Genomic DNA, 55635 nt, shown 5'->3' with positions numbered 1-55635 from the left:
ATCGACGCCCACGGTGGGGGCGATCATCACGGCCAGCATGGCAGGGTAGATGCCGGCGCAGCCATTCTGGCCGATGGTCGAGCCGAACGAGGCGGCGAAGTTGGCAATGCCTTCCGGCGTGCCCAGGCGCTGGGTTTGCGTCTGCACGCTCATCGGGATCGAACCGGCGCTGGTGCGCGAGGTGAATGCAAACGCCAGCACGGGGAAGACTTTCTTCATGAAGCGCAGCGGGTTCAGGCCCGTGCCGGCGATGATGGCCAGGTGCACCAGGAACATCAGGATCAGCGCGCTGTACGAGGCGACGACGAAGTTGATCAGTTTCAGAATGTCCGTGTAGCTCGATGAGGCAACCACTTCAAACATCAGCGCGAACACGCCGTATGGCGTCAGGCGCAGCACCAGTGTCACCATGCGCATGACGATGGCGTGCGCCACTTTCATGAAGCTTTCGAAGGAAGCGAAGATTTCCGGCTTCTTGGCGGCGATGCCGGTGGCCGAGATGCCGATGAAGATGGAGAACACGACCACGGCGATGGTCGACGTCTTGCGCGCGCCCGTCATGTCGAGGAAGGGGTTGGTCGGCACGAAGCTGACCAGCAGTTTCGGCAGCGACAGGGCTTTTGCCGTTTCCAGCGAACCTTGCAACTGCACGCCGCGCGCCACTTCGGCGGCGCTGGACGTCAGGCCGACAGCCGTCAGGCCGAACAGTTTGGCCATCAGGATGCCCAGCGCGGCGGCGATCGTGGTGGTAATGAGCAGGGTGCCGATGGTCAGCGCGCTGATCTTGCCCAGCGAACTGGCATCCTTGAGTTTTAAAATGGCGGAAATGATGGACACCATGATCAGCGGCATGATGATCATTTGCAGCAGTTTTACATAGCCGCTGCCGACGATGTCGATGTATTCATTGGTGCCAGCGATGATGGGCGAGCCGGCGCCGTACAGCGCTTGCACGGCCGCGCCCAGCAGCACGCCCAGGCCCAGGCCCGTGAAGACGCGCACGGTAAACGTCGCGTGGTTGCGTTGCTGGTGGAACATGAAGGCGAAGACGATCAGCGCAACGAGCAGGTTCAGGATGATGTTAATTGCCATAAGTGGGCCTTATCTTGGTTTTATTCGACACTGCAGTGTGCACATGCAACTTTGCTACAGGTAACAGCTGCCCCAGCCCGGGGCGGAAGGGCAAGCACTGTACAGTACTATGCTGGCGTTCTGCATAATACCGCTGCGAATATTACGCTATATGAATATGCTCCACAGGCATAAGTCTTCCGGATGATTGTGAAATGGGCTATTTCGTGCCAGCATGACACGTTTATACATTGACCAATGTGCCGCGAATTATTTAACAGGAAGGAAAAAGATGCATGTTTTAACGGAAGTGCACGTGCTGGACGCGGAAGAGCGCTTGCGCCTGGCCATGATGGCGTCCGATGTTGCCGCACTGAATGAGTTGCTGGCCGATGAGTTGCTATTTACGAATCACCTGGGCCATTTGCTGAGCAAACATGCCGACCTGGCCGCGCACGAGCAGCGCTTGCTGATCATTACCGACTTGCGTGCTTCCGAGCGCCATGTGCGCATCAACGGTAGCGTGGCCGTGGTCTCTGTGCGCATGCAGCTGACGGGCAACTATCACGACGTGGAAACGCATGGCGACTTCCGTTTTACGCGCGTCTGGGCGCACAATGCGGCCGGCGCGCTGCAAGTGATTGCCGCCCATTCGGGCGTGGTGGCCTAAGGAGTAATATTTAGTGGATCATCGTTCCAAAGGGCAGCTGGTCGAAGCTGTCATCGCCGCCGGCCCCGCCACCCTGGCCATGACGGCCGGCTATCCCGTGCTGCTGTACCAGCTGGTGCGCACCTACGCCGAGGCGCCCGGCGCCAACGCGCTGGCTGCATTGCTGCTGACGGGCGGCCTGTGGGCCTTGGCAGAATTCTGGCGCATCGCGCTGGCCACCGTGGCGCGCAAGGCGTATGCATTCAACTGGCGCTTCTGGCTGGCCATCGCCGGCTTCCTCGCCTGTTTCGTGCGCTTCGTGCCCGACATGCCTGCCGGGCTGGCGCTGGTGCTGGCGGTGCTGCCTGCGCTGGCATGGACACATTTCATCTTGTTGCAGATCAAGCGCCCGCGCGGCACCTGAATTGCTGGCAAGCCATGCAGGCCGTGGCAAGCTTCCCATGCCATGGCCTCTGGCTATCTATATAATCATCTTCCATACGCATGGCCAAACGGCATGCCTGGCGCAACTCCTTAATTTTGAAAGAATTTCGATGAAAGCTCTCTTTTTTTTGCTGTTCGTATCGGGCGCGGCCCTGGCCGATGATGCTGCCATGTTGCAATGCCGTTCCATGGCCGATGTCTCCAGCCGCGTGAAATGCTACGACGCCATTCCTTTGGGTAGTGCCGCACCTGCCGCACCTGTTGCGTCTGTTGCCGCCGTCGCCGCCGTCGCTACCATGCCCACCACACAGCAGCGCGAGCAAAGCTTTGGCATGGAATCGGTCAAGCCGGTCAAGGTCGCCGTGCCGGAAGAAAGCAACTCGATCAGCAGCACCATCGTGGGCAAGTTCGATGGCTGGAGCGGCAATGAATTGATCAAATTGAGCAATGGCCAGGTGTGGCGCATCGTCGACGGCAGTTCTGCCGTGCTGCCTCCAGCGACCAATGCCAAGGTCAGGGTCGAGCGCAATTTCGTCGGTACCTTCTTCCTGAAGATCGACGGCACCAACAATTCGCCGAAAGTGCGCCGCGTACAGTAATTTCATGCGCCGCAGGACGCGTACGGGCCGCTTCAGTCCTCGTCGTGCTGCCAGTCGATGCGCCCATTGCCCGCTTCGTCCAGGCGGGCCAGCAGGGTGCCGGCTGCCGTTTCAGGCAGGCTGAAGTCGAATAGCACATGCTCGCCATGCTGCACCTGCAGCAAGGTGGCGCCGGCCGCGTCCAGTTCGCGGCGCAGCATGCCCTCCATTGCGTACGGCAGCGTGCAGCGCAGGGTTTTCTGGCGCACGATGGCCGTCTTTTCCGCCTGCAGCAGCGCTTGCGCCACGCTGTCCGTATAGGCCCGCACCAGTCCGCCCGCGCCCAGCTTGATGCCACCGAAGTAGCGCACGACGGTGGCCAGCACGCCTTCCAGGTCCTGGTGGCGCAACACGTCGAGCATGGGTCGCCCGGCCGTGCCGCTCGGCTCGCCATCGTCGACGGCCGCCGATTGCCCGCCCGCCAGCAGCGCCCAGCACACATGGCAGGCGCCCGGATGCTGCGCCTTCAAGCTATTCACCACCTGCTGCGCGCTGGCGCGGTCCGTCATCGGCTGCACGCAGCCGATGAAACGGCTTTTCTTGATGATGAGTTCGCTGTGGACGGGGGTGGCGATGGTAAATGGCATGTGGAAGGTGAGTGCGGTGCTGGAATACATGCATGATAAGGGGCAAGTATTGATTTTTTCTGAATCGCAATGTGATTCACCAAGATTTTCTGAGGTGCGGGCAGAAACAAAAAAGCCCACGAACCGAAATTCGTGGGCTTCTCTGAGGTATTTGGTAGGCCGTGCGGGATTCGAACCTGCGACCAACGGATTAAAAGTCCGCTGCTCTACCAGCTGAGCTAACGACCCAAAAACTGTACAACTAAACTGCGGTAACACGCTGCGGTACAACTGTCTGCCATGACAATGCGCAAAACAATTGAGGACTGCAAATTCTTGGTAGGCCGTGCGGGATTCGAACCTGCGACCAACGGATTAAAAGTCCGCTGCTCTACCAGCTGAGCTAACGACCCAAGGGCGGCTATTATGACCGCCAAAGTGGGTTTTGGGAAGGGCTGGGCTGGGCGCGGGCGGAAAAAAGCCTTGCATGGCGGTGCGCCGCAGCCTAATATGGGTAGATAGCCTACCTATATTAATGAGCTCCATGCCCCCTGACGAAGATCTCCCCATTCCCGAGCGCGCGCTGGCGCTGTCCGATGAATTGCGCACGGCGCTCAAGCGCTTGATGCGTTGCATGCAGCGCGAAGGGGGCGAGATGGACGCTCATGTGTCGATGATGCAATATCTGCTGCTGGCGCTGATCCATGAGCAGCCCGGCATCGGCGTGGCCGCGCTGGCGCGCCTGCAAAACGTACGCGGACCCACTGTCAGCGCGCAGGTCAAATCGTTGGAGCAGGCGGGGCTGGTTGAGCGCAGCGCGCCCGATCTGCAAGACCGCCGCCGCTCCGGGCTGCAATTGTCTGCGCAAGGCTTGAGCATCCTCGACACCTTGCGCGCGCGCCGCCGCGATGCGCTGGCGCGGCGCATTGCCCATTTGTCACCGCAGCAGATGGACGCGCTGGCCGCCGCCATGCAACCCCTTCTTGAGATAGCACAAGCATGAGCAAGCTCGACAAATATGTGGCAGAGGCCGCGGCAGCGCCGCTGACGGAGCGCGAAGTACGCGCCACTTACCTGGGCCTGATGGCCGTGCTGGGCCTGGGTGCGCTGGACCAGAGCATCGTCGCTACGGCCTTGCCGCGCATCGTCGACGACCTGGGCGGCATGGCGCACCTGTCTTGGGTGGTGACGGCGTATGTGCTGGCCTCGACGGCCACCATGCCCCTGTACGGCAAGCTGGCCGACCAATATGGCCGCCGCCCCATGATTTTTACGGCCTTGCTGACCTTCCTGCTCGGTTCCGTGCTGTGCGGCTTGGCGCAGAACATGACGCAACTCATCATTTTCCGCGCCATCCAAGGGCTGGGCGCGGGCGGCTTCATGCCGCTGGCGCAAATTATCATCGGCGACATCGTGCCGCCCGCCGAACGGGGCAAGCGCCAGGGCATGGTGCCCATCGTGTTTGCCGTCACCAGCGTGCTGGGGCCGGTGCTGGGCGGGGTGATTACGGATGCGCTCTCGTGGCACTGGATTTTTTATGTGAACCTGCCTGTGGGCGCCGTGGCCTTTTATAGCATCGCGCGCGCCATGCGCAAACCTGTGCGCACGCACGCGCACAAGATCGACTATCTGGGGTCCGTCCTGCTGACGGGGGCCGTCACGGCGGCGCTGCTGGTGCTGGCGCTGGGCGGCACGCAGTGGCCGTGGGATAGCCTGGCCATCAAGGTGTGTGGCGCCATCGCCGTGCTGATGGGCGCCTGGCTGGCTTTCCACGTGGGGCGGGTGGACGAGCCCGTGCTGCCGCCGGACCTGTTCGAGAACCGCACCTTCAATATCGCCAGCCTGGTGATGGCCATGACCTTCATGGGGCTGATGGGCGCCAGCATCTTCTTTCCCTTGTTCTTCCAGCTGGTGATGGGTACCAGTCCGGCCGAATCGGGCGTGATGACGGTGGCCATGATGGTGGGGCTGGTGGCGTCGTCGATGTATAACGGCCGCGTGCTGTCGCGCTCGGGCAAGTACAAGATGGTGCAGGTGGCGGGGCTGGGCGTGGCGGCCGTGGCGTTTGCCGTGCTGGCCTGGGCCATGGAAACGGCGCAGGGTTACTGGATCATCGAGCCGGCCATCTTCTTCCTAGGCACGGGGCTGGGCCTGGTGATGCCGAACATGACGATTGCCGTGCAAAATGCCTTGCCGCTGGCGCGGCGCGGCGTGGGCACGGCCATGCTGGCCTTCTTCCGCTCGCTGGGTGGCTTGCTGGGCGTGACGGCGTCCGGCGCCATCCTGGCGCACCAGTTGCACCAGCATGGCGTGGAAGCCGTCTCGGCGCTGGGCGCGCACGCGGCGCAGGCGCCGCATTTGCACACTGTGGAAGTCTACCGCCACGCCATTGCCAGCGTGTTTGGTGCCGGCGCCGTGCTGCTGCTATTGGGACTGGTCGCCTTGCTGTTCCTGCCGGAACTGCCCCTGGAGGGGCATCCGGCAACGGCGAAGGCGAAAGACGATCAGTAGCGTTCCAGCCAGTGCGCGTACGGCGCTGGCATCACCCACGAGGCGCGCTCTACGCCCAATTCCTTGGCGGCAAAATAGGCCCAGTGCGGATTGGCCAGGTGCGCCTTGCCCACCATTACCACGTCGAGCTGCCCATCCTTGACGACGCGCTCGGCGATGGCCGGCGTGCCGAAGCCCCAGGCCGACGAGACAGGCACGCCCGCTTCGCGGCGCACGCGCTCGGCGATCGGACCCAAGAAGGCGGGGCCCCAGGGAATCGACGTCTCGGCAATGGTAAAGCCCATGCTGACGCTGATCATGTCCATGCCGGCATCCTTGAACTGGCGCACCAGGCCGATCGATTCGAGCAAGGTTTGCTCGTCGCGGCCGTCAAATTCAAGCACGCCAAAGCGTATCGTCAGCGGCAGGTGCTCGGGCCACACTGCACGCACGGCTTTCAAAGTTTCCAGCAAGAAGCGGCTGCGGTTTTCCAGGCTGCCGCCATAGATATCGTCGCGCTGGTTCGAGTGGGCGGAAAAGAAGCTTTGCGCCAGGTAGCCGTGGGCAAAGTGCAGTTCCAGCCATTCGAAGCCCACTTCGCGCGCGCGCAGGGCGGCATCGACGAAGTTCTGGCGCACGCGGGCGATATCGTCGAGGTCCATGGCGCGCGGCACCTTCGACAGGCCGCCGCCAAAGGCGATGGCGGACGGCGCGATGGTTTGCCAGCCGCGCGCGTCGGCTTCAACGATATGGTCGTCGCCCTCCCATGGGCGGTTGGCGCTGGCCTTGCGGCCCGCGTGGGCGATCTGGATGCCGGGCACGGAGCCGGCCGCCTTGATGGCTTTCACGACCGGCACGAAGGCTTGTGCCAGATCATCGTTCCAGATGCCTGTGCAGCCGGGCGTGATGCGTCCTTCAGGCGCCACGGCCGTCGCTTCGACGATCACCAGGCCGGCGCCGCCGCGCGCCATACCCGCGTAATGCGACAGATGCCAGTCATTGGCCAGGCCGTCGACGGCCATGTACTGGCACATCGGTGGCACGGCGATGCGGTTGCGCAAGGTGATATCTTTGAGGGTGTAGGGCTGGAAGAGGGCGGACATGGTGGCCTTTAGGGTGTTATGGGGTTGTTAATGCATAAAATGCATATGTTGATTCGTTAGTTCGTAAATATTCGAAGAATGGAATTAGTATAGTCGATGCTGTATGATTCTGCTGATGCGTCCACACAAACATCCCTCTGCCAGCGAATTCGTCCTTGAGCGCGTGCTCTACGCCTTGAGCGATTCGATCCGCCTCGACATCGTGCGCCACCTGGCTTGCATCGAGGCGGCCGCCTGCGGCGACCTCGACGGCGGACGGCCGAAATCGACCGTCTCGCACCACTTCAAGGTCTTGCGCGAAGCGGGCCTGGTCTACACGGAAAATGCCGGCACGACACACCTGAACACCCTGCGCCGCGCCGACATCGACAGCCGCTTCCCAGGCTTGTTGAAAGCCATCCTGGCGCAGCAGCCGCTGGCGCCGGATGAGCCAGGCGTGCCAGGCGTGCTCAATGCGGCCGGGCAGGGCGGCGCCTAGCCTGCCGTGCCACCCCATTTGCCAGGCTCGGCTATCATGTCGGCCGGTCGGCAAAATCATCGGCAATACGCTTGTCTGGGATTGTGTTGTTGAAAAAAGTAGTTGTATGGCAAGGGTTGTAGATGAAGGCAGTGGCAGGAATGGTAGCTGGGGTGGATCAGGCTGCCCGCGCGCAGTTTGGCTGGATTAATCTGTTGAAGGCCGGTGCGGCGCAATTGATCGTGTTGCACCACCTGGCGTTTTACGGCCCCATGTCCGATTACGTGCAGCCCCTGTGGCCCGACTTGCTGGCCTGGCTGGGCAGTAACGCGCGCATCGCCGTGCAAGTGTTCCTCGTCATCGGTGGCTTTCTCGTCGCCAAATCGCTCTCGCCGGCCGGCCGCCCCGGCATTGTTTCTCCCATGCAAGCCGTCTGGCGCCGCTACGCCAAGCTGGCGCCGCCTTTCCTGGCCGCCACCTTGCTGGCCGCTATCATTACCCCCGTGGCCGGCATCTGGATGACGCACGATTCCATGTCGGGCGCCGTCACGCTGGGCCAGCTGAGCGCCCATGCGCTGCTGCTGCACGGCGTGCTCGGCTATGAATCGCTGTCGGCCGGCGCCTGGTACGTCGCCATCGATTTCCAGCTATACATGTTGACGGTGTTGCTGCTGTGGCTGGGCGGCCGCCTGGCGGGCAAGCGGCGGCTCGGCTGGCTGATGCCGCTGGCCGTCACCCTGGGCATCCTGTTTTCCTTGCTGTACTTCAATCTCGACGCCGGCTGGGACAACTGGGCGCCGTATTTCTTCGGCAGCTATGGATTGGGGCTAATGGCCTGGTGGGCCAGCGACCCGGCCCGCAAGCCCGGCGCCATGACCATGCTCATGGCCATGGCCGCCGTGCCGGTCCTGCTGGCTCTGGCCGTTGACTACCGCAGCCGCATCGCCCTGGCCCTGGTCACCGCCTGCGCCCTGTTCCTGTTCGGCCGCGCCCGCACGCCATCGCATGGCCGCGCCTGGAACGTCATCAACGCCCTGGGCCGCATCTCGTACGCCGTCTTCCTCGTCCACTTCCCCGTCAGCCTGCTGGTGAATGCACTGTTCACTTCCTATATGCCGCTTGAGCCAGAATGGCAGGCGCTGGGCATGCTGGCGGCCTGGGGTGCCAGCCTGGCGGCAGGCGCGGCGTTTTACCGCTGGGTGGAGGTGCCGCTGGGGCGGGCAGTGCAGTCGCTGATGGGGAGGGCTGGTGCGCGGGTGGTGTCGGCCTGAGTGTCGGCATCGGGCTGCTTGCTGTTGATGTGCGGCAGAAATGGCCGCGCACAACAAAAAAGCCAACCGCGAACGGTTGGCTTCTTCATAGTATTTGGTAGGCCGTGCGGGATTCGAACCTGCGACCAACGGATTAAAAGTCCGCTGCTCTACCAGCTGAGCTAACGACCCAAAAACTTTTTACAACAACTTCGGTAACACTGTGCAGTAAAAAAATGCTTGCTATAACAACTCGCAAGCAGATCAGTACTGCGTATTCGTGGTAGGCCGTGCGGGATTCGAACCTGCGACCAACGGATTAAAAGTCCGCTGCTCTACCAGCTGAGCTAACGACCCGAAGAAGAAAGATTATAGGGGGTGCCCGGGATTCTGTCAAACCTAACGGGCAACTTTTTCCCTGGTTTTACTTTTTACCGGCCCGTTCCTTGGCCGTTTGCGCGGCGCTGGAGTCGGGATAGCGCGAGATCAGCGCGTTCAGGGTCTTGGTGGTGTTGGGCTTGTCTTTCAGCTCCGTGTAGCAGCTGGCGATGTTGAGCATGGCATCGGCCGCCTTCGGGCTGTCCGGGTAGTTCTTCACGACGGCTTGCTGGGCGCTGATGGCGCTCTTGCAGTCGCGCTGGGCGTAGTAGGCGTTGCCCAGCCAGTATTGCGCGTTGGCCGCGTAGGCCGAGTCAGGATAGCGCTTGACGAAGGCGTCCAGCGCCGTGGCGGCACCCTTGTAGTCGCCCGACTTGAACAGGCCCAGCGCCGCTTCATAGGAGCTTTGCTCGGATACGCCGACGGCCGCTTCCTGGCCATCGATGGTCACCTGGCGTGGTTCGAGCTTGCGCAGGCGCGCGTCGAGGTCGGTGTAGAAATCTTTCTGGCGCTTTTGCACATTCGCCAGGTCGTTGCCCAGCACTTCGATCTGTCCGCGCAGGCGGGCGATCTCTTGCATGGTCTGGTCGTGCTGGTTGATCAGGCTCAAGGTGCTGGTCTTGTCTGCCTTGGTATCGATGCGGCTATTCATGTCGCGTGACAGTGAGTCCACTTTCGAGCGCAGCTCCAGGATGGCCTTGCGTGCTTCGTCGTCGTCGAACAGGGCTGCGTTGGCGTGCAGGGGCAGGGCGGCAAATGCGGCCAGCAGGGCGGCGGCGACGCCGGCTTTCGAGAATGTCATCATGAGTCGGGCTTTCAAAAGTTACGCAAACATGCAAACGGGGCGCAGGGCGGACAATATCCGCGCAGCGCCCCGTTATTATGCCTATGACTGGCCAGTTAGGTAAGCGTCTATCTTGCTGCGCCTACCGCTGGATATCAATAAGCGATGTCAGCGCGGCGGTTTTCTGCCCATGCTGCTTCGTTGTTGCCTTGAGCCTTAGGCTTTTCTTTGCCGAAGGACACAGCTTCCATTTGGCTGTCGGACACGCCCATGGCTGCCATCGACTTGCGCACTGCTTCAGCACGTTTTTGACCCAGGGCCAGGTTGTACTCAGCGCCGCCGCGATCATCGGTGTTGCCTTGGATGATGACTTTGCGTGCTGGGGTTTTCACCAGGTAAGCCGAGTGGTTTTGCACCACTGGCGTTTCCGATTCACGCACAACGTATTTGTCGAAGTCGAAGTACACGCTGCGGTTAGCCAGCACGCCTTTTGGATCGTTCAGTGGATCGATGGCAGCGACCACGGTGTTGACTTCACGCGCGTCTGGTGCTGGCGGCGCGGTTTTTTCAGGAGCGCGCTCGACGACTGGGGTTTCTGCCAGTTTGACAGGGGTGCTGCAAGCGGACAGCAGGGCTGCAGCAGCTGCGATGAAAGCTAAGCTTTTAAAATTACTCATTTTTATTCTCCGGGTCGTGGTTAAGGTAAAACGTACTGCATTACTTCATGAAAGGACCCCAGGTGGGCTCCTTGATATTGCCAGCTTGCGTGGTCAGACGCTGCTTGACGCGGCCATCCACCGAAACCACCGCCAACGACTTGCGTCGTCCGGATTCGGTCGCGTACATGATATATTTCCCGTTGGGCGAAAAGCTCGGTGATTCGTCGTTGGCGGTGTCCGACAGGCGCAGGTCCTGGCCACTAGCCAGGTCAAGCGCGTAGAGCTGGAAATTGCCGTCGCGACGGGAAATATAAGCGAGTGTCTTCCCGTCGGGTGCAATCCGCGGGCTGGTGTTGTAGGAGCCGCCAAACGTCACGCGCTTGGCTTCGCCGCCACTGACGGGCATGCGGTAGATTTGTGGTCCGCCGCTGCGGTCACTGGTGAAGTAAATGCTTAGCCCATCGGCCGAGAATTGCGGTTCCGTATCGATGCCGCTGCTGGTGGAGAGGCGGCGCAAGCCACCGCCATCGGCGTTCATGATGTAGACCTGGGTATGGCCGTCGCGCGACAGGGCCACGGCCAGGCGCGTACCGTCCGGGCTCCAGCTTGGCGCCGAATTGCTGCCTTTTTCATTCGACACGATGGTGCGCTGGCGCGTCACCAGGTTTTGCACGTAGACAATCGGCTTGCGTTTTTCAAACGACACATACGCCACCTTGGTGCCGTCCGGCGACCAGGCTGGCGAAATGATCGGCTCTTGCGAGCGCAGGGCAACCTGGATGCCTTCGCCGTCGGCGTCAGCTACTTCCAGGCGGTATTCGCGGCCCGATTGCGTGACGTAGGCGATGCGCGTGGAAAACGCGCCCTTGGTGCCCGTCAGCTTTTCATAGATGTCATCGGCAATCTTGTGCGCCAGCAAGCGGTTGAACTGCGGCGCTGCCGCATTGTTCATGCTCGACAGCTGGGTACCCTTGATGGTGTCGAACAGCTTGTAGCGCACGTCGAGGCGGCCATCGGCCATGGTTTGCACGCTGCCGGCGGCCAGCGCGTCGGCGCCGCGCGCCTTCCACTGGTCGTAGCTGACAGGCGCCGTTTCCGCGATGGCCGTGTCGGCATCGATCAGCTTGAACACGCCGCTGCGGGCCAGGTCGGCCTTGATGATGGACGACAGCGCTTGTGGCGCCGCCGATTCATTGACGAAATTGGCGATGGCGACAGGAATCTGGTTGCTGCCGATACCGGTAATTTCCACGCGCAGCTGCGCCTGGGCACCGGCCGCTCCCAGCAGCAGGCTGGCGCAGAGCACGACATGGCTCATTTTTTTCATGGTCATCATTTAGGCAAATCCTTCATCTCGAATATGAGTTCAATCTCGCGTTCCACGGTGCCGTCTTTTTTCTTCGGCAGTGGTGACGATTTATTAATGGCGTTTTCCACCGAGCTGTCATACGCCGGCAGGCCGCTACTTTTGATCTTTCGGACCGAAATAATTTCCCCAGTTGGCAATTGCTCGATCTTGAACACGGCGCGCGGGTTGCCCGGCACGTCCGTACTACCGCTGTAGGCGATATTGCTCTTGATCTTGCTCGTCAGGGCAGCGACATAGCCGCTGTCCTTGCGTGGCGCGGTCGATTTCGCGGCCGTACCCGTCGTGCCCGTGCCGACTGCGCCCGTGATGCGGCTCATTTCGGCGTCACGTGCCTTGTCGGCGGCTTTTTTCTCTTCTGCCGCTTTTTTCGCCTTGGCAGCTTTTTCCGTTGCGGCTTTCTTGTCTGCCAGTTCTTTCTCGGCTTTTTCTTCCGCTTTTTCTTTTTCTTTTTCTTTCGCCAGTTTGGCTTTTTCCAGCTTGTCAGCCTTTTCTTTTTCTAGCTTGTCGACTTTCTCTTTATCCTTTTGCTTCTGTTTCTCCAGTTCGCGCTTTTCTTCTTCGCGTTCCTTCTGCTCCTGCTTGCGGCGTTCTTCGGCGGCCGCCTTGTCTTTCTCTTCCTTCAGCTTGGCCTTCTTGCGTTCGAGGGCGATTTCCGCTTCGCGCAGGTCGACCTTCGGCTCGGGCGCTGCCACCGGCGGCGGTGGCGGCGGGGCCGGCTGCTCGACTGCCGGTTGCGGCGGCGGCGCTGGCGTCGGCTCGGGATCGGCCGCTACATCGGGCGGCGGCGCGGCCGTCTGCACCTGCATATCCCATACTTCCGCTTCCACTGCGACCGGTTCCGTACTTTGCCAGTGTACGCCTACCCACAGGAAAAACAGCAGGCCAAGATGCATCGCCAGCGCCAGGCCCAGCGAGGGCCAGCGCCTGCGTTCGCGCGGCACGCTGTAGGGCACGCCGTGTACATGGTCGATTTGTTTGTTCTGCAAAGTCTAGTCTATCTAAAAACGGTCAAGTCCGGAGACAGGATGGGGCGCTTACTTGGTGGCCAGGCCAACGCGGGTGATGCCCATCTTTTTCGCTTCCGAAATGAGCTGGATCACGTCGTCGTACTTGCTTTCCTTGTCGCCCGCAATCATCACGGGATACTCGGGATTGGTGTCGTGCAAGCCGCGCAGCTTGCGCAGCAGGGCGTCGCGGTTCGGTTCCGTCTCCGGCGCCAGCTGGTCCTTGCCGATCAGGCCGATCGACAGCGAACCATTTGGCTTCAAGACGATCTGAATATAGTCATCGGGTGGTTTTGCCGACTTTTCCGCGTTGGGCAAGTTCACCACGCTGGGGTTGTTCGACGACGGCATCACCATGAAAATGATCAGCAGCACCAGCATCACGTCGATATACGGCACGACGTTGATTTCCGACTTGAACTTGCGGCCGCGGCCACCGCGCATGCCGCCACTATTGAATGAGGAACCCATGGGCAGTGCTCCCTCTTAGCGCGACTGGCGCTGCAAGATATTCGAGAATTCCTCGACGAAGCTTTCGAAGCGGATCGCCAGGCGGTCGATGTCGTGCGAGAAGCGGTTGTAGGCGACGACGGCTGGAATGGCCGCGAACAAGCCGATGGCGGTGGCGATCAGCGCTTCGGCAATACCGGGCGCGACGGCTGCCAGGGTGGCTTGCTGCACGTTGGCCAGACCGCGGAAGGCGTTCATGATGCCCCATACGGTGCCCAGCAGGCCGATGTAGGGCGAGACGGAACCGACGGAGGCGAGGAAGGCCAGGTGCGATTCGAGTACATCCATTTCGCGCTGGAAGGCGGCGCGCATGGCGCGGCGGGCGCCGTCGAGCACGGCGCTGACGTCCAGCGCTTCGCGCGAACCGTAGGAAGCCTTGCCCTTGATGAATTCGCCCATGCCGGCGTCGAAGATGCGGGCCAGCGCGCCGCTCTGGTCGCGGTTGCCGTTGGCGCTTTGATGCAGCGCGTGCAGGTTGCCGCCCGCCCAGAAGCTGCGTTCAAACTCGATGGTTTGCTTGCGCGCCTGGCGTACCGCAAACATCTTGCGGAAAATATAGGTCCAGCTGGTCAGGGAAATGAGCAGCAACAGGGCCATGATCAATTGCACGATCAGGTGGGCATTGGAGATGAGCGCGAGGAAAGAAAGATCTTGTGTAACGTTCATTGGCTGGCAGTCTGTTGGGTGAATTGTCCGGGGTGGCGGGTGGGGCTCAGGCGGCGCGCATGCGGGCCGCGACTGCATCAGGCACGGCGCGCGGGCGCAGTGACGAGTCAACGCAGCCGATCTTGACGCGGGCCGTGTTGAGCAGGCTGTCGCCGCACCAGGCTTGTTGCAGGAAAACGATGGAGGCGCGCCCCATTTTTTCTATGCTTAAGGTTAATCTTAACGTGTCATCGAGCCTGGCTGGCGCATGATAGTCGGCGTTGATGCTTTTGACAACGAACATTGCGTCGTGCCGTTGCAGCAATTCCTGCTGGCCCACGTCGATGGCGCGCAGCCATTCGGTGCGCGCGCGCTCAAAGAATTTCAGGTAATTTGCGTAATAGACGATGCCGCCGGCGTCGGTGTCTTCATAGTAGACACGTACGTTCCAGGTAAAGACTGAAGGCATGTTTATTGCGCCAGTAGTGAGATTGAGCAACATTTTACGCGATTTTTCTTGTTGTGACCGAAGGCGCTTGCTGGAAAGCCATGCAAAAGCAGCACGCAAGTTGCACCGCAGCATTGTAGATCCGGGCTGCACAATGGCAAGCTTCGTAACATACGCTTACATGCCCTGGCCAGGTTTAAGTTCGGCTTAAGCACCGGCACCGTGCCCCCGGGCATGGCCTGTGGCGCGCCCGGGCTGCTGTGGCGCGCGGCGATTATAGCCGCACACTTGCATTCCTTGCTCAATTTGGACACTTAACTTACAATTTGACTTCCATTACGTCTCACGTGACTGGCGAAAAGTCGGAGCAATCCCCACAATGTGGCGGTTGGCTTAGCGGCGAAAGGTGGGCACCCACCGGGAAACGTGAGATTTTTCATCAGCCGTTCGCCTGGGTAGCCACTATGGAAAAGCACGAAGAGGCTGCCTGTCCAATGTTGTTATTCACTTAACGCCGGCTCCCCTCATTCGATCCAACCTGCCAGTACAAGCACCCTCATACTTGGAGTTTTTACATGTTTGCAAAAGATCACAACCTCGCCAACGTCGATCCTGAATTGTTCGCCGTCATTCAAAAAGAAAACGTGCGCCAGCACGACCACATCGAACTGATCGCGTCGGAAAACTACACTTCGCCAGCCGTAATGGAAGCGCAAGGCTCGCAGCTGACGAATAAATATGCCGAAGGCTACCCAGGCAAGCGCTACTACGGCGGCTGCGAATTCGTCGACATTGCCGAGCAACTGGCCATCGACCGCGTGAAACAGCTGTTTGGCGCCGAATGCGCGAACGTGCAGCCGAACTCCGGCTCGCAGGCGAACCAGGGCGTGTTCTTCGCCATGCTCAAACCAGGCGACCTGATCATGGGTATGTCGCTGGCCGAAGGAGGCCACCTGACCCACGGCATGCCACTGAACATGTCCGGCAAATGGTTCGACGTTGTCTCCTACGGCTTGACGGCCGAAGAAGATATCGACTATGAAGCCATGGAGCGCCTGGCCCGTGAGCGCAAGCCAAAATTGATCATCGCCGGCGCCTCGGCGTTCTCGAAAAAGATCGACTTCGAGCGTTTCGGCAAGGTCGCCAAGGAAGTGGGCGCCTACTTCATGGTCGACATGGCTCACTACGCCGGCCTGATCGCCGCCGGCCTGTACCCGAACCCGGTGCCGTTTGCCGACTTCGTCACCTCGACCACGCATAAATCCCTGCGTGGCCCACGCGGCGGCATCATCCTGATGAAGGCCGAGCACGAAAAAGCCATCAATTCGGCCATCTTCCCTGGTATCCAGGGCGGCCCGCTGATGCACGTGATCGCCGCCAAGGCTGTTGCCTTCAAGGAAGCGCTGAGCCCTGAGTTCGTCGAATACCAGAAGCAAGTGATCAAGAACGCCGACGTGCTGGCCAAGACGCTGATCAAGCGCGGCCTGCGCATCGTCTCGGGCGGCACCGAATCGCACGTCATGCTGGTCGACCTGCGCGCCAAGAACCTGACGGGCAAGGAAGCCGAAGCCATCCTCGGTTCCGCGCACATCACCTGCAACAAGAACGGCATCCCGAACGACCCGCAAAAACCTTTCGTCACCTCGGGCATCCGCCTGGGCAGCCCGGCGATGACGACGCGCGGTTTCAAGGAAGCGCAAGCCGAGGAAGTGGGCCACCTGATCGCCGACGTGCTGGATAATCCGCATGACGCCGCCACCATCGAGCGCGTGAAAGCGGCCGTGAAAGTGCTGGCCGACGCGCACCCTGTGTACGCTGCTTAAGAGCCTGTCCAGAATGTGTCATACAGAGTAAGATTCTGTCTGACACATTCCAGTCGTGCCCAAGGGCGCCCGGAGTGATTCGGGCGCTCTTTGTACAAGGGCGGCGGTTTCCCGTAATTATTACTATAAAGTTGTATCGACTCCATGAAATGTCCATTTTGCCAGCATGGCGACACCCAGGTTCTCGATACGCGCGTATCGGAGGAAGGGGATGCCATACGGCGTCGGCGCCGCTGCAGCAAATGCGACAAGCGTTTCACCACCTACGAACGGATTGAACTTATCATGCCGGCCGTCGTCAAAAAGAATGGTAGCCGGACGGAGTTCGTTGCGGATAAGTTGCGCGCCAGTCTGATGCTGGCCTTGCGCAAGCGCCCCGTCGCGGCCGCCTCCGTGGATGCGGCCATCGCCTCCATCCAGGAAAAGCTGCTCACCAGCGGCTTGCGCGAAGTCGATTCCGGCTATATCGGCGAACTCGTCATACAGGAATTGAAGCGCCTCGACAAGATCGCCTACATCCGCTACGCCTCCGTGTACAAGAATTTCGAAGACCTGGCCGAGTTCCAGGATGCCATTGCCGAAGTAGGGCAGGCGCGCAAGCCCTGACGCCGCCCGGGACTCTTCCCGGGGGTCTTCTTATTGCAGTGAGGCTGATCGACAGCCCTGTTTCCACCACGCCAGCGTTTGCCTGGCAAGCCGCCTGATCAATTCAAGCGCCGTTTCTCCCCGTTTTTTCGTCTTGTTTCCACACTGTTTGCGCTAGCGCATGCCCGAGTTGTCAAGCGCGCCTATCGTGTAGCTGGGCCGCCTGTTCCTGCGACTCGTGCTGCGAAAGGAAGTGTTTCATGTGCAACGGCGGTCGTGGAATTCTCCTGGCCAATGGCAGCAGCCTGGTCGAGGTGCTGGTGTCGCTGCTGCTACTGGCGCTGGGCCTGCTTGGCGCCAGCATCTTGCAATTGACTTCCTTGCGCGCGCGCCATGAGTCGGCGCTGCTGTCGGCCGGCGTGCAACTGGCCGCCGGCATGGCCGAGCGCATGCGCGCCAATAGCGCTCTCATGTATGGCCCCGACGCCGGCAATCCCTACCTGAACCTGGCCTACGAGGCGGCACTGGACGGCGCCGAAGCTGCCGGCGGCGCAGCGGACTGCGTTGGCGCTGCCGTCTGCAGCGCGGCGCAACTGGCGCAATTCGATATCGCCGAGTGGAAACAGCAGCTGCATGCCGCCTTGCCAGGTGCGCGCCTGCAGATCTGCCGCGACGCACAGGCGTGGGATAGCGCGGCGCAGGGCGTGCACTGGAGCTGCAGCGGCGGCAAGGGCGCGCCCATCGTCATCAAGCTGGGCTGGCGCGGCCGCCAGCCAGATGCCCAGCCCGCCGTGAATGCGGCGGGAGAGTCGCTGCCCAAACTGGTGTTGCAGCTGGGCGGAGGCGGCGCATGAACGGCATGAGTGGCATGATCGGCATGAAGGTCATCTGGCGCCTGGGGCGCGGCATGAGCCTGGTCGAATTGCTGGTGGCCTTGTCGCTGGGCGCCTTGCTGATGCTGGCCGCCAGCGCCATGCTGCTGGCGGCCAGCGCCAGTTATTCCGACCAGTCCGCCAGTGCGCGGCTGGACGACAATGGCCGCTATGCGCTCGACAGCATCGCCCGGGCCGTGCGCCAGTCTGCATATGTGAACTGGGACAGCGCCGCCGCGCCGTTGTTTCACGCGCAGCATGACAGCGCCAATATCGCCGGTCTCGACGCGCACAGCCTGGGCAAGAACAGCGCAGGCATCAGCCAGGCGTTGCCGGGCGGCATGTTCGGCAGCGATGTGCTGGCCGTGCGCTATGACGGTGCCGGGGAAAACGAGGGCGGCGACGGTTCCGTCCTCAATTGCGCCGGTTTTGGCGTGGGCGCCGCGCACACGGAAGCGCAGCGGGGCTGGAGCATTTTCTATGCCGCGCAGGGCGCCGATGGCGAAGGGGAATTGCGCTGCAAGTACCGGGGCGCGAATGGCTGGGGCGCGGACGCCATCATCCGCGGCGTGGATGTTTTTCAGGTGCTATATGGTCTCGACACCGATACGCCGCCCGATGGCGTGGCCAACCAGTATGTCAACGCCAGCGCGCTCGACGCCTACGATGCGGCGCTGCTGCTGGCCGGGGAGACTTTGGCCGAACGCCAGCGCGACTTTCACCGCCGTACGCACTGGAAGCGCATCGCCGGCGTGCGCGTGGCGCTGCTGCTGCATGGCGAGGCGGGCGCGGCAGGCAAGTTTGATGACATGGGGCCGGCGCAGTTCGACCTGTTCGGCAAGGCTTATGCCGAGGCGCACGGCGCCAGCGACACAGGCGTGCGCATTATGCGGGCGGACTTGCCGCCATCGCAGCAGGGACGACGACGGCAACTGGTGCAAACGAGCACCATGCTGCGCAACGGGCCGGACTAGCTGATGTGCGCCACGGCCAGTCGTCACGCCGTGCCGCTGCGCGAGCGGGGCGCCACCCTGGTGTATGTGCTGTGCCTGCTGGTCGTCATCTTGCTGCTGGGCGTGTCGGCCGCGCAGATGGCCTTGCAGGGCGAAAAGGCGGCACGCGGTGAGCGCGACCGGCATGTCGCGTTTCAGGCGGCGGAGGAGGCATTGATGGATGCGCAGAACGATATCGACGGTTTGCCCGGCGCGCCAGGGCGCAGCAGCCTGTTCGCGCCGGGCAGCGCGGCAGGATTCGCCGATGCCTGTGGCGACGGCGGCGAGCTAGGCCTGTGCCTGCCAGCGGCCAAGGGTGCGCCAGCGCTCTGGCTGAGCACGGCGCTGGATGCGGCCGGGGCGGCAAGCGGGGCTGGCGCCAGCCGCACCGTGCCGTATGGCCACTTCACAGGCGCCGTCATGCAGACGGGGCAGGGCTTTTTGCCGTCGCGCCGGCCCCGCTACCTTATCGAATTGCTGCCGTTTCACCCGCCCGGCGAAGAGGCGGGGGCGGCGCCTGGCAGCCTTGCCGCTGAGACTTATGTGTACCGCATCACGGCCATCGGTTTTGGCGCGCAGGACAGTACGCAAGTCGTGCTGCAAAGTTATTACCGCAAGCAGGTGGCGGGAGCGGGGCCGTGATGGCGCAGTCGCTTTCCCTTTCTGGGCGGCGCGTTGGCCGCGCACTGCTGGCGCTGGCAGCTTGCCTGTGTTGCAGCAGCGTCGCTGCCACCACTGCGACGCCCACGGTGGCTTTGGCCCGGGCCGACGTGGGCTTGCAGGGCGCGCGGGTGCCGCCGAATCTGCTGCTCAACCTGTCGCTCACGCATGCGGCGGCCGCTGCGGCCCATGGCGGCGACTATGCGCCGCAACGCGAGTATGCCGGCTATTTTCATGCGCGCATGTGCTACAGCTACCCGTATCGCAACAAGGATGGCGTCACGCTGCCGGACTTGCGCGTAGCGACCGCTTACTTCTCCGTGCTGAAACCGGCCGATGCGCTGCACGGCTGTGGCGGCGATAGTTTCAGCGGCAACTTTCTCAACTGGGCCAGCACCAGCATGCTCGATATCGTCCGTTACGCACTGACGGGTGGCGACCGCGTCATCGATGAAGTACGCAAGACGGTGCTGCAGCGCGCTTATTTGCCCGATGGCGGTACCGGTCCGGACTTTTTCGCCCATCCCATCTTTTTTCCGCGCAAGCTCTTGCGCGAGGGCGTGGCGGCTGCGACACCATTTGCGCTGGCGCAACTGGCCATCGTTTCCTGCCGCAACCGCCTGCTGTTTGGCGATGGCGCCGTGCCCGCAGGTGGCAGCTGCGAGGCGCCAGGCGTGGCGGGCACGCACGGCGTGTTACTCGCACGGGTAAAAGTCTGCGACGCCGCCGAGGGACCGCTGCGCGACGACTTGTGCCTGGCATATGGCAAGAACTACAAGCCGGTGGGCGCGATCCAGCGCCATGGCGGCCGGGTGCGTGTGGGCGTGTTTGGCCACCTGAACGCCCCATCAGTGCGTGTTTCCCCTGTGGTTTCCTCTGTCTATGGCGGCGTGCTGCGCGCGCCACTGGCCCATGTGGGAGGGCAGCGCTGGATGGCGCCCGATTTCTTGTCGCGGGACAATGCCGATATGGAGTGGCATGCTGCCAATGGGGTGTATCTGGACCAGGGTGCGGGCCATGGCGGCGGGGTGACCGCTTACATCAATGGCCTCGGGCGCAGCAATGCGGGGCGTCCCGGCGCGTATGCCGGGGCGGCGCCGCTGGCCGAACTGCTGTACGAATCCTTGCGCTACCTGCAGGGCCGGCAAGCCAGTGCCGTGTTGCCGCCCGCCATGGCGCCACCCGCTGTCGATGATGGCTTGCCGGTGCTGAGCCAGTGGAGCGATCCGCAGGTGGCCAGCTGCCAGCGCCATGTCGTCGTCAGCCTGGGTGACGGCGGCATGGCGGTCGACCGTTACGTGCCAGGCAATGTGCCCGTCCCGCCGGTTTTCGCCGGGGCCAATGACCGGGCACGCGCCGCCGATAGCTTTGCGTCGCCCGCGCTGGACGCGATGGCCTGGACGCGCGCGGTGGGCAAGCTGGAAAGCGATGGCGGGCAGGGTAATCCCGCGCCGCGGCCAGCACTGGCGGGGCTGGAGCTGCTGGCCGATGGGGTGGGCGGCGCCAGCTATCATGCGGCCGGCCTGGCGTACTGGTCGCATGTGCAGGCGTTGCGTCCTGGCAAGAAGGACAGCAAGGCAACGGTCGATCATTATGCGGGTGATCTGCGCCCGAGCAACTCGGACGACCAGGCTGCCACGCTGCATGCCACACCATTATTGCTGGCGGCCAAGTATGGCGGCTTTCAAGATGCGAACGGCGATGCCAATCCTTACACGAGCGCGACGGGCAGCGCGCTGGCCGAGTGGAGTGTGGACGGCCGCTGGCCTAGCCATTATTTGCCCGGCAGCGATCCTGCCGCCTTGATCGCGGGCTTGCGCGCCGCGTTTGTGGCCGCTGACAAGGGAATAGGCGCAGCGCCGCTGCCCGGCCCCTCGCTGATGGCGCTGGCCAGCGGCGCGGAAGAGGCGTACTGGTTTCATACGCAGCTGCGCCTGGCGGACGGCAGCATGAGCGTGTCGCGCGCCGCGTTCGCCGTGGGCTCTGATGGCAGACTGGCCGCTGGCAAGACGTGGTGGCAGGCCGGTGAAGTGAACCAATCTGCGCCCGCTGGTACGCCGGCGGCCTTGCGTCCGGTCTACACGCTAGCCGCCCAGGGTACCCTGATGCCGCTGACGTGGCAGCGCCTGAGCGCGGCGCAGCGCGAGCTGTTTGATGGCGGGGATGGCGGTGATGGTGGTGGCGACGGAAAGGGCGAGAGGCGCCTGGAGTATCTGCTGGGCCAGCGAACGGACGAGGTGGGCCAGCCAGGCGGCTTCTTGCGGCGCCGCGCAGGCATGCTGGGGGCGGCGCCGTACGGCAATCTCGTCTACGTGGGCACGCCGGGACTGGGCATGCCGGGTGCTGGCTATGCCCTGCACCGAAAATTGCTGCAACAGCGCCGAAAGATGCTGTATGTGGGCGCCAATGACGGCTTGCTGCATGCTTTCGATGCGCGCACGGGCAGCGAGCTGTTTGCCTATTTGCCGCAGGCCCTGCTGCGTGCGGCGGCAGCCTCTGCAAGCACTCACTACAGTCCAGGCCCTTTGCTGGACGGCGCCGCAGCCACGGCGGAAGTGCTGGCGCTGGGGCGCTGGAAGACGGTGCTGGTGTCTAGCATGGGCGGCGGGGCGCAGGGCGTGTTTGCGCTCGATATCACCGATCCGGCACGCTTCGCGCACGATGGCGCGCTGTGGGAAATGACGGACCGCGACGACAAGCTGATGGGCAATGTGCGCGCGCCGCCCAGTTTTGCCCGCATCAATATGGGTGGCAAAGAGGGCGTCCCCGCCTATCGCGATTTTGCCGTGGTGGCCAGTGGCTACAACAACCATGTCGAGGATGGCAAGGATACGACGGCGCCAGCTTCCGCCGCCGCCATATTCTTGCTGGCGCTGGACAAGCCGCCCGGTGCGCCCTGGTTGCTGGGCAGTAATTATTATCGCTTGAAAGTGCCCGTGGCCGGCGGTGGCGCAGGCGATGGCGGCCAGGCTGCCGGCGCGGACTCCGGCGCAGGCTCCCATGCGCTGGGGCCGCCCGCGCTGGTGCCGGGCAATGACGGGGCGCTGGCCTTTTTGTACGCGGGCGATCTGCAGGGCAATATCTGGCGCGTCGACATGGCAGGCGGACCGCCATGGAAGGATGGCGTGGGGCGCAAACTGGTCTTTGTCGCGCGCGACGCGCAGGGGCGGCGCCAGCCCGTGACGCAGCAGCTGAAAGTGGCGCATGCGCCCGGTGGCGGCTATCTGTTGCTGTTTGGCACGGGCAAGCTGGTCGAGGCGCCCGATACATGGCCCGCCGCCTTCCTGCCGCAGGCGTTGTATGCCGTCCACGATGACTTGCAGGAGCAATCCCCCACGCGCAGCCGCGCCGAGCTGGAACCGCGCCGCTTGGGCGAGGCGGCGGACGGCATGAGCGTGGATGGCGCTGAAGTGCGCTACACGGGAGGCGATGCCATGCGCGGCTGGTATGTTGATTTTCCTGATGCCGCGCAAACGGGCGAGCGCAGCGTCAACAGCCCCGTGCTGGCGGCTGGCAGGGTACTCTTCAATACCGTCTTGCCGGGGCGCGATCCATGTGCCAGGCCGGCCACGCGCCTGTATGCGCTCGACGTGTTGAGCGGCTTTGCCGCCGATGGCGCGGGCCTCGTGCAAGCAGGGGAGGTGACGGGGCGCTTGCTCGATGGCCTGGCGCGTGCGCCGCCGCTGGTGCTGGAACTGAACAGCACGCTGGGCGCCGTCACGGCGACGGGGCGCGCCGAGGGGCGCAAGGAGTTGGCCATGCTGCAGCCCGGTTTGCCCGGCCCGGCAGCGCTCAAGGCGCTCAAGGTCGTCAGTGCGCCACTGCCCGCCAGGCGCCTTAGCTGGCGTGAAGTGGCGAACTGGCGCGAGTTGCACGAGGCGGCCAAGAAAAAATTGCCTTGAGCATGGCGTACATGGCGTACATGGTGTTTCGCGAGGCAAGCGGGCGGCGATGGAGAGGTAACTGAACGGCAACTGAGCGCGGCAACTGCATCGAACGGCAAGCTGATGGGAAGGGCAGGGGGAGGGCAGTATATGGCGGCGGCATGGCGCAATAGAATGGCAATGCGTGGCGGCAGCGCAAGTGGGCCGCTGGCAGCATGTCGGCTGGCTGGGCAACTGTGGCTATCGCGGCGCTTTCCAGGGCACGGCGCCATGCCCGGCTTCAGCCTGATCGAACTGCTGGCCGTGCTGGCGATCGTGAGCCTGCTGCTGGCGCTGGCCGTGCCCGCCTACCATGGGCATATCGTGCGGGCCAAGCGGGTGCAGGGACAAGCGGCCTTGCTGCGCCTGATGCAGCAGCAGGAGCGCTATTACACGCAAAACAATCACTACCTGGCGTTTTCCTCTACCTCGCCGGCGCAGCAGGTGCAGCAATTTCCGTGGTGGTCCGGCGACGGGCCAGCCAGCGGCGCGGCCAGCAGCGCCTATGAAATCGAGGCGCTTGCCTGTCCGGCATCGACGATCGGGCAATGCGTGCTGCTGCGCGCCTTGCCGGGCACGCCGAAGGTGGACGTCCAGTTCCACGATGCCGAGTGCGGCGTGTTGTTCCTGAGCAGCACGGGCCAGCGCGGCAGCAGCGGGCCTGCCAGGCGTTGCTGGCCCTAGCCATGGCCACCATCAGCATGGCCACCCCGGCCACCCCGGCCAGCATGGCCAACATGAGCGGCATCGGCTGGAAACGTGCCATGTGCCAGCGCTTGTGCGCCGCCTGCCGGGCGCCAGCGGCAGGCCGGCGGCCATGCCGAACGGGGCATACCTTGCTCGAAGTGCTGGCGGTGTTATCGATCGCGGCGCTGCTGGCGGCCTTTGCCTTGCCCAGTTTGCAGCATGTGCTGGCGCGTCAGCAGGTGCGCGCGGCGGCCAGCGACTTGTTTTCCGCCATCGAACTGACGCGGGCGCAGGCGATGGCGCGTGGCCAGCGCGTGCTGCTGATGCCGGCCGGGCCCGGTGGCATGGACTGGCGCACGGGTTGGCTGGTATTTATTGACAGCAATGCCAACCTGGCCTTCGATGGCGGCGACGAGCTGCTGTTCCGCCAAGGGCCGCTGGCGGCGGGCATCACGGCCCAGTTCGCGTTTTCGTCCGCCACGGCGCCCTTGTATATCGCCTACAATGGCGCCGGACGCAGTTGCAACGCGACCAACAGCCTGGCGGCGCGCTGGGGCACCTTGTCCCTGGCTTTGGGAAAACAGGTGCGCCATATTAAAATCAATATGCTGGGCAGGGTACGCGTCTGCGATCCGCAGCGGCAAGCGGCCAATTGCAGTGGCGTGGCCGACAGTTCATAGCAAGACCAAGCTATCAGACTTGTTTATCAGACTTATTTATCAGACTTATTTATCAGACTTATTTATCAGACTTATTTATCAGACTTATCCATCAGACTGACCTATCACTCACCTTCAAGCAAAGTAGCCTGTGGAAATACTTAACGATATCGATGGCATGCGCCTGGCGCTGGAATGGGCGGCGCGCGGTTTATACACGACCTCGCCTAATCCCCGCATCGGCTGCGTGATCGTCAAGGATGGCCAGGTGATCGGCGCTGGCGTGACGCAGGCGGCGGGCCAGGATCATGCAGAGGTGCAAGCGTTGGACTATGCCAGCGCACGCGGCAATGACGTGCGCGGCGCCACGGCTTATGTCACGCTGGAGCCGTGCAACCACCATGGCCGCACGCCGCCGTGTTCCGATGCGCTGGTGCGCGCCGGGCTGGGGCGTGTCGTCGCCGCCATGACGGACCCGAACCCGCTGGTGGCGGGGCAGGGGCTGGCCAAGCTGGAAGCGGCCGGCATCGCCGTCACCACGGGCGTGCTGGCAGATGAAGCGTATGAAATGAATATCGGATTTTTCTCGCGCATGCAGCGCGGCAAGCCGTGGGTGCGCATGAAAACGGCGGCCAGCCTGGACGGCATGACGGCCTTGCACAATGGCCAGAGCCAGTGGATTACCGGCGCCGAAGCGCGTGCCGACGGCCATGCCTGGCGCGCGCGCGCCTGCGCCATCCTGACCGGCATTGGCACCGTCAAGGCCGATGATCCGCAGCTGAACGTGCGCGCCGTCGAGACGCCGCGCCAGCCGCGCCGCATCGTCATCGACAGCCGGCTCGACATCAGTCTCGATGCGCGCATCTTGCAAGGTGGCGGCACGTGGATCGTGGCGGCCGTCGCCAATCCGGCAAAGGAAGCACAGCTGCGCGCCCTGGGCGCCGAGATCATCGTGCTGCCGAACGCGGCCGGCAAGGTCGACCTGGCTGCGCTGATGCAAGAACTGGGACGCAGGCAGATCAATGAAGTCCACGTCGAGGCGGGCGCCAGGCTGAACGGTTCGCTGATCCGCGAAGGCTGCGTCGACGAGCTGCTGGTGTACCTGGCGCCTACCTTGCTGGGCGACGCGCAAGGCATGTTTTCCCTGCCCGCATTGACGGATCTCAAACAGCAACGCAGCTTGCAATTTCACCAGGTTCAGCAAGTGGGCGAAGATTTGCGTATCCTTGCAAGATTCAGCCAGCGCAACTAATTACCCAGCGCAACTAATCAGTCACATTCATTTTTATAGGTATAGCTCCATGTTTACAGGAATTGTTGCCGCCATTGGCAAGATTGAAACCGTGCAAGCGCTCGAAGGCGGCCTCGACGCTGGCGTGCGCCTGACGATACACGCGGGCGGCTTGCCGCTGGCCGACGTGGCCCTGGGCGATTCGATCGCCATCAATGGCGCCTGCATGACGGTGGTGGAAAAGTCGGACACGGGCTTTGCCGTCGATGTCTCGCGTGAAAGCCTCAATTGCACCGTGGGCCTCGATACCACCACGGAAGTGAACCTGGAAAAAGCCCTGACCCTGGCCGAGCGCTTGGGCGGCCACCTGGTGTCCGGCCACGTCGATGGCCTGGGCATCGTGCGCAAGTTCGAAGCCGTGGGCGAGTCGTGGGAACTGGTCATCGAAGCGCCGCATGAACTGGCGAAATACCTGGCCTTTAAAGGTTCCGTCGTCGTCAATGGCGTGTCGCTGACCGTCAACCGCGTGGAAGACCTGGGCTCTGGTGCCGTCAATGGCTGCCGTTTCTCGATCAACCTGATCCCGCACACGATTGCCATGACGACGCTGAAGCACTTGACGGTCGATGGCAAGGTGAACCTGGAGATCGACTTGATCGCCCGCTACGTCGAGCGCATGTTGTCGCTGGATAAGCAAGCGTAAGCAGCTTGCCTTTTGCTACCTTGGGTGGGTAGCTGGGCAAGACCTGGGCAAGACCCGCCCAGGTCTTGCTGCGCGGCAGCTTCACGCGTGTGTTGCTTTTTCTACAGGCGCGCATAATAAGGCTTTCCACTGTGGAGGCCAGCCATGGACCCGATCTCGCGCGCGACTTTGCCCAATGCCATACCGGCAACGCCCCGTGTCGGCGAAACGGCAGCGTTGGCGCCAGCGGTGCGCGTGCCCACTTCCGCTGCGCCAGCCGCCATTCCCATCCTGTCTTCGACCCAGGTCGACATCTCCCCCTTGGGCCAGTTCCTGTCCGGCGTGGCCTTGTCGCGCCGGCAATTGCTGGCCTTGCAAGGCGTCACGGACGAGCCCAGGGCTGGCGCTACCCCGATCAATGTGAACGATGACTTGCTGGCGCTGGCGCGGCAATTGACGCAGTCGTTCGCCCAGCTGCAAACGAGCGGCATCGATGCCAGCGACCTGGCGACGGCCGGCGACACGCAGGGCAGCCTGGCGCAGCGCTACGATTTGCTGTCGGGCGATGGCACCACGGGCGCCGCTGCCGCGCTGGCGCAGGACGGTACGCTGCTCACGCAAGCGGGACTGGCCCGCATCGGCATCGACTTGCGCAATGAGGATGTCGATGCGGCCACCCTGCAGGCGGCGTACGCGGCCGACAGCAATGCCACCCTGGGCGCCTTGCAGCAAGGGACGGACGTGCTGGCACAGGTGGGCGCCGTGCTGGCGCGGCAGCAAGGGATGCCGCTTGCTGCCGTCGTCGAAGCAGACTTGACGGGTGACGCGCTGCCAGGGAACGCCGCGCTGGCCGCATCGGCCGGACAGCTGCAGGCCATCGCGCCAAATGAGCCAGGTCCGCCAGGCGCGCCGCCGCAAACGGCCGCTATTGCGCAGCGGCAATTGGAGATACAGCAACAGCTGGAAACGGAGGAGTTGAGCCTGGACTTGCAAGAGCTGCGGCCAGCGCCGCAATTGCCTCAAGCCCAGCAACTACCTCAACCGCAGCAAGCACTTCAAGCGCAGCAGCTGGCTGCGCAAAAAGCGGCCATGGCCGTGCTGCCGCCCTCGTCGGAAGACCCTTCCGTGGCGGCGGCCATCGCCGCGTACAACTTGAATAACGCTGCCCTCAATCCCGGCCTGATGAACCGGCCCTTGCCCGCCAGCGACTCGCGCCTGCCGCTGGTGGCGCCTGTCGCCCCTGTGGAGCCCGTCAAGCCCGTGAACAAGATTTAAGGCAGGAAGGTTTAAGGCAGGGCAAGGTTTGATGTTAAAAAATTAATTGCTGGATTCAAGGCAGCAGGGTGGCATCCAGAGTAATGTTGGCTTTAAGTAACTTCGACACGGGGCAGCCGGCATTGGCCTTGCCCGTCAATTCCTCGAACCTGGCCTGGTCGGCACCGGGAATCTTGGCTTTCAGTACTAAATGGACGGCCGTGATGGCAAAGCCGTCATCCACCTTGTCCAAGGTTACTTCGGCCGTGGTTTCCATCTTTTCCGCCGTCAGGCCGGCCTCGCCGAGGATCAGCGACAGGGCCATGGTGAAGCAGCCCGCGTGGGCAGCGCCGATCAGCTCTTCGGGATTGGTGCCGGGCTTGCCTTCGAAGCGGCTGGCAAAGCCGTAGGGATATTCCTGCAAGGCGCCGCTGCGGGTGCTGATGGCGCCCTTGCCATCCTTGATGCCGCCTGACCAGATGGCCGATCCGTTGGTTTTCATGCTGCCGCTCCTGTGTGGGGTGGTTCTGTTGTGATGGGCAAACGCCGCAAACGCCCGCCGCAGCTAGCGCTGCCGGGCGCGTCGGTGAAATCAGCGCTGCCGCACTGACCCGGCGATCTTATGCTCTTTGCAAGGCCGGTGGCGCGCGTTGTGCGGCTGCCGTTTGCGCTGGATCGAGGAATTGGCGTTTTACGGGGCAGGCAGGGCGGCTGTCACCGCGCCAGTGTTGCAGGGCTGTCTAATTTCAGGTCTGCAAGCGCTAAATCCTTTAAAATAGCAGGCTATAAGAACATTCCCGGAAATTCGCGGAATATTCGCGCTCGATGTTTCAGTTTTTAGTTTCACTAAGAGGATGAATAATGTCTATTTCCAGCACCGAAGAGATCGTCGCTGAATTGCGCGCCGGCCGCATGGTGATACTGGTCGATGAAGAAGACCGGGAAAATGAAGGCGATCTGGTGCTTGCCGCCGATTTCGTGACGCCTGAAGCCATCAATTTCATGATCACGCATGCGCGTGGCCTGGTCTGCCTGACCTTGACGGAAGAGCGCTGCGACGAGCTGAACCTGTCGATGATGACGTCGCGCAACGGCACTGCGTATGGCACGAACTTTACCGTCTCGATCGAAGCGGCCGAAGGTGTGACGACGGGCATTTCTGCCGCCGACCGCGCCAAGACCATCCAGGTGGCTGTTGCCAAGGGCACGCAGCCCAGCGATATCGTCCAGCCTGGCCATATCTTCCCGCTGAAAGCGCAAAAGGGCGGCGTGCTGATGCGCGCAGGCCATACGGAAGCCGGCTGCGACTTGACGGCGATGGCCGGCCTGACGCCCGCTTCCGTGATTTGCGAAATCATGAAGGAAGACGGCACCATGGCGCGCCTGCCGGACTTGCTGGTCTTTGCCGAGCAGCATGGCTTGAAGATCGGCACGATTGCCGACCTGATCCATTACCGCAACCAGACCGAATCGCTGGTCGAGCGCGTTGCCGAGCGCACCTTGCGCACGGCGCATGGCGAATTCCGCCTGATCGCCTTCCGCGACAAGCCGAGCGCCTCGGCCCACTTGGCGCTCGTACACGGCGACCTGGCCCCCGGCCTGGAAGCGCTGGTGCGCGTGCACCAGCCTGTTTCCCTGCTCGACGTGCTGGAAAGCGAAGCGACCACGCACTCGTGGACGGTGGCCGCTTCGATGGCCGCCATCAAGCAGGCCGAGCGGGGCGTGATGGTCTTGCTGAACTGTGGCGAGACGTCGGGCGAGCTGTTTGCCCAGTTCGCCGCACTCGACACGCCGCAAGCCAAGCCGAAAGGCCGCGCCGCCAGCATGGACCTGCGCAGCTACGGTATCGGCGCGCAAATCCTGCGCGACCTGGGCGTAAGCAAGATGCAATTGCTGGCCAGCCCGCGCAAGATGCCGTCGATGGCCGGTTTCGACCTGGAAGTGACGGGTTTTCAGTGCCATCCTGGCCAGCAGTAATGCATAACACTCAGCGGCCTGGCGCACGGCGCCGCCGCTGATCACCTGATAAAGAGGCTGATGATGAGCGTAGGAACATACGAAACCAATTTTGCCGGCGAAGGTTTACGCGTCGGTATCGTCCAGGCACGATTCAATGAAATCGTCGGTGGTGGCTTGCTGTCGGCATGCCTGGAAGAGTTGAGCAAGCTGGGCGTGGCCGATGAAGATATCCTGCACGTGACCGTGCCGGGCGCCCTGGAAATTCCACTGATTCTGCAAAAAATGGCAGAAACCGAGCAATTCGACGCCCTGATCGCACTGGGCGCCGTGATTCGCGGTGAAACCTACCACTTCGAGCTGGTATCGAACGAATCGGGCGCGGGCATTACGCGCGTCGGTCTCGATTACGGCATCCCCATCGCCAACGCAGTGTTGACGACCGAAAACGACGAGCAGGCGGAAGTGCGCATGCTGGTCAAGGGAGCAGAAGCGGCACGCGTGGCGGTGGAAATGGCCAATTTAGCGCAAGCGCTAGAAGAGTTGCAAGACACAGACGAAGATTAATCGTGCTTGCGCCGTGGCTGCGCTGCCAGGTAGCAAGACAGCACACCGCGGTATTCGTCGATATTTGTAGTAAATACGTATTTAAAAACAGGTAACAATCATGACTGACAAAAATTTGCTCGCCAATCCCAGCAAGAACCGCACGCCGCGTCATCGCGCGCGCGAGTTTGCGCTGCAGGGCTTGTACCAATGGCTGCTGAACAATGAAGACGCGACCACTGTCGTCAACAATATTCGCGCCGCGCATGGCTTTGACAAGGCGGACGGCGATCATTTCACGGTGCTGCTGTACGGCACGATCAAGGATTCGCTGGCGCTGCGTGAGAGCGTGGCACCATTGATCGACCGCAATATCGCCGAACTGTCGCCCATCGAACACGGCATCTTGCTGATCGGCGCGTTCGAGCTGAAGAACAACATGGAAATCCCGTACCGCGTCGTCATCAACGAAGCGGTCGAGCTGGCCAAGTCGTTTGGCGGTATCGATGGCCACAAGTATGTGAATGGCGTGCTCGACAAGCTGGCCTTGAAATTCCGAGAGGAAGAAGTCAACGCCAACAAGCGCAAGTAATATAGAAGTGTTCCTGCGGTGTAGGCCGCAGGGTAATGAAAAAGCCACCGGCACTTGCGTGCGGTGGCTTTTTCATTGGGCGTCCGGCTGTGGATGCCCTTGTGAAGGCTTTTAAAGGGTCACAAGGGGCTTACAGGCCGGCGATCTCGTTGCTGGAGGCTACGTTGATGGTCAGCGAACCGCTCTCCTGTGCCACGGTCTTGTTCGGCGCTGGCGTGTTGGCGGCCATCACTGGCGTGCGTGTAGGCACATTCTGGCCGGTGGACACCTGTTTCAGGCGGCGGTATTCTGCCAGCACGCGCGAACCGTAGCCCGAATCGGTGGCGAAGTTGGCTGCGCCGACATAGGTTTTCAAGCCTGCTTCGACGGAACCGCCACGCGTGACGTAGTCTTTCAGGATCAGCGAGCCGACACGGATGTTGGCCACTGGATTCAAGGCAGCTTGTACGCCGCCCATTTCCTGGAAGCGCTCGTGGTGTATCTTCGACATGACTTGCATCAAGCCTTGTGCGCCGACCGGGCTTTCGGCGAACGGGTTCAAGCCCGATTCGATGGCCATCACGGCCAGGATCAGCAGCGGGTCAAGCTTGATTTCACGCGCCGTCAGGTACGCCGTCGAGACCAGCATATTGGTCGCGTCGTTGGCCACGCGGTAGCGCTTGGAGAGCCAGTCGGTGACCCATTGCTGCTGCTTTTTCGTGCCCAGCAAGGCTTTTTCTTCCTTGCTCAGGGGAGCAGTCTTGACGGCAGCCGTTTGCACGGCAGCCGGCGCTGCCATCAGTGCCGACAGGGCCGGTGCTTCAACAGCCTGCGCTTCTGCCATCGGCAGCGGGAACAGGCTGTGCGTCATTTGCTTGCCCAGGTCGGGGCGGAACATCAGCAGGGTGATCAGTGCCAGGGCGGAGATGCCGAAGACTGTCAGAGTGTGTTGCGCCGTGGCCAAAACGCCACGTGCTGAAATTGCCGTTGCGCGGGCGCGCAAACGCGCCAACGCTGGCTGGCCAGCCACGGTTGAAGCAGGTAATGCTGCTTCAGTGCTACGATGAGTCATAGAGTTCCCCGAAATGTCGCGTCAACAGGCAGTCCCTCCGCGGTCTCGCGGTGTTGTGGGTGCTGCCAATGCCGTGCATCAGAAATATCATCGTTTCTGCCGCGTATGGATGCGTGCGAGAAACGCCGTCATTGCTTGCCTGAGCTGATCGGTCCCTTTTGGTATTGGATCAGTCGCAATACAACTTTTATCGGGGGTAAGGCAGACGCCTTTTGAAAACACTCCTTAAAATGTCATGTGGAGCCCCGACTCCGTGAATGAAAGAGAAACGCTAAAATCAAGCCTTGGGCCGGCGTCTCTTTCAAGTTGGGCGAATTGTAGAAGCCGTTTTATATCAAGTCAATACTAACGAATCGATTCTTTATTACTTTTATGTCTTACTTTTTGTCTTGCATTGTGCCAAAAGCCAATAAAATCAATTACTTGGCATAGATCCTTCAGCAACGGCGTCCGACGTCAAAAAAAATTAAAAACATATGAAATATTCAGATTTGCGAGATTTTATTTCTCAACTGCAACAAATGGGTGAACTTAAGACCATTGCTACCCCTATTTCACCGTATTTGGAGATGACGGAGGTTTGCGACCGCACCTTGCGCGCGGGCGGACCGGCCTTGCTGTTCCAGAATCCGACCGGACACACCATTCCGGTGCTGGGCAATCTGTTTGGCACGCCGCGCCGCGTGGCGCTGGGCATGGGTGCCGAGGATGTCAGCGAACTGCGCAAGATCGGCCACGTGCTGGCGCGCCTGAAGGAGCCGGAGCCGCCGAAGGATTTCAAGGATTTGCTGGGCCTGGGTTCCCTGGTGAAATCCGTGTGGGACATGTCGCCAAAAGAATTGCGCGGCGCCAAATGCCAGGAAATCGTCTGGGAGGGCAATGACGTCGATCTGGCGCGCCTGCCGATCCAGCATTGCTGGCCCGGCGATATCGCACCCCTGATTACCTGGGGCCTGGTGATCACCAAGGGGCCAAACAAGAAGCGGCAAAACCTGGGTATTTACCGCCAGCAAGTGCTGGGGCGTAACAAGGTCATCATGCGCTGGCTGGCCCACCGGGGCGGGGCGCTGGACTTCCGCGAACACGCCATCCAGAGCAAGGGCAAGCCATATCCAATCGCCGTCGCGCTGGGCGCCGATCCCGCTACTATATTAGGCGCCGTCACGCCGGTGCCGGACAGCCTGTCCGAATACCAGTTTGCCGGCTTGCTGCGCGGCAGCCGCACGGAGCTGGTGAAAGCCATCGGCAGCGAACTGCGCGTGCCAGCGTCTGCGGAAATCGTGCTCGAAGGGCATATCTACCCGGACGAAAATCATCCGAGCGGCTATGAGCACGCGCTGGAAGGGCCGTATGGCGACCACACGGGCTACTATAATGAGCAGGATAGTTTCCCCGTGTTTACCATCGACCGCATCACCATGCGCCGCGACCCGATTTACCACTCCACGTATACGGGCAAGCCGCCGGACGAACCTGCCGTGCTGGGCCTGGCGCTCAATGAAGTCTTCGTGCCGCTGCTGCAAAAGCAATTCAGCGAGATCACGGACTTTTATCTGCCGCCCGAAGGCTGCAGCTACCGCATGGCCGTGGTGCAGATCAAGAAGCAGTACGCGGGCCACGCCAAGCGCGTGATGTTCGGCGTGTGGAGCTTCTTGCGCCAGTTCATGTATACCAAGTTCATCGTGGTGGTCGACGAAGACGTCGATATCCGCGACTGGAAGGAAGTCATCTGGGCCATCACCACGCGCGTCGACCCCATCCGCGACACCACGCTGGTCGACAACACGCCGATCGACTACCTGGACTTCGCCTCGCCGATCAGCGGCCTGGGCAGCAAGATGGGTATCGATGCGACGAATAAATGGCCGGGCGAAACCACGCGCGAGTGGGGTACGACGATTGCCATGACGCCGGAAGTGAAGGCCAAGGTCGATGGCATCTGGCAGGAACTGGGACTGTAAGGCTAACCCAGGAGCAAAGACTGGAGCCGGTCCCTCAGGGACCGGCCCCGGATTTTGCCTTTAGGGTGGCTTGGTTTGTGCGTGACTTCCCCAATCGTCCGCAGACCGGGTATAATGGTCCTCGGCGGGCCCCTGCGCATCGTGGCATGGCTAACCTGGTCAGGTCGGGAACGAAGCAGCCACGGCTATTAACCATGAGTGCCGCAGATCAGGCTCGCCTCCTTCGGGAATGTTTTACACAGATCGACAATCAAGCTGCCAAGGGCAGCTTTTTTGTTTTTACGGCCGCATTTTCTTGCCAGTCTGCAGCATTGCCGGGCTTGTCCGTTTTTCCATAATTGTCCCGGGGCATGTTATACAATTGCTGCTTTGCCGCGTTTGCCAAGTTTGTTCGCCTGGCCCGGCCATGAGGCTTGCGCCCGCCGCGCAGGATCACACCGCAACTCGCATGGTAAAATCTCAGCATGTCCTATCAAGTCCTCGCCCGTAAATACCGCCCCAAGAATTTCGAGACGCTCGTCGGCCAGGAGCACGTCGTGCGCGCGCTCACGCATGCGCTGCAAAGTGGCCGCCTGCATCACGCCTACCTGTTCACGGGCACGCGCGGCGTCGGCAAGACGACCCTCTCGCGCATCCTGGCCAAATCGCTCAATTGCATCGGTCCCGACGGTACGGGCGGCATCACTGCCCAGCCATGCGGCGTGTGCGACGCGTGCACGGCAATCGACGCGGGGCGCTTCGTTGACTATATAGAGATGGATGCGGCGTCGAACCGCGGCGTCGATGAAATGGCGCAGCTGCTCGAACAAGCCGTATATGCGCCGAGCAATGCGCGCTTCAAGGTCTATATGATCGATGAGGTGCACATGCTGACCAACCACGCCTTCAATTCCATGCTCAAGACCCTGGAAGAGCCGCCTGAACACGTGAAGTTCATCCTGGCCACCACGGACCCGCAAAAGATTCCCGTCACCGTGCTGTCGCGCTGCCTGCAGTTCAACCTCAAGCAGATGCCGCCCGGCCACATCATCAGCCACCTGGACAATATCCTGGGGCAGGAGGGCATCGCCTTCGAGCAGCCGGCCTTGCGCCTGCTGGCCCAGGGCGCCCACGGTTCCATGCGCGATGCGCTCTCCTTGACGGACCAGGCCATTGCTTACGCGGCCGGCGAAGTCACGCTCGACGCCGTGCAAGGCATGCTGGGCGCGCTCGACCAATCTTATCTGGTGCGATTGCTCGATGCGCTGGCGCAGCAAGATGGCGCCGACTTGCTGGCCGTGGCCGACGAGATGGCCTCGCGCAGCCTGTCCTACAACGGCGCCCTGCAAGACTTGGGTACTTTATTGCACCGCATTGCGCTGGCGCAAACCGTGCCCGCCGCCTTGCCGCAGGATTTACCCGAATACGCGGATATCGTGCGTTTGGCTAGTGCGTTTGACGCGCAAGAAGTGCAGCTGTTTTACCAGATTGCCGTGCACGGGCGCAATGAACTGGGCTTGGCACCGGACGAATACGCGGGCTTCAGCATGACCTTGCTGCGCATGCTGGCGTTTCGGCCCGGCATCGGCGGCGCCGATGGCGTGCCGGCTGCGCCTGCCTCCGCGCCGAATTCAGCTTCCATGGGCCGTCCTGCCGCTGTCGCCGCCGCCCGCGCCGCAGCCGGCGCTTCGGCCCCCGCCGCCCGCGCCGCCAGCAACAGCGTCGCCAGCCATGCAACCGTGACAGCTGGCGTTGCTACGCCAGCGGCCGTGGTGATGGCTACTGCCGCCAGCATGGCCCGCAGCGAAGCGCCACCGCCACGCGCAGCGACGCCAGTTGCGGCAGCGCCTGCACCAGTTGCACCAGTACAGGCTGCAGCGCCAGCTTCCGCCCCGGCTGCACCGCTCAGTTCGGCCCGCGCCGCCATCAATGCGGCGCTGGTAGCGGCCCGTGCCGCCTCGAAAGGCCGTCCAGGCAGCGCGCCGTCGGCACCATCGTCGGCGCCCAAGCTGGCTGCACCTGCGCCAGTGGCCTTTGTCGCGGCTGCGCCCGCCGCACCGGTGCCAGCGGCGCCGCCACCGCCCGCCGCCGCGAAAGCGCTGGCGCCGTGGGACGATGCGCCAGCCGTTGCCGTGATGGAAGCTCCCGCGTCCGCGCCTGCGGCCGCAGCAATGCAGCCGGCACGCCAGGCTGCGCCGCCACAGCAGGCGCCAGCCGACGACGACTTGCCGCCCTGGGTCACCGAATTTTCCGACGACAGCGCATCCATCGCCGTGTCGGCGCCCGCCAGCGTGTCCGCCGAGCAGCCAGCCGTCATCATGCCGCAGCGTGCCGCCAAGCAAGCCGCGCCCAGCGCGCCGTATGTCATCACACCGGTGCCTGGCCTGGACTGGGACGGCAACTGGCCGGCAGTGGCCGCCGTGCTGCCGCTGCGCGGCGTGGCCCAGCAGCTGGCCGTGCAGGCCGAGCTGATCGAATGCCTGTATGACGGCCACAGCACCACGTTCCGCCTGCGCGTGCCCATCGACACCTGGCGCAGTCCCGCCAACGTGGAAAAACTGGCCGCCGCGCTCACCGAACGCTTCGGGCGCAAGGTCAATGTCGACACGGAACTGGGCGCCGTCTGGTACACGGCCAGCGCGGAAGCGCAGGCGCACCGCGAAGCGTGCCAGCGGCAAGCCGAAGAAATTATTGAAACCGACCCCTTTGTGCTCGATATGAAGCGTGCATTCGACGCCTTCGTGGTGCCGGGGACGATTACACCTGCACCGGCCGGCTCTGCCGCGCCGACCCTGCATTGATTATTAACAAACTGAATTAATACGGAGCATTCTTATGATGAAAAATCAACTGGCTGGCCTGATGAAACAGGCGCAAGCAATGCAAGACAACATGAAAAAAGCCCAGGATCAACTGGCGCTGGTGGAAGTGGAAGGCCAGTCGGGTGCCGGCCTGGTGAAGATCGTCATGACCTGCAAGAACGACGTCAAGCGCGTCTCCATCGACCCGTCGCTGCTGGCCGACGACAAGGACATGCTGGAAGACCTGGTTGCCGCCGCCTTCAACGACGCCGTGCGCAAGGCTGAAGCGACTTCCGCTGAAAAAATGGCAGGCTTGACTGGTGGCATGAACTTGCCAGCCGGCTTCAAAATGCCATTCTGATGCCAAGCCGCATGCACTCGATCTGCGGCAGGGACCAAGGTTGATCCATGTCCAAGTCGCTTGAATTCTTGACCGAGGCGCTGCGGCGCCTGCCCGGCGTCGGCCCCAAGTCGGCGCAGCGGATGGCATTTCATTTGTTGCAGCACGATAGGGAAGGCGCGGCCATGCTGTCGCGCGCCCTGTTCCAGGCCGTCGATGCCGTGCATCACTGCGCCCTGTGCAATACCTTTACCGAACACGACGTGTGCGAGACTTGTCTCGACGACGAGCGCGACAAGTGCTTGCTGTGCGTGGTGGAAACGCCCGCCGACCAATTGATGATCGAGCAGACGCTCACCTACAAGGGCCTGTATTTCGTGCTCATGGGGCGCCTCTCGCCGCTCGACGGCATCGGGCCGAAAGATATCCACCTGGAAAAATTGCTGAGCCGCGCCAACGATGGCGTGGTCGGCGAAGTGGTGCTCGCCACCAACTTCACCAACGAAGGCGAAGCGACCGCCCATTACATCAGCGAAATGCTGAAGGCGCGCGGCTTGCACGTGAGCCGCCTGGCCCGCGGTGTGCCCGTGGGTGGCGAACTGGAGTACGTCGACGCGGGCACGATTGCCCGCGCGATGCTCGACCGCAGGGCAACCTGAACCCAACATGACAGACGCTAGCGCGACCGCCACGACCACCGGTCCTTTGAAAGGGATCAAAGTGCTTGAACTGGGCACCCTGATCGCGGGGCCGTTCTGCGCCCGCATGCTGGCCGAATTCGGCGCCGACGTGATCAAGATCGAGTCGCCCGATGGCGGCGACCCCATCCGTACCTGGCGCGTGCTGAAGGACGGCACTTCGCTGTGGTGGTCGGTGCAGGCGCGCAACAAGAAAAGCCTGACCCTGAACCTGAAAACGCCGCAGGGCAGGGCGATTGCCCGCCAGTTGGCCCTGGAAGCGGATATCATCGTCGAAAATTACCGCCCCGGCGTGCTGGAAAAGTGGGATCTCGGCTATGCGCAGCTCAAGCTGCTTAAACCCTCGCTCATCATGGTGCGCCTGTCCGGCTTTGGCCAGACGGGGCCGATGAAGGACTTGCCCGGTTTCGGCGCCATCGGTGAATCGATGGGCGGCTTGCGCTATGTCTCCGGCTTTGCCGACCGCCCGCCCGTGCGCGTGGGCGTGTCGATTGGCGACTCGGTGGCGGCCCTGCACGGCGTGATCGGCGCCATGATGGCGCTGCGCCACCGCGACGTGACGGGCGGGGCGGCCTCGGGCGAAGGACAGATGGTCGACGTGGCCCTGTACGAATCCGTGTTCAACCTGATGGAGTCCCTGGTGCCCGAATACGACCAGGCGGGCGTGGTGCGAGAGCGCACGGGCGCATCCTTGCCCGGCATCGTGCCATCGAATACCTACACCACGGGCGACGGCGAAAATATCGTGATTGCGGGCAATGGCGACGCCATCTTCAAACGCTTGATGCTGGCCATGGGCCGCATCGACATGGCCGGCGACCCGCAACTGGCGCGCAACGATGGCAGGGTGGCGCGCACGCAGGAAATCGACGACGCCATCGGTGCCTGGTGCGCCACGCACACGATAGACAGCGCGCTGGCCGTGCTGAAGGCGGCCGACGTGCCGGCCAGCAAAATCTACTCCGTGCGCGACATGCTGAGCGATCCGCAATTTCTCGCCCGCAACATGTTTGAACAGCATCATTTTGCCGACGGCACGCCCGTCAAATTGCCCGCCATCAGTCCCAAGCTCTCCGCCACGCCGGGCAAGACGCAGTGGCTGGGGCCGACCCTGGGCCAGCACAATGATGAAGTATTGGCATCGCTTGGGCTTGACGCGGCCGCCATCGCGCAGCTGAAGGCCGATGGGGTGGTGTAATTTTTCGGCGTCAGACCCCAGCCTTTGCCTCTGGGTTTACTTCATTTCGGAATCAACATGCCTCAACTGTTCTGCAGCGCGCGCGTCGCGCTTGCCTTTGCTTCGGCCATCCTCATCTCCGCCTGCGCCAGCATCCCCCACGATGCGCCGATTGCTGGCCTGCGCCTGATCGGCGAGCAGCGCATCGCGTTGAAACAGCTGTTTCAGGGCACCACGGTGGGCGGCTTGTCCGGCATCGACTACGATGCGGCCAGCAACACTTGGGTGATGGAAAGCGATGACCGCTCGGAAATCAATGCGGCCCGTTTCTACCGCGCCACACTGAACTATGACAGCAAGGCATTTTCCGGCGTGAGCTTGAATAGCGTGCATTTCTTCACGCAGCCCGATGGCAGCCGCTACCCGAACCTGGCGCATGCGCATCTGGACATGGGCGACGAGGTGGCCGACATCGAAACCATCCGCGTCGATCCGCGCGATGGCAGCCTGTGGTACGGCAGTGAAGGCAACCGCAAGGTGGGCTTGCATCCGTTCGTGCGTCACGCCGACCGCGAGGGCCAATACCTGGCCACCTTGCCCACGCCCGCCATGTTCCGTGTCTCGCAGGATGAAGTTGGCTCGCGCAACAACATGAGCTTTGAAGGGCTGTCTTTTTCGTCCGACGGCAAGAGCCTGTGGCTGGGCATGGAAGCGGCCCTGTACCAGGATGGCCCGCTGGCCACGCCCGACAACGGTTCCGTGGTGCGCATCACGCGCCTGGACCGCACCGGCAAGGTGCTGGGCCAGTACGCGTATCCGATAGAAGCGGTGGCCTCGCGTCCGGCAGCGGGGCGCGAAGCCGATAACGGCGTATCGGAAATTCTTGCCGTGAATGACCATCAACTGCTGGTGGTGGAGCGCTCCGGCGTGGCAAACGCGGATGGCATCTACGCCAACCACGTGCGTATCTATGTAATGGAAACGGACGGCGCCACCGACATCTTCGCGCTGCCAGCTCTGGCGGGCGCCAGCTACGTGCCAGCGCGCAAGCGTTTGCTGCTGGATCTGGAAAAGATTGGCTTAGAGCGGGTCGACAATATCGAAGGCATCGCCTGGGGCCCGCGCCTGGCGAATGGCCGGCGCAGCCTGGTGATGATTTCCGACGATAATTTCAACGTGCAGCAAGTCACACAAATCCTCGCCTTCGAAGTACGCTAGCGTCCAAGTTGATCGCCTGGCCCGCTTGCCGCGCCAGCATGGCCGTGATCGTGTCGTGCGGCGACGGGTGGCCCAGAAAGTATCCCTGGGCCATGTCGCAGCCGTATTCTTCCAGCATCAGCAACTGCTCGTCCGTCTCCACGCCTTCGGCCACCACCACCATTTTCAGGCCATGCGCCATGGCGATGATGGCGCGCGTGATGGCTGCGTTTTCCGCATCCTGCGGCAAGCCGGCGATAAAACTCTTGTCGATCTTCAAGGCGCGCACGTCGAAGCGTTTCAAGTAATTCATCGACGAGTAGCCGGTGCCGAAGTCGTCGATGGACAGGTACACGCCGATGCTGCGCAATTGCTCCAGGGTCATCATGGTGGCGCGCGCATCGTCCATCAAGGTGCCTTCCGTCAACTCCAGCTCCAGCAGGCGCGCGTCCAGGCCCGTGTCGGCCAGCGCCGAGAGCACGATCTGCATCAGGTTTTCATCCTTGAACTGCTTGGCCGACAGATTGACGGCCATGCGGATGGCGCGCCCGCCGTCGCCTTGCCACGCCTTGGCCTGCTTGCAGGCCGTGCGCAGCACCCATTCGCCAATCGGCACGATCAACCCGGTCTCTTCTGCCAGCGGGATGAATTCGGTGGGCGAAATGATGCCCCGCTCCGGATGGCGCCAACGCACCAGCGCTTCCACGCCGACGATCTGCGTGCTGGGCACGTCGATCTGCGGCTGGTACAGCAAATACAGTTCGTTGTTTTGCAGCGCTTTGCGCAAGTCCACTTCCATCTTGACGTGGCTCATGATTTCCATCGTCAGGGATGAACTGTAGAGCTTGGCGTTATTCTTGCCGCAATTTTTTGCGTGGTACATGGCCGTGTCCGCATATTTCAACAGCGAGTTGCAGTCCTCGCCATCTTCCGGATACAGCGAGATGCCGATGCTGGCCGTGACGAAAATCTCGTGCGCATCGAGCATGAAGGGCCGGCGCATGGCGTCCTTGACCCGGTGCGCCACGTTGAGCGCGTCTTCCACCCGTTCCAGGTCGGGAATCAGGATCGTGAATTCATCGCCGCCCAGGCGCGCCAGGTTGCTGCCGCCGTGCGCGCTGGCCATTTCATGTTCGGCGCGCAGCACCAGATCGCTGGGGCGGATGGTTTCGCGCAGGCGCTCCGACACCACCTTGAGCAGATGGTCGCCGACGTCGTGGCCCAGGGTGTCGTTGATGCGCTTGAAGGCATCGAGGTCCATGAACAGCACGGCAAATTTCTTGCCGTGCTCTTTCGAGCGCAGCAGTTCGCGTTCCAGCGTTTCCAGGAATGCCTGCCGGTTCGGGATGCCCGTCAGGCTGTCGCAATAGGCGAGGCGGCGGATCTGTTCTTCGGTGCGCTTGCGCTCGCTGATGTCGCGCACCAGGCCCAGCACTTCATCGGCGCCCGTCGCCACCAGGCGCGCTTCGAAGTGGCGCGTGTTGTCCGCGTGCGTGAGCGTGTAGTCGACCGAGCCGATGTGCTGCGTGGCCAGCACGGCGCGCGCCTGGTCGAGCAGGCGCGCGGCGATCTCGGGCGGCAGCACGTCGCCGATGTGGCTGCCCACGCAGTGGTCGATGGAAAAGCCGGCGCTGGCCTCATGGCCCTGTGCGTAGTCGAGATAGTAGCCGTCCCGGTTCAGGCGAAAGAAGGTGTCGGGGATGGCGGCCAGCACGGCGCGGTTGTGCGCATCGGCAATGCGCAGGCGGGCGATGGCGTCGCTGGCGCGCAGCACGTACAGCACGCGGTGGCCCAGGATGGGCCAGTTGATGGGCTTGGAAATGAAATCGGTGGCGCCCACTTCGTAGGCGCGCGTGACCGCTTCCAGTTCGTCGCCGCCCGTGACCATGATGATGGGCACGCTGGCGCCCACTTCCTGGCGGCGGATTTCGCGGCATACGGCAAAGCCGTCCAGGGCCGGCATGTCGACGTCGAGCATGACCAGGTCGGGGCCGCTGTGCCGGTAGCTGGCCAGCGCCTGCACGCCATCCTCGGCCTCGATCACGTCCAGGCCCACTTGCGTGAGCATCTGGCGCATCAGCAGGCGCATCACGGGATCGTCGTCGGCCACCAGCACCAGGCCGCGCGGGGAAGGGAGGGGCGCTGTCATGTCAGTGTTCCTTCACGAGGATGGTGCTCAGCGATGCGCGCAGCGCCAGGAATGCCTTATGCATTGCTTGCAGCAGGCTGCCTGCACCTGCCGTGCTGCCGGTGCGGGCGAGTTTTTCCATTTCCTTGCACAGCTGCGCCAGGGCATCGGCGCCCACGTTCGCGCTGCCTGATTTGAGGCTGTGCGCCACCTTGCACAGCGCCTGCGCATCAGCACCGGCGATGGCCTCGCGCATGGCGCGCAACTGGCGCGGCGTCTCGTCCGTGAAGGCGAGGATGACCCGTTCGAGCAGCGCATCGCCATCCGTGCGCGACAGGGCGCGGATATTCTCCAGCGCCTGCCGGTTGATCTGCAGCGAGGGCGGTGTGGGTGCCGTTGGCACTTCCAGCACATCTTGCACCGGCGGCGGCACGCTGTGGTGCACGCTGGCCGCGCGCGGCAGGGTGATCCAGCGCGCGATCGTATGGCCCAGCTCTTGCTGCGTGAATGGTTTGCTCAGGTAGTCGTCCATGCCGGCCGCCAGGCACGCTTCGCGGTCGCCCTGCAGCGCATTGGCCGTCATGGCGATAATGGGCAGCTCGCGCGCATGGCTGCAATGCTGTTCGTGGCGGCGGATTTCCGCCGTGGCAGCAAAGCCATCCATCACGGGCATCTGGCAATCCATCAGTAGCAGATCGAAATCCTCGGCCTGCGCCGCCAGCAATGCTTCTTCGCCGTTGCGGGCGCACACCACGTCCAGGCCCAGGCTGTCGAGCATGGCCAGCGCCACTTCCACGTTGACGCGATTGTCTTCGGCCAGCAGCACGCGGCGGCGCTGGCGCCGGCCCGGGGGGCGTGCCGCATGGCGCGTGCCGTTTGGCGCAGCGATGCGCAAGCTCTCGCTGGCGCGCGGCGGCGTGACGATGCAGTCGAACAGGTCGCATTCGCGGGCCGGCTTGATCAGCTGGAAGGCCACGCCCGCTTCGCGCCGCTGCACGGGGTCGGCCGCACCCTGTTCCGTACTCAGCAGCAAGAGTTTCAGGTCGGCCAGCAGCGGGTCGCTCTTGATGGTGGCGGCCAGGGCCAGGCCGCTGGTGCGCGGCAATGCCATGTCGAGCAGGGCCACGGCATACGGCGTGCCCGCCTGCGCGGCCGCGTGCAGGCGGTCGAGGCAGTCGCTGGCCGTGGCGGCGCTGTCGCTGACGATGTGCCAGCTGGCCAGCTGCCGTTCCAGCACGGCGCGCGTGGCCGGTGTATGGTCGACGATCAAGGCGCGTAACCCCCGCGTGGTTTTCAGGTTGAAGGACGGGTCGTCGCTGTCGACGCGCCGCTTATCGAAATTTACTTCGAACCAGAAGATCGAGCCTTGCGTTAAAGCATTGTCCACGCCGATTTTTCCGCCCATCAGTTCCACCAGCTGTTTCGAGATCGTCAGGCCCAGGCCCGTGCCGCCATGCTTGCGCGTAGTCGAGCCGTCGGCCTGCGAGAACGATTCGAAGATGCGGCTCTGCGCCTCGCCCGACACGCCGATGCCCGTGTCGTGCACCTCGAAGCGCAAGCCCACGCTGGGCGCATCTTCGCCGCACACTGCCACCTTCACGGTCACCTTGCCCGTTTGCGTGAACTTGATGGCGTTGCCCAGCAAATTGACGATGATCTGGCGCAAGCGGTTCGGGTCGCCGCAGATGGCGATGGGAATATCGTTGGCGATGGCGAATTCCAGGCAGATATTCTTCGCTTGCGCCTGCGGCGCGAACACGTGTTCTATATCGTCGAGCAATTCGCGGAAATTGAAGCGGATGTATTCCACGTTCAGCTTGCCCGCCTCGATCTTGGAAAAATCGAGGATGTCGTTGATGATCACCAGCAAGTTTTGCCCCGAGCGCTGCACCATGCTCGTGTAGTGGCGCTGCTGCGCCGTCAGCGCACTGGCTAGCAGCAGCTCCGTCATGCCCAGCACGCCATTCATGGGCGTGCGGATTTCATGGCTCATGGTGGCCAGGAACGCGCTCTTCGCCTGGCTGGCCGCCTCGGCCGCATCCTTGGCCTTTTCCAGCTGCGCCGTGCGCACGCCCACCTGGCGTTCGAGCTGGTCGCGGTAATGTTCCAGGGTGCTGTCGCGGCTGTCGATCTGCGCCAGCATGTCGTTGAAACTGTCGATCAGCAGGCCCAGCTCGTCGCTGCGCTGGTGCGCGATGCGGTGGCTGTAAGTCTGGCTGCGGGAGACTTTTTGCGCTATATCAATGAGCTTGGTGATCGGCTCGGCGATCACGCTTTGAAAGCGCCGCGCCAGGAACACGGCCACCAGGAAGGACAGCACGCTGGCGCCGCCGATGGCGCCCGCCAATGACAGCAATTGCTGGCTTTCATCGTCCTTGTGCCTGAGTAGCGAAGCCAGTGCAAACGCCGCGAACACCAGCAGCAGCGCGCTGCCAGAGGATAGCAGCGAGATCATGGTCAGTTTCTGGCTGATGCTGGAGCGTTGGAAATTGAACATGGCTGCGGCGCTCTCCGGGCTGGCTGTTGACTGTTTTTTAATTCCTGTAGGAAAAATATAGACGCGAAGACACACCACGATGTTGATGTGGGTCTAAGGGAAGAGAGGGGAGGGGAACTTATTGGAGATGAAACAAACGGGGGGTGGGGTCGGACCCTTTGGGTCCGACCCCGGTATTAACAGCAGCCGCCGCGCTTGCCCGCTCCGCCATAGCGGGCTTCCTGGCGTTCGCGGAAGAACTCTTCATACGTCATCATCGGCTCGCCGGGGTGGGTCACTTCCCGGTGCGCCACGTAGGTGTCGTACTCGGGCAAGCCGCACATCAGCCGCATGCTTTGCCCCAGGTAACGTCCAGCCTTGATGATGTCGTCGATCATCATTGCACCGTTGGCATGGCCTGGAACGGCGCTTCCCTGGTGCTTGGCTTGTTGTCGGCGCGCGCCTTCAAGATCGTGCGGATGCCGAAGAACAGCACGCTGACGACGACGATGACGAAGAAGGCGGCCAGGCCGGCGTCCAGGTAGTCGTTGAAGATGATCTGCTGCATCTGCGCCACCGACTTGGCCGGTGCCAGCAGGGTGCCTTCTTCCAGTGCCGTCGAGTATTTCTTGGCGTGCGCCAGGAAACCCACGCGCGGATTGGCATCGAAAATCTTTTGCCAGCCCGCCGTCAAGGTGCACAGCAGCAACCAGATGGTCGGCAAGATCGTTACCCACGCGTACTGGCCCCGTTTCATCTTGAACAGCACGCAGGTGCCGAGGATCAGGGCGATGGCGGCGAGCATCTGGTTGGCGATGCCAAACAGTGGCCACAAGGTATTGATGCCGCCCAGCGGATCGACCACGCCCTGGTACAGGAAGTAGCCCCAGGCCGTCACGCACAGACCCGTGGCCAGCAGGTTGGCATACACGTTTTCCGTCTTCTTCAGCTTGGGCACGAAGCTGCCCAGCAAGTCTTGCAGCATGAAGCGCCCGGCGCGCGTGCCCGCATCGACGGCGGTCAGGATGAACAGCGCTTCGAACAGGATGGCAAAGTGGTACCAGAAGGCCATCATGGCCTTGCCGCCGATGGCGCCCGACAGAATCTGCGCCATGCCGACCGCCAGGGTCGGTGCGCCACCTGCGCGCGAGATGATGCTGTGCTCGCCCACGTCCTTGGCCGTCTGCGTCAGCATTTCCGGCGTGACATAAAAGCCCCATTGCGAGATCGCCTGTGCGGCCGATTCTGCCGTGGTGCCGATCAGGGCAGCCGGGCTGTTCATGGCGAAATAGATGCCCGGCTCGATGGTCGAGGCAGCCACCAGGGCCATGATGGCAACGAACGATTCCATCAGCATGGCGCCATAGCCGATGAAGCGGGCATGGCTTTCGTTTTCAATCATCTTCGGCGTGGTGCCCGAGGAAATCAGCGCATGGAAGCCGGACACGGCGCCGCAGGCGATGGTGATGAACAGGAAGGGGAACAGACTGCCCGACCAGACCGGGCCGGAGCCGTCGATGAACTTGGTCATGGCCGGCATTTTCAGGTAAGGCGCGACGACGATGATGCCGATGGCCAGGCCCAGGATGGTGCCGATTTTCAGGAAGGTCGACAGGTAGTCGCGCGGCGCCAGCAGCAGCCACACGGGCAGCACGGAGGCGATGAAGCCGTAGCCGATCAGCATCCACGTCAGTTCCGTGCCCGTGAAGGTGAACATCGGGCCCAGTACTGCGTGTTCCTGTACATATTGGCCGCCGATGATGGCCAGCATCAGCAGCACGAAGCCGATGATGGAAATTTCGCCGATGCGCCCGACGCGGATGAAGCGCGAGTACACGCCCATGAACAGGGCGATGGGAATGGTGGCCATCACGGTGAAGCTGCCCCATGGCGAACCGGTCAGCGCCTTGACGACGATCAAGGCCAGTACGGCCAGGATGATGACCATGATCATGAAACAGCCCAGGAGGGCGATCATGCCGGGAATTTCGCCCAGTTCAGCCTTGATCAGGTCGCCCAGCGAGCGGCCGTCGCGGCGCATGGAGATGAACAGCACGATGAAATCCTGCACGGCGCCGGCAAATACCACGCCCGCCAAAATCCACAGCATGCCGGGCAGGTAGCCCATCTGCGCGGCCAGCACGGGGCCGACCAGAGGGCCGGCGCCGGCAATGGCCGCGAAATGGTGGCCGAACAGCACATATTTGTTGGTCGGTACGTGGTCGAGGCCATCGTTGTGCTTGAAGGCGGGGGTCATGCGGCGCGCATCCAGGCCCAGCACCTTGTCGGCGATGAACAGGCTGTAGAAGCGGTAGGCGATCAGGTAGACGCAGACGGCGGCGATGACGATCCAGATTGCGCTGATCGGTTCGCCGCGTTGCAGGGCGACAACGCCCAGGGAACCTGCGCCGGCCAGCGCAAGCGCTGCCCAGCCCAGTTGTTTGAAAATGCGGTTCATGCTTCCTCCAGAGATTGACGGGCGCTGTGCCGTGCGATGATGTGTGCTGTGGTGCCTGATCGTTGTCAGTTTGGTGCAACTTTGGATGTAGTCACAGCTTATGGCTAGTATTCAGGAACCGTATAATCGTGGCAAGCGCACAACTACGCAGTAACGCTCAGTACTACTACGCAGGGCAATGTGCTTGCCGCCACGTAAAATCACCGCTTTTCACCAAGTTCGACGTTACCGGAGTGCGCGCAAGGCCATGAAACTCAGACAGAAAGTCATCTTCCTGGCCATTACACCGCTGATCCTGGCCCTGTGCGCGATCGCCTTTGCCGTGCGGCACCAGGCCAATACCCTGGCCGAGCAGCAGCGCGCCACCATCCAGCAGGCGTATCTGGCCAGCAAGGAAGCCGAACTCAAGCATTACGTGACGCTGGCCAGCCATTCCATCGCGCAACTGGTCCAGTCGGGGCGCAAGGATGCCGCCACGCAAGAAGAAGCCAAGCGCATCCTCGCTTCCCTCAGCTATGGCGACGACGGTTATTTCTTCATCTATGACTTGCAGGGCAAGTCGCTGATGCATCCGCGCCAGCCCGAGCTGGTGGGGCGCAATTTGTGGGAGTTGCGCGACGCCGACGGCAACCTGACCATCCAGCGCCTGATGCAGCGGGCGCGCAGCGGCGGCGGTTTCGAGCGCTACAACTGGATCAAACCGTCGACCAACAAGTCGGCGCCCAAGCTCGGCTATGTGATATTGATGCCGGAGTGGGGCTGGATGATGGGCACCGGCATCTACATGGACGACGTGGACCAGGCGCTGGCCAAGGTGGACGCCCAGCAGTCGCGCAATATCCGCTCGACCATGGAACTGATCGCCGCCATCGCCATCCTCGGTTCCTTGCTGGTGGCCGCCTGCGGCCTGGTGCTGAACCTGCGCGAATTGCGCGTCGCCGACGCCAAGCTGAAAGTGCTGGCGCAGCGCGTGGTGGAATCGCAGGAAGAAGAGCGGGCGCGGCTGTCGCGCGACTTGCATGACGGTATCAGCCAGTGGCTGGTATCGATCAAGCTGCAGATCGAGGCGGGCATCGCGCGCCTGGCCGGCAATGCCGAGCAGCAAGAAAAAGCGCCCGCCACGTTCGAGCGGGCCGCCGAGCAGCTGAACAAGGTGCTGGGTGAGGTGCGGCGCATTTCGCACAACCTGCGCCCGGCCATCCTCGACGACCTGGGCCTGGCCGCCGCGCTCGACCATCTGGTGCATGAGTTCAATGACAGCAGCAGCGTGCAAGCCAGTTTCGCGGCCAGCCCGCCGACGGCAGGGGAGGGCTTGCCCGACATGGTCAACACCGTGCTGTTCCGCATCGCCCAGGAAGCGCTGACGAACTGCGAGCGCCATGCCAACGCCAGCGCCGTGGAAGTGAGCCTGCATGAGGCGGGCAAGGCAGTGGAGCTGCGCATCCTTGATAACGGCGGCGGCTTCGATTTCGACGGCATCGCCCTGCATCCGCAGCGCGGCATCGGCCTGCGCAACATGACGGAACGCATGGAAGCCATCGGCGGCAGCCTGCACATCACGTCCTCGCCGGCCGGCACCCTGGTGCTGGCGCGCCTGACGCTTCCATCCACACACTAATATAGACAGATACCTATCCATGAGCGAAATGATCAAAATCCTGCTGGTGGACGACCACCCCCTGGTGCGCGACGGCTTGCGCGCGCGCCTGGAAGCGGTGGCGCATTTCGATGTGGTGGCCGAGGCGGGCGGCGCCGACGAAGCGCTGGCCCAGGCGCGCACGCACGCGGTGGACCTGGTATTGATGGATATCAATATGCGCGGCACGAATGGTATTGAAGCGACAGCGCTGTTCAAGCAGGCGTTCCCGCAGATTGCCGTGCTGATCCTGTCCATGCACGACAAGCTTGAATACGTATCGCAAGCCTTGCAGGCAGGCGCGCGCGGCTATGTGCTGAAAGATGCGCCAGGGAGAGATATCGTTTTCGCCATCGAGACGGTGATGTCTGGCGGCATCTATTACAGCGCGGCGCTGGCGCGGCAACTGTCGCGCCCGCAAGTCCACGATTCCTTCCTCACCACGCGCGAACAGCAGGTGTTGCAGCACATTGCGGCCGGCCAGTCGAACAAGCAGATCGCCCGCGAACTGGACTTGAGCGTGCGCACGGTGGAAACGCACCGCCTGAACATCAAGCGCAAGCTGGGCATCGAAGGACAGGCCGAATTGATCAAATATGCGGTCGAGCACGCGCATGGTGGTGGGGCCTGAGCGGTGCCCGAGCGTGGCGCCGTGTTTTTGCAAGCCCGCATGGCAGGCTGGTCTCCCGGGAGAATGTTCTTTTTGAATATTTATTGCCAAAATTAAACTGTTTCGTGGGTGAGATTCGGATAGAATGATTCTCGCTGTCGAAATGGCATTCCTGCCGGGCCAGGGTTGCCAATGCTGGTTAGTTTATTTACTATGGCGCCCTACCCACACTGAGATACCGATGTCAGCGTCTGAATCAAACCTGTTTCCTTTGGTGGGATTACAAGCAGTTGCCAATGCTCATAACGAGTGGGTCGCTGTCACCTTGCATGTGCCGCAGCCTTCCACGGCCCCGTTGTTGACGGCGCTGGCCGCCGCCGATGCGTATGCTTTCCTGGCGCCGCTCGACTGCATCATTCCCCTGGCCGACCCGCATGGCGTGGACGAGGCCGTGCTGGCGCAACTGGCGCCGCAACGCACCATTTTCCGTTTGCCGGCGCACTTCGCCAGCGACAAGCAGATCCAGAAAAAATGCCAGCAATGGCGCGACGCCGGCTACCGCATCCTCCTCGACGGTCCTGACGCCGATCCTGTGGCGGCGGCGCAGGTCGAGGCGCGCGCGCTCGCCATCGACGCGGCCGGCGAACTGCCGGGCCTGCATCAATTGCTGCCCTTGCCCGGGCCCCATCTGGCCTACAACATCGGCGACGCACAGCAGCTTGCCGCTGTGCAAGAGCTGGGCGTGAGCTGGTTTGCCGGCGACTACGCCTTGCACCATGCGCGCCAGCAAAGCGAGCCGGAAGACGCTACCTCGCGACGGCGCCTGCTGGCGCTGCTGGGCCTTCTGGCCCGCGATGCCGACGCGCACGAGCTGGAAGTGCCGCTCAAGCAAGACCCATCGCTCAGCTATCACTTGTTGAAACTGGTCAATTCGGCCGCCTTCGGTTTCACGGCGCCGATTACCAGCTTCAGCCAAGCCATTACCCTCTTGGGCCGGCGCCAGTTGCAGCGCTGGCTGCAACTGCTGCTGTATGCGCGCCAGCAAGACGATGGCAAGATCCATGCGCTGCTGCCACTGGCAGCCGTGCGCGCGGCGCAGATGGAAGCGCTGTGCCAGCTGCGCGGTGGCGACCGCGACGCGCAGGACCTGGCCTTCATGGTGGGTGTGTTTTCCCTGCTCGATATCTTGCTGGGCATGCCCATGCCGGACATCATCGCCACCCTGAACCTGGCGCCCGAGGTCAGCGCCGCCTTGCTCGAACGCAGCGGCGCGCTGGGCACCTTGCTGGTGCTGGTCGAAAACACTGCGCCGCCGCCCGAAGGCTTGCGCCGCGCCGGCATCGATGGAGAAACCTATTGGCGCAGCCTGCTACAGGCTTACCAGTGGGCCATCCAGGTCAGCCGGAACCTGTAGCATGACCGTGCTACCGGTGTCGGACTACCTCGGTGACAGCGCCGCCCTGTGCGACGCCGTCGTGCGTTTGCGTGGCCCTGCGCTGATGGACGAGCTGGGCCGCATCGCCAGCGCCGTGATGGCCAGCCCGCATGGCCAGTTCCTGCCCTCGGCCAGCGCCGCTGGCGTGACGCCGCTGCTGCCTTTCCCGCGCGATACGCCCGCCTTGCTGCAGGAAATCAGTTTCGACGGCCATTGCTTCGGCCATTTCGCCGTGGCGGGCCGCAATGGGTATGACGACGCCGACCGCCGCCACCTGGCCAGCCTGGCATCGTTGACGGCCGGCGTGCTACAAGTGCACTCGCTGGCGCAGCGCTCCACGCATGCCTACGCGCAAGTCGAAGCCTTGCTGGCGCAGCAGACGCAAATCCTCGACCAGTTGCACGAATCGGTGCTGACGATGGACTTGACGGGCTACATCACCAGCTGGAACAAGGGCGCCGAGCGCCTGTTCGGTTATTCCTCGGTGGAAGCGGTAGGGCGCAACATCCTGTTCCTGTACGAGGACGAAGACACGGGCTTCCACGACGCCTTCCTGGAGCAGGGCGGGCGCCTGATGGAGGTGCGCCGGCGCAAGAAGTCTGGCGAAGTCTTCTGGGCCAGCCTGTCCCTGTCGCCGCTGCAGGACATGGACGACAAGCCCATCGGCCTCATCGCCTACCTGACGGACATCACCGAGCGCAAGCTGGCCGAAGAACGCTTGCACCACCTGGCGTATTACGACCCGCTGACCAGCCTGCCTAACCGCACCCTGCTGGCCAAGCTGGTCGACCAGGCGCTGAGCGTGGCGCAGCGCAGCAAGATGCTCGGCTGCGTGCTGTTCATCGACCTGAACCGTTTCAAGCTGATCAATGACACCCTGGGCCGGCGCATCGGCGACGAGCTGCTGCGCCAGGTTTCCTTGCGTTTCCGCCATGTATTGCGCGACCAGGACCTGGTGGCGCGCCTGGGTGGCGACGAGTTCGCCGTCGGCCTGTTCGACATCAGCCAGCACTTCGAAGCGAGCATGGTGTCGCAAAAACTCCTGGCTTCCCTGGTGGAACCATTCCTCATCGAAGGCCACGACCTGCGCGTGGGCGCCAGCATCGGCATCAGCGTCTACCCGCAAGACGGGCAGGATGCGGAAACCTTGCTGCGCCTGGCCGACATCGCCATGTACCGCGCCAAGCAGGACAGCGGCGGCGAGGCGGAAAGCGTGGCCTTCTACAGCCAGGACATGAATCTGGGCATGCAGGCGCGCATGCGCCTGGAAACGGGCTTGCGCCAGGCCCTGTCGGAACAGCAATTGCTGCTGCACTACCAGCCGAAATACGCGCTGGCCAGCGGGCGCATCATCGGCGCCGAAGCGCTGGTGCGCTGGCACCACCCGCAGCACGGCATGATCCCGCCCGCCGAATTCATTCCCCTGGCCGAATCGACTGGCCTGGTGGTGCAAGTGGGCGAATGGGTGCTGGAAGCGGCCTGCGCCCAGGCGCAAGCGTGGAAACTGGCCGGCCTGCCGCCGATCCGCCTGGCCGTCAACGTTTCCGCCCGCGAATTCACCTTGGCCCTGCCCGCCAGGGTTGCTGCCACTCTGGCCCGCTACGGCCTGGAGGCCGCCTGGCTGGAGCTGGAAATCACCGAAAGCACGCTGATGCACAACATCGAGCGCGTGATCGGCATCATGGACCGCATCACCGCGCTGGGCGTGGCCCTGTCGCTGGACGACTTCGGCACCGGCTATTCGAGCTTGTCCTACCTCAAGCGCTTCCCCATCGATACCCTGAAAATCGACCGCTCATTCACCACCGGCATCCCCACCGACGCCAGCGACTGCGCCATCGCCAGCACCATCATCAGCATCGCCCAGCAACTGCACCACAAAGTGATCGCCGAAGGCGTGGAAACGGCCGAGCAACTGGCCTTCCTGAAAAGCTCAGGCTGCGACGAAGTGCAAGGCTACCTATTCTCGCGCCCGCTGCCAGCGGCGGAGTTTGAACGGGCCTTGCGCGAAAACTGGGGCGTATAGCTTGTGCTGGCGGCAACCTTAAATGCGCCGCCGTCACCACTGCCCATTGGTAAGCCAGCCCGCTTTATGTATAATGCTGCCATCTGGAAGCGTGGCCGAGTGGTTGAAGGCACTAGTCTTGAAAACTAGCGACGGGTTACACTGTTCGTGAGTTCGAATCTCACCGCTTCCGCCAGGAAATAAAGAAACCGCCTTCGGGCGGTTTTTTGTTGCCTGGCGGAAGCGAGCAGGGCGCCTGCGCGCCCTGCGTGTGAGATTCGAAGGGCTGGGCCTACCGGCCCAGCCCGCCCCGAATCCTCCACCTGCTGCCGCTGCGCGGCAGCCTCGCGCGCCGCAGGCGCGCGTTCGTGGTTCTAATCAGGTTTGCGGCTGAGCTTGCTGTCACTGCGCCCAACGCATCAGCCCTTATAGGCAGACGTGACCCCTTGCGTTACTTGCGTTAATGACCGTTCCAACATACCTTGTCACCCGAACCCCAGCGAACCAAATCTTCTTTTTTCGGCATCGTGACCCCAATTGCCCTCCAGCCTTTAACTGTGTAGAGTTTTAGTTCAGTTTCAGCCCCCGCTTGCTTGGCCAGATCTATGATCGTCATGTTTAAAAGCACCTGCTGCGCCGTCATTCGCTGCCTGATTTGCCCGGATTGAGTTGAACTATCAAACTCGCTCTCGCTTAAAACAGGCGTTCCCATCGGGGCTTGTTCAAGACAATTTTTTGCAGCCTCTCGAAGATGACGAAATACGACATCAGGGGCCAAATGCACTTGGATTGAGCCATCGTAGCTTGCCGGGTCGTTACGTAGCTCAGCTACAGTATTGGTAACGCAACCTGAAATCAAAGTCCCAGAGACCAATACGCTAATTGAAGAAAGCACACGGGTAGATATTCCTTGGCTGAAGCGCATTTTCTGTAACCTTTTTTAAATTATCGAGTGTTCTATTCTTGCATAGAAAATCACGAGAAAGGTCACTTACTGCTGTCGATCACTGCTGTACGCTTCTGGCCGAAAGCGGAAGTCATCATTTCTCACTTAAAAATCAAAACCTTGGAGCACGCCCCAAGCCGGTGCATCCTCAAAGGGCCCCGTTTTTGAGGATGTCAAGTTTCCGTGCTTTCTTCTTCGGTTTCGTTGTCAGTGGTCGCAGAGGGAAAAGCAAGTTTTGAGTGATGCTCTAGAACATAGACATTGAGCAATAGATTATCTAGCACATCGAGAGCAAGAGACAATTGCAATGTTCCATGAGGCTTAATGCACCTCGTTATACACAAGTCTTGGCGTTGGCCCGGTCACGTAATTTACCCATCGTTTTCGCCGCGACGTAGACTTCCTTCATCCCAAGCCAGATGGTCTTGACACCCGGTTCGCCGTCGCTTTTTCTGCCGAGAAACCCGCCCAGTCGGGCCACCAGACGCAGCACGTCGTTGAGCTTGGGTTTATCTGGGGCGTCGCGGTCATTCAGCAGGTAGGCGCTATGAATCTCGTCAGGGTCAAAGAACAGCGCGGCATCGATGTCGGGACAGGTGCGCCCACTGCGCATCAGGTAAGCGATGCGCCAGGCGACGACCATGAACAAGGCCAGTGCACGTTCGAGCTTTTCGATAGAACCCAGTTGCAGCGCCTCGACACGGCAAGCGTTTTTCAGCACGTCGAACAGCATCTCGATTTCCCAACGCGCCCGATACCAGTCGATCAAAGCGACGGCGTCGACATCGCTGGCGACCGTGCGGTTCGTCAACAAGCGCCATTCCACCGGCGTGGCCTCTGGCGGCGCATCGATTTCGCGCGCGACCACGCAGGTCACCGAGACTGTCGTGCCTTTACCCGCCGGCAGTTCGATGCGCCGCGCCCACAGTTGCTGGCGCACGGTGCGCGCCTTCGTATCCTTGCGTGGCGGCATCAGGAAACTGATCTCGCCCAGCGGCGCGCCGTCGGTGGTGTGCGCCCACAGTTTGTCGCCATCGGGCAGGCAGCGATTGTGCTTGGCCCGCACCAGCCAGTCGGCCGGCGTGCCCAGTTCTTGGGCCCGGGCCATCAGCGGCATCAGATCGGCTTCGCGGTCGGCCACATACACCAGACGCGTGTCGGGCAGGTCCGGCGCCATCTCGGCAATGCGCTCGTAGCCTTCGATCCAGCGCAAGCTTTCTTTTGGCCCCTCGCGCTGGCCGGCCTCATCCTTCAAAGTACGCGCCCACATCCATGCGTTCAGGATCCCCAGCGGTTCGCGTTCGGGCGTCACGGCATAGGTCGGGTGCACGTACATGCCGCGCTGAGCCTCGTAGCTCAGCGGCCCCAGGCCCTTCGTTTCCTGGCCGTTGAAATCGAGTTCCGTCGTGTCTTCCAGGCACAGAATGACACGACGGGCCGCCATGCGTTGCTGCGTCTGCTCCCAGTGTGGCGCCATCAACGCCCGCCAGTCGACGCTGTCGTTGTCAAAGAAACGGTAGGTCGCCACCGTTTCGCTCCAGCCCAGACTGGCCTTCGGGATGCTCGCCATCGGATCGGCCGCAAATCGTTCCATCAGTATTCTCGCTCGCTTGTTCAAGCGCGCATCGCCCAAGTCCAGCTGTTCAAACTCCGTTGCTGCCCAGTGCGTCGATGCGGTCGCCAATTGATTTACGCAGGGTAGCCGGACGCGGTTGCCCGCGCCCAGCCCCCTAAGAACCGTGCGTGCTTCTTTCGACGCACACGGCTCAAGCCTCTGCAAAGGCACTTTTCAGCACCCGGTTGCACCACT

The 55635-nt window shown here is 62.4% G+C and carries 50 protein-coding genes, 5 tRNA genes, 1 other RNA gene and 1 riboswitch (1 of these 57 only partly in view); of the genes, 33 read left to right on the top strand and 23 right to left on the bottom strand.

The features are described 5' to 3' along the window. Positions 1–1092, bottom strand: partial view of an L-cystine transporter gene (locus ACQ4W6_RS22860; RefSeq protein WP_436569464.1) — the 5' portion only. Its footprint begins 309 nt before the window's first position; 1092 of the gene's 1401 nt are visible here — the first part of the coding sequence; the start codon lies at positions 1090–1092; its stop codon lies off the left edge, out of view. Positions 1093–1363: 271 nt separating this feature from the next. Between ACQ4W6_RS22860 and ACQ4W6_RS22855 the strand changes: the two genes are divergently transcribed. From ACQ4W6_RS22855 to ACQ4W6_RS22845, 3 genes are all read left to right on the top strand, one after another. Continuing rightward, entirely contained in the window at positions 1364–1741 is a 378-nt protein-coding gene (locus ACQ4W6_RS22855) for a nuclear transport factor 2 family protein (protein WP_436569463.1), read from the top strand. Positions 1742–1754: 13 nt separating this feature from the next. Next, positions 1755–2144: a hypothetical protein gene (locus tag ACQ4W6_RS22850; RefSeq protein ID WP_436569462.1), complete on the top strand. Its 390-nt coding sequence runs from the start codon at positions 1755–1757 to the stop codon at positions 2142–2144. A 130-nt stretch (positions 2145–2274) separates the two neighbouring features. Next, entirely contained in the window at positions 2275–2763 is a 489-nt protein-coding gene (locus ACQ4W6_RS22845; protein ID WP_436569461.1) for a hypothetical protein, read from the top strand. A 32-nt stretch (positions 2764–2795) separates the two neighbouring features. On the opposite strand, the gene ACQ4W6_RS22840 is transcribed toward ACQ4W6_RS22845, so the two are convergent. From ACQ4W6_RS22840 to ACQ4W6_RS22830, 3 genes are all read right to left on the bottom strand, one after another. Continuing rightward, on the bottom strand, positions 2796–3419 hold the full coding sequence (locus ACQ4W6_RS22840; protein WP_436569460.1) for an IMPACT family protein: 624 nt from the start codon (positions 3417–3419) through the stop codon (positions 2796–2798). A gap of 122 nt (positions 3420–3541) precedes the next feature. Further along, positions 3542–3617 (bottom strand) — tRNA-Lys (locus ACQ4W6_RS22835). 88 nt (positions 3618–3705) lie between these two features. After that, positions 3706–3781 (bottom strand) — tRNA-Lys (locus ACQ4W6_RS22830). 131 nt (positions 3782–3912) lie between these two features. On the opposite strand from ACQ4W6_RS22830, the gene ACQ4W6_RS22825 reads away from it, so the two are divergent. Next, positions 3913–4371, top strand: a complete 459-nt coding sequence (locus ACQ4W6_RS22825; protein ID WP_436569459.1) for a MarR family winged helix-turn-helix transcriptional regulator — start codon at positions 3913–3915, stop codon at positions 4369–4371. Then, the gene (locus tag ACQ4W6_RS22820; RefSeq protein WP_436569458.1) at positions 4368–5879 is read left to right on the top strand and encodes an MDR family MFS transporter; all 1512 of its coding nucleotides are present in this window, start codon (positions 4368–4370) and stop codon (positions 5877–5879) included. Before ACQ4W6_RS22825 ends, ACQ4W6_RS22820 begins: the two co-directional genes overlap by 4 nt. Here ACQ4W6_RS22820 and ACQ4W6_RS22815 read toward each other — a convergent pair. Then, positions 5873–6961 (bottom strand): NADH:flavin oxidoreductase/NADH oxidase, encoded by a 1089-nt coding sequence (locus ACQ4W6_RS22815; protein ID WP_436569457.1) that lies wholly within the window; start codon positions 6959–6961, stop codon positions 5873–5875. The genes ACQ4W6_RS22820 and ACQ4W6_RS22815 overlap by 7 nt on opposite strands. 115 nt (positions 6962–7076) lie before the next feature. Here ACQ4W6_RS22815 and ACQ4W6_RS22810 point away from each other — a divergent pair, with 115 nt between their 5' ends. Together ACQ4W6_RS22810 and ACQ4W6_RS22805 are read left to right on the top strand one after the other, a co-directional pair. After that, the gene (locus tag ACQ4W6_RS22810) at positions 7077–7439 is read left to right on the top strand and encodes an ArsR/SmtB family transcription factor (RefSeq protein ID WP_436569456.1); all 363 of its coding nucleotides are present in this window, start codon (positions 7077–7079) and stop codon (positions 7437–7439) included. A gap of 122 nt (positions 7440–7561) precedes the next feature. Continuing rightward, positions 7562–8689 carry an acyltransferase family protein gene (locus ACQ4W6_RS22805; RefSeq protein WP_436569455.1) on the top strand — a complete coding sequence of 376 codons (1128 nt, stop codon included), beginning with the start codon at positions 7562–7564 and terminating at the stop codon, positions 8687–8689. Between the two features lie 95 nt (positions 8690–8784). On the opposite strand, the gene ACQ4W6_RS22800 is transcribed toward ACQ4W6_RS22805, so the two are convergent. From ACQ4W6_RS22800 to ybgC, 9 genes are all read right to left on the bottom strand, one after another. Next, a tRNA-Lys gene (locus tag ACQ4W6_RS22800) sits at positions 8785–8860 on the bottom strand. A gap of 89 nt (positions 8861–8949) precedes the next feature. Then, positions 8950–9025: transfer RNA gene (locus ACQ4W6_RS22795), tRNA-Lys, on the bottom strand. Positions 9026–9092: 67 nt separating this feature from the next. After that, positions 9093–9851: a tol-pal system protein YbgF gene (gene ybgF / locus ACQ4W6_RS22790; RefSeq protein WP_436569454.1), complete on the bottom strand. Its 759-nt coding sequence runs from the start codon at positions 9849–9851 to the stop codon at positions 9093–9095. Positions 9852–9985: 134 nt separating this feature from the next. Next, positions 9986–10507 (bottom strand): peptidoglycan-associated lipoprotein Pal, encoded by a 522-nt coding sequence (gene pal, locus ACQ4W6_RS22785; RefSeq protein ID WP_436569453.1) that lies wholly within the window; start codon positions 10505–10507, stop codon positions 9986–9988. Positions 10508–10547: 40 nt separating this feature from the next. Beyond that, on the bottom strand, positions 10548–11822 hold the full coding sequence (tolB, locus tag ACQ4W6_RS22780; protein ID WP_436569508.1) for a Tol-Pal system beta propeller repeat protein TolB: 1275 nt from the start codon (positions 11820–11822) through the stop codon (positions 10548–10550). Continuing rightward, positions 11822–12844, bottom strand: coding sequence for a cell envelope integrity protein TolA (gene tolA, locus ACQ4W6_RS22775; protein WP_436569452.1), 1023 nt, complete (start codon positions 12842–12844; stop codon positions 11822–11824). The genes tolB and tolA overlap by 1 nt, the downstream gene beginning before the upstream one ends. A 48-nt stretch (positions 12845–12892) precedes the next feature. Continuing rightward, positions 12893–13333: an ExbD/TolR family protein gene (locus ACQ4W6_RS22770; RefSeq protein WP_436569451.1), complete on the bottom strand. Its 441-nt coding sequence runs from the start codon at positions 13331–13333 to the stop codon at positions 12893–12895. A 15-nt stretch (positions 13334–13348) separates the two neighbouring features. Then, positions 13349–14038 carry a protein TolQ gene (gene tolQ, locus ACQ4W6_RS22765; RefSeq protein ID WP_436569450.1) on the bottom strand — a complete coding sequence of 230 codons (690 nt, stop codon included), beginning with the start codon at positions 14036–14038 and terminating at the stop codon, positions 13349–13351. A 46-nt stretch (positions 14039–14084) separates the two neighbouring features. After that, positions 14085–14486 (bottom strand): tol-pal system-associated acyl-CoA thioesterase, encoded by a 402-nt coding sequence (gene ybgC / locus ACQ4W6_RS22760; RefSeq protein WP_436569449.1) that lies wholly within the window; start codon positions 14484–14486, stop codon positions 14085–14087. A gap of 316 nt (positions 14487–14802) precedes the next feature. Beyond that, positions 14803–14929, top strand: a riboswitch (ZMP/ZTP riboswitch). A 111-nt stretch (positions 14930–15040) separates the two neighbouring features. Between ybgC and glyA the strand changes: the two genes are divergently transcribed. From glyA to ACQ4W6_RS22705, 11 genes are all read left to right on the top strand, one after another. Further along, entirely contained in the window at positions 15041–16288 is a 1248-nt protein-coding gene (glyA, locus tag ACQ4W6_RS22755) for a serine hydroxymethyltransferase (protein ID WP_436569448.1), read from the top strand. A 144-nt stretch (positions 16289–16432) separates the two neighbouring features. Further along, positions 16433–16894 carry a transcriptional regulator NrdR gene (gene nrdR, locus ACQ4W6_RS22750; RefSeq protein WP_436569447.1) on the top strand — a complete coding sequence of 154 codons (462 nt, stop codon included), beginning with the start codon at positions 16433–16435 and terminating at the stop codon, positions 16892–16894. Between the two features lie 239 nt (positions 16895–17133). Beyond that, complete coding sequence (pilV, locus tag ACQ4W6_RS22745; RefSeq protein ID WP_436569446.1) at positions 17134–17727, top strand: type IV pilus modification protein PilV; 594 nt, start codon at positions 17134–17136, stop codon at positions 17725–17727. Continuing rightward, entirely contained in the window at positions 17724–18719 is a 996-nt protein-coding gene (locus ACQ4W6_RS22740) for a PilW family protein (protein ID WP_436569445.1), read from the top strand. Before pilV ends, ACQ4W6_RS22740 begins: the two co-directional genes overlap by 4 nt. A 3-nt stretch (positions 18720–18722) precedes the next feature. Further along, positions 18723–19379 carry a pilus assembly PilX family protein gene (locus tag ACQ4W6_RS22735; protein WP_436569444.1) on the top strand — a complete coding sequence of 219 codons (657 nt, stop codon included), beginning with the start codon at positions 18723–18725 and terminating at the stop codon, positions 19377–19379. Then, positions 19379–23299, top strand: a complete 3921-nt coding sequence (locus ACQ4W6_RS22730) for a pilus assembly protein (RefSeq protein WP_436569443.1) — start codon at positions 19379–19381, stop codon at positions 23297–23299. Before ACQ4W6_RS22735 ends, ACQ4W6_RS22730 begins: the two co-directional genes overlap by 1 nt. A gap of 252 nt (positions 23300–23551) precedes the next feature. Next, positions 23552–24004, top strand: a complete 453-nt coding sequence (locus tag ACQ4W6_RS22725; RefSeq protein WP_436569442.1) for a type IV pilin protein — start codon at positions 23552–23554, stop codon at positions 24002–24004. Positions 24005–24006: 2 nt separating this feature from the next. Next, entirely contained in the window at positions 24007–24687 is a 681-nt protein-coding gene (locus ACQ4W6_RS22720) for a GspH/FimT family pseudopilin (protein WP_436569441.1), read from the top strand. 157 nt (positions 24688–24844) lie between these two features. Then, entirely contained in the window at positions 24845–25918 is a 1074-nt protein-coding gene (gene ribD / locus ACQ4W6_RS22715; protein WP_436569507.1) for a bifunctional diaminohydroxyphosphoribosylaminopyrimidine deaminase/5-amino-6-(5-phosphoribosylamino)uracil reductase RibD, read from the top strand. 49 nt (positions 25919–25967) lie between these two features. Then, on the top strand, positions 25968–26600 hold the full coding sequence (locus ACQ4W6_RS22710; protein ID WP_436569440.1) for a riboflavin synthase: 633 nt from the start codon (positions 25968–25970) through the stop codon (positions 26598–26600). 144 nt (positions 26601–26744) lie between these two features. After that, a complete protein-coding gene (locus tag ACQ4W6_RS22705; RefSeq protein ID WP_436569439.1) occupies positions 26745–27854 on the top strand; it encodes a hypothetical protein in 1110 nt (369 codons plus the stop codon). A 55-nt stretch (positions 27855–27909) separates the two neighbouring features. Here ACQ4W6_RS22705 and ACQ4W6_RS22700 read toward each other — a convergent pair whose 3' ends face one another. Further along, positions 27910–28335 (bottom strand): OsmC family protein, encoded by a 426-nt coding sequence (locus ACQ4W6_RS22700; protein ID WP_436569438.1) that lies wholly within the window; start codon positions 28333–28335, stop codon positions 27910–27912. Between the two features lie 359 nt (positions 28336–28694). Here ACQ4W6_RS22700 and ribBA point away from each other — a divergent pair, with 359 nt between their 5' ends. The 3 genes from ribBA to nusB all read left to right on the top strand — a co-directional run bounded on the left by ribBA (position 28695) and on the right by nusB (position 30927). Further along, positions 28695–29810 carry a bifunctional 3,4-dihydroxy-2-butanone-4-phosphate synthase/GTP cyclohydrolase II gene (gene ribBA, locus ACQ4W6_RS22695; RefSeq protein ID WP_436569437.1) on the top strand — a complete coding sequence of 372 codons (1116 nt, stop codon included), beginning with the start codon at positions 28695–28697 and terminating at the stop codon, positions 29808–29810. Positions 29811–29873: 63 nt separating this feature from the next. Beyond that, positions 29874–30356 carry a 6,7-dimethyl-8-ribityllumazine synthase gene (ribH, locus tag ACQ4W6_RS22690; protein WP_034786791.1) on the top strand — a complete coding sequence of 161 codons (483 nt, stop codon included), beginning with the start codon at positions 29874–29876 and terminating at the stop codon, positions 30354–30356. 100 nt (positions 30357–30456) lie between these two features. After that, positions 30457–30927 carry a transcription antitermination factor NusB gene (gene nusB, locus ACQ4W6_RS22685; protein ID WP_436569436.1) on the top strand — a complete coding sequence of 157 codons (471 nt, stop codon included), beginning with the start codon at positions 30457–30459 and terminating at the stop codon, positions 30925–30927. A 130-nt stretch (positions 30928–31057) separates the two neighbouring features. Here nusB and ACQ4W6_RS22680 read toward each other — a convergent pair whose 3' ends face one another. Then, positions 31058–31978, bottom strand: coding sequence for a transglycosylase SLT domain-containing protein (locus tag ACQ4W6_RS22680; RefSeq protein ID WP_436569435.1), 921 nt, complete (start codon positions 31976–31978; stop codon positions 31058–31060). Between the two features lie 476 nt (positions 31979–32454). Between ACQ4W6_RS22680 and ubiD the strand changes: the two genes are divergently transcribed. Beyond that, positions 32455–33939 (top strand): 4-hydroxy-3-polyprenylbenzoate decarboxylase, encoded by a 1485-nt coding sequence (ubiD, locus tag ACQ4W6_RS22675; RefSeq protein WP_436569434.1) that lies wholly within the window; start codon positions 32455–32457, stop codon positions 33937–33939. A 123-nt stretch (positions 33940–34062) separates the two neighbouring features. After that, positions 34063–34161, top strand: an RNA gene (gene ffs / locus ACQ4W6_RS22670) — signal recognition particle sRNA small type. 28 nt (positions 34162–34189) lie between these two features. Here ffs and ACQ4W6_RS22665 read toward each other — a convergent pair. Next, entirely contained in the window at positions 34190–34405 is a 216-nt protein-coding gene (locus ACQ4W6_RS22665; protein WP_436569433.1) for a hypothetical protein, read from the bottom strand. Here ACQ4W6_RS22665 and dnaX point away from each other — a divergent pair. From dnaX to ACQ4W6_RS22640, 5 genes are read left to right on the top strand one after another with little or no spacing between them, the layout of a single operon-like run. Next, positions 34404–36719: a DNA polymerase III subunit gamma/tau gene (dnaX, locus tag ACQ4W6_RS22660; protein WP_436569432.1), complete on the top strand. Its 2316-nt coding sequence runs from the start codon at positions 34404–34406 to the stop codon at positions 36717–36719. The two genes, ACQ4W6_RS22665 and dnaX, sit on opposite strands and share 2 nt — an antisense overlap. A 34-nt stretch (positions 36720–36753) precedes the next feature. Then, the gene (locus ACQ4W6_RS22655; protein ID WP_010396201.1) at positions 36754–37080 is read left to right on the top strand and encodes a YbaB/EbfC family nucleoid-associated protein; all 327 of its coding nucleotides are present in this window, start codon (positions 36754–36756) and stop codon (positions 37078–37080) included. A 47-nt stretch (positions 37081–37127) separates the two neighbouring features. Continuing rightward, on the top strand, positions 37128–37718 hold the full coding sequence (gene recR, locus ACQ4W6_RS22650; RefSeq protein ID WP_436569431.1) for a recombination mediator RecR: 591 nt from the start codon (positions 37128–37130) through the stop codon (positions 37716–37718). 7 nt (positions 37719–37725) lie between these two features. Then, the gene (locus ACQ4W6_RS22645; RefSeq protein ID WP_436569430.1) at positions 37726–38955 is read left to right on the top strand and encodes a CaiB/BaiF CoA transferase family protein; all 1230 of its coding nucleotides are present in this window, start codon (positions 37726–37728) and stop codon (positions 38953–38955) included. Between the two features lie 57 nt (positions 38956–39012). Beyond that, complete coding sequence (locus ACQ4W6_RS22640; RefSeq protein ID WP_436569429.1) at positions 39013–40152, top strand: esterase-like activity of phytase family protein; 1140 nt, start codon at positions 39013–39015, stop codon at positions 40150–40152. Here ACQ4W6_RS22640 and ACQ4W6_RS22635 read toward each other — a convergent pair. The 4 genes from ACQ4W6_RS22635 to ACQ4W6_RS22620 all read right to left on the bottom strand — a co-directional run bounded on the left by ACQ4W6_RS22635 (position 40121) and on the right by ACQ4W6_RS22620 (position 47193). Next, positions 40121–42280: a putative bifunctional diguanylate cyclase/phosphodiesterase gene (locus tag ACQ4W6_RS22635; protein ID WP_436569428.1), complete on the bottom strand. Its 2160-nt coding sequence runs from the start codon at positions 42278–42280 to the stop codon at positions 40121–40123. The two genes, ACQ4W6_RS22640 and ACQ4W6_RS22635, sit on opposite strands and share 32 nt — an antisense overlap. A 1-nt stretch (position 42281) precedes the next feature. Next, positions 42282–44756: a response regulator gene (locus tag ACQ4W6_RS22630; protein WP_436569427.1), complete on the bottom strand. Its 2475-nt coding sequence runs from the start codon at positions 44754–44756 to the stop codon at positions 42282–42284. 176 nt (positions 44757–44932) lie between these two features. Continuing rightward, positions 44933–45133, bottom strand: a complete 201-nt coding sequence (locus ACQ4W6_RS22625; RefSeq protein WP_436569506.1) for a YbdD/YjiX family protein — start codon at positions 45131–45133, stop codon at positions 44933–44935. After that, the gene (locus ACQ4W6_RS22620; protein ID WP_436569426.1) at positions 45133–47193 is read right to left on the bottom strand and encodes a carbon starvation CstA family protein; all 2061 of its coding nucleotides are present in this window, start codon (positions 47191–47193) and stop codon (positions 45133–45135) included. The genes ACQ4W6_RS22625 and ACQ4W6_RS22620 overlap by 1 nt, the downstream gene beginning before the upstream one ends. Before the next feature lie 247 nt (positions 47194–47440). Between ACQ4W6_RS22620 and ACQ4W6_RS22615 the strand changes: the two genes are divergently transcribed. From ACQ4W6_RS22615 to ACQ4W6_RS22595, 5 genes are all read left to right on the top strand, one after another. Further along, the gene (locus ACQ4W6_RS22615; RefSeq protein WP_436569425.1) at positions 47441–48811 is read left to right on the top strand and encodes a cache domain-containing protein; all 1371 of its coding nucleotides are present in this window, start codon (positions 47441–47443) and stop codon (positions 48809–48811) included. A gap of 19 nt (positions 48812–48830) precedes the next feature. Continuing rightward, positions 48831–49460, top strand: a complete 630-nt coding sequence (locus ACQ4W6_RS22610) for a response regulator transcription factor (protein WP_436569424.1) — start codon at positions 48831–48833, stop codon at positions 49458–49460. A gap of 220 nt (positions 49461–49680) precedes the next feature. Further along, positions 49681–50853, top strand: a complete 1173-nt coding sequence (locus ACQ4W6_RS22605) for an EAL and HDOD domain-containing protein (RefSeq protein ID WP_436569423.1) — start codon at positions 49681–49683, stop codon at positions 50851–50853. Between the two features lies 1 nt (position 50854). Continuing rightward, positions 50855–52900, top strand: a complete 2046-nt coding sequence (locus tag ACQ4W6_RS22600) for a putative bifunctional diguanylate cyclase/phosphodiesterase (protein WP_436569422.1) — start codon at positions 50855–50857, stop codon at positions 52898–52900. A gap of 85 nt (positions 52901–52985) precedes the next feature. After that, positions 52986–53075: transfer RNA gene (locus ACQ4W6_RS22595), tRNA-Ser, on the top strand. Positions 53076–53339: 264 nt separating this feature from the next. On the opposite strand, the gene ACQ4W6_RS22590 is transcribed toward ACQ4W6_RS22595, so the two are convergent. Next, positions 53340–53804 carry a hypothetical protein gene (locus ACQ4W6_RS22590; protein WP_436569421.1) on the bottom strand — a complete coding sequence of 155 codons (465 nt, stop codon included), beginning with the start codon at positions 53802–53804 and terminating at the stop codon, positions 53340–53342. Positions 53805–54159: 355 nt separating this feature from the next. Then, entirely contained in the window at positions 54160–55509 is a 1350-nt protein-coding gene (locus tag ACQ4W6_RS22585) for an IS4 family transposase (RefSeq protein WP_436569420.1), read from the bottom strand. Between the last annotated feature and the right edge of the window lie 126 nt (positions 55510–55635).

This window comes from Janthinobacterium woesei, from assembly GCF_051380875.1.
Taxonomy (GTDB): Bacteria; Pseudomonadota; Gammaproteobacteria; order Burkholderiales; family Burkholderiaceae_D; genus Janthinobacterium.
Note: the sequence above shows the minus strand (reverse complement) of the source record. Positions and strands in the feature narration are given on the sequence as shown.

What these genes read in the sequence shown, in the direction of transcription:
- ribD (WP_436569507.1), top strand. Translation starts at nt 24,845, where the DNA reads ATGCGCCTGGCGCTGGAATGGGCGGCGCGCGGTTTATACACGACCTCG.
- ACQ4W6_RS22635 (WP_436569428.1), bottom strand. Translation starts at nt 42,280, where the DNA reads ATGACAGCGCCCCTCCCTTCCCCGCGCGGCCTGGTGCTGGTGGCCGAC.
- ACQ4W6_RS22645 (WP_436569430.1), top strand. Translation starts at nt 37,726, where the DNA reads ATGACAGACGCTAGCGCGACCGCCACGACCACCGGTCCTTTGAAAGGG.
- ACQ4W6_RS22605 (WP_436569423.1), top strand. Translation starts at nt 49,681, where the DNA reads ATGTCAGCGTCTGAATCAAACCTGTTTCCTTTGGTGGGATTACAAGCA.
- pilV (WP_436569446.1), top strand. Translation starts at nt 17,134, where the DNA reads ATGTGCAACGGCGGTCGTGGAATTCTCCTGGCCAATGGCAGCAGCCTG.
- pal (WP_436569453.1), bottom strand. Translation starts at nt 10,507, where the DNA reads ATGAGTAATTTTAAAAGCTTAGCTTTCATCGCAGCTGCTGCAGCCCTG.
- ACQ4W6_RS22705 (WP_436569439.1), top strand. Translation starts at nt 26,745, where the DNA reads ATGGACCCGATCTCGCGCGCGACTTTGCCCAATGCCATACCGGCAACG.
- ACQ4W6_RS22700 (WP_436569438.1), bottom strand. Translation starts at nt 28,335, where the DNA reads ATGAAAACCAACGGATCGGCCATCTGGTCAGGCGGCATCAAGGATGGC.
- ACQ4W6_RS22730 (WP_436569443.1), top strand. Translation starts at nt 19,379, where the DNA reads ATGGCGCAGTCGCTTTCCCTTTCTGGGCGGCGCGTTGGCCGCGCACTG.
- ACQ4W6_RS22680 (WP_436569435.1), bottom strand. Translation starts at nt 31,978, where the DNA reads ATGACTCATCGTAGCACTGAAGCAGCATTACCTGCTTCAACCGTGGCT.
- ACQ4W6_RS22845 (WP_436569461.1), top strand. Translation starts at nt 2,275, where the DNA reads ATGAAAGCTCTCTTTTTTTTGCTGTTCGTATCGGGCGCGGCCCTGGCC.
- tolQ (WP_436569450.1), bottom strand. Translation starts at nt 14,038, where the DNA reads ATGAACGTTACACAAGATCTTTCTTTCCTCGCGCTCATCTCCAATGCC.
- ACQ4W6_RS22720 (WP_436569441.1), top strand. Translation starts at nt 24,007, where the DNA reads ATGGCCACCATCAGCATGGCCACCCCGGCCACCCCGGCCAGCATGGCC.
- ybgF (WP_436569454.1), bottom strand. Translation starts at nt 9,851, where the DNA reads ATGATGACATTCTCGAAAGCCGGCGTCGCCGCCGCCCTGCTGGCCGCA.
- ribH (WP_034786791.1), top strand. Translation starts at nt 29,874, where the DNA reads ATGAGCGTAGGAACATACGAAACCAATTTTGCCGGCGAAGGTTTACGC.
- ACQ4W6_RS22770 (WP_436569451.1), bottom strand. Translation starts at nt 13,333, where the DNA reads ATGGGTTCCTCATTCAATAGTGGCGGCATGCGCGGTGGCCGCGGCCGC.
- ACQ4W6_RS22640 (WP_436569429.1), top strand. Translation starts at nt 39,013, where the DNA reads ATGCCTCAACTGTTCTGCAGCGCGCGCGTCGCGCTTGCCTTTGCTTCG.
- ACQ4W6_RS22710 (WP_436569440.1), top strand. Translation starts at nt 25,968, where the DNA reads ATGTTTACAGGAATTGTTGCCGCCATTGGCAAGATTGAAACCGTGCAA.
- ACQ4W6_RS22735 (WP_436569444.1), top strand. Translation starts at nt 18,723, where the DNA reads ATGTGCGCCACGGCCAGTCGTCACGCCGTGCCGCTGCGCGAGCGGGGC.
- tolB (WP_436569508.1), bottom strand. Translation starts at nt 11,822, where the DNA reads ATGACCATGAAAAAAATGAGCCATGTCGTGCTCTGCGCCAGCCTGCTG.
- dnaX (WP_436569432.1), top strand. Translation starts at nt 34,404, where the DNA reads ATGTCCTATCAAGTCCTCGCCCGTAAATACCGCCCCAAGAATTTCGAG.
- ACQ4W6_RS22740 (WP_436569445.1), top strand. Translation starts at nt 17,724, where the DNA reads ATGAACGGCATGAGTGGCATGATCGGCATGAAGGTCATCTGGCGCCTG.
- ribBA (WP_436569437.1), top strand. Translation starts at nt 28,695, where the DNA reads ATGTCTATTTCCAGCACCGAAGAGATCGTCGCTGAATTGCGCGCCGGC.
- ACQ4W6_RS22590 (WP_436569421.1), bottom strand. Translation starts at nt 53,804, where the DNA reads ATGCGCTTCAGCCAAGGAATATCTACCCGTGTGCTTTCTTCAATTAGC.
- ACQ4W6_RS22655 (WP_010396201.1), top strand. Translation starts at nt 36,754, where the DNA reads ATGATGAAAAATCAACTGGCTGGCCTGATGAAACAGGCGCAAGCAATG.
- ACQ4W6_RS22600 (WP_436569422.1), top strand. Translation starts at nt 50,855, where the DNA reads ATGACCGTGCTACCGGTGTCGGACTACCTCGGTGACAGCGCCGCCCTG.
- ACQ4W6_RS22620 (WP_436569426.1), bottom strand. Translation starts at nt 47,193, where the DNA reads ATGAACCGCATTTTCAAACAACTGGGCTGGGCAGCGCTTGCGCTGGCC.
- ACQ4W6_RS22625 (WP_436569506.1), bottom strand. Translation starts at nt 45,133, where the DNA reads ATGATCGACGACATCATCAAGGCTGGACGTTACCTGGGGCAAAGCATG.
- ACQ4W6_RS22840 (WP_436569460.1), bottom strand. Translation starts at nt 3,419, where the DNA reads ATGTATTCCAGCACCGCACTCACCTTCCACATGCCATTTACCATCGCC.
- ACQ4W6_RS22610 (WP_436569424.1), top strand. Translation starts at nt 48,831, where the DNA reads ATGAGCGAAATGATCAAAATCCTGCTGGTGGACGACCACCCCCTGGTG.
- ACQ4W6_RS22615 (WP_436569425.1), top strand. Translation starts at nt 47,441, where the DNA reads ATGAAACTCAGACAGAAAGTCATCTTCCTGGCCATTACACCGCTGATC.
- ACQ4W6_RS22725 (WP_436569442.1), top strand. Translation starts at nt 23,552, where the DNA reads ATGCCCGGCTTCAGCCTGATCGAACTGCTGGCCGTGCTGGCGATCGTG.
- ACQ4W6_RS22820 (WP_436569458.1), top strand. Translation starts at nt 4,368, where the DNA reads ATGAGCAAGCTCGACAAATATGTGGCAGAGGCCGCGGCAGCGCCGCTG.
- ACQ4W6_RS22810 (WP_436569456.1), top strand. Translation starts at nt 7,077, where the DNA reads ATGCGTCCACACAAACATCCCTCTGCCAGCGAATTCGTCCTTGAGCGC.
- ybgC (WP_436569449.1), bottom strand. Translation starts at nt 14,486, where the DNA reads ATGCCTTCAGTCTTTACCTGGAACGTACGTGTCTACTATGAAGACACC.
- nrdR (WP_436569447.1), top strand. Translation starts at nt 16,433, where the DNA reads ATGAAATGTCCATTTTGCCAGCATGGCGACACCCAGGTTCTCGATACG.
- ACQ4W6_RS22815 (WP_436569457.1), bottom strand. Translation starts at nt 6,961, where the DNA reads ATGTCCGCCCTCTTCCAGCCCTACACCCTCAAAGATATCACCTTGCGC.
- glyA (WP_436569448.1), top strand. Translation starts at nt 15,041, where the DNA reads ATGTTTGCAAAAGATCACAACCTCGCCAACGTCGATCCTGAATTGTTC.
- ACQ4W6_RS22855 (WP_436569463.1), top strand. Translation starts at nt 1,364, where the DNA reads ATGCATGTTTTAACGGAAGTGCACGTGCTGGACGCGGAAGAGCGCTTG.
- ACQ4W6_RS22805 (WP_436569455.1), top strand. Translation starts at nt 7,562, where the DNA reads ATGAAGGCAGTGGCAGGAATGGTAGCTGGGGTGGATCAGGCTGCCCGC.
- ACQ4W6_RS22630 (WP_436569427.1), bottom strand. Translation starts at nt 44,756, where the DNA reads ATGTTCAATTTCCAACGCTCCAGCATCAGCCAGAAACTGACCATGATC.
- ACQ4W6_RS22665 (WP_436569433.1), bottom strand. Translation starts at nt 34,405, where the DNA reads ATGCTGAGATTTTACCATGCGAGTTGCGGTGTGATCCTGCGCGGCGGG.
- ubiD (WP_436569434.1), top strand. Translation starts at nt 32,455, where the DNA reads ATGAAATATTCAGATTTGCGAGATTTTATTTCTCAACTGCAACAAATG.
- recR (WP_436569431.1), top strand. Translation starts at nt 37,128, where the DNA reads ATGTCCAAGTCGCTTGAATTCTTGACCGAGGCGCTGCGGCGCCTGCCC.
- nusB (WP_436569436.1), top strand. Translation starts at nt 30,457, where the DNA reads ATGACTGACAAAAATTTGCTCGCCAATCCCAGCAAGAACCGCACGCCG.
- ACQ4W6_RS22825 (WP_436569459.1), top strand. Translation starts at nt 3,913, where the DNA reads ATGCCCCCTGACGAAGATCTCCCCATTCCCGAGCGCGCGCTGGCGCTG.